Genomic DNA, 55093 nt, shown 5'->3' on the forward strand with positions numbered 1-55093 from the left:
GCTTCGACAAGCACCACCACGTGCGCCGCGGTTTCCTCCCTTGAGGTTTACCCAACACCTGCCCTCAGGTCGGTGTACCGCGGCGAGCTGTCTGCCGCGACGGGCAGGTGTCGGACAAACCTAAACATTTCCAGACACTCGCCACCGGCGGTTTTCGAGCAGGCTCGTTCGAGTTCTGACTCAAGGCCCGGACCGCGCCGCCACCTTGCCAGAGGCCTGCGCCAACGCTCGCGCTCCGGCGCAGGCCCGCGCACTGCAGCGAGAGCAGGGCGCGATCAATCCACGAACAGGTGCCGGTGCTTCAGCGCCAGGTGGATCTTGTCGCCGATCGTGTCCTTGCTGAACGGCTTCACCACGTAGCCGGCAGCGCCGAGGCGGGCAGCGCGGATGATGTCTTCCTTGCGGGCCTCGGCCGTCACGAGCAGCACGGGCAGCTTGCGCAGCGTGTCTGTCTCGGGCTTGCCCTGCAGCGCTTCCAGCAGCTCGAAGCCGTTCATCACCGGCATGTTGATGTCACTGAGCACGAAGTGCACGGGCTCGCCGGACTGCGCCGACCGCTCCAGGCCGCGCAGCGCCGCCCGGCCGTTCTCGGCTTCGACGATGTGATGGAAACCCAGTTCGCGGACGAGGCCGGAGATGATCCGTCGCATCGTCGCGAAGTCGTCCACCACCATGAAGCGGAAGTCCTCGCGCTTGATCGTTGCTGGCATGGTCGTCTTTCCTGGGCAGTCTCGGTGGGGCCGGCGATCAATAGGTGACCGTGACGGTCACGGTGTCGGTGTAGGCGCCCGGCACGGCGTTGGCGATCGAGGGCAGGCGGCCGTAGATGCTCAGCGTCTGCGCGCTGCCGGTGCCGGTGCCGGCGGAGGTGCTGCTGCTGGCGGTGCCGTCGCCCCAGACGGTCGAGCGGCCGGTGTCGGTGTAGAGCTGGTAACTCAGCGTGTTGCTGCCGCTCTTCATCTTGCGGGTGCTGAAGTTGGAAGCACCACCGGCGTTGGTGCCGGCGTTCAGCGCGACGGTGTAGGGCGTGGTGTTGGAGCAGGTGACCGTCAGCGTCGAGGTGGCATCCACCGGGGTCGGCGTGGCCAGCGAATCGATGGTGTTGCCGAAGTTCAAGGTCGTGCCCGAGACGGTGCAGGAGCTGATCACGGTGGCCGTCACCTGGAAGGTGTTGCTCGCGGTCACAGCCATCGACAGGCCCGGCGTCAGCAGTGCGGCGATCAGCAGAGTGCGCTTGAAGTTCATCATGGTCATCTCCCCTTGGTCTCACGTTGCTGGGCGCTTGCCCGTTGCGATGACGCCAGTTTTAAGGAACGGGGGTTTCGCCGGCAGAAGGCGAAGCCGGCAGTCGCGTGCCGGGGTTAAGGGCAATTGCCGTAGGCAAGTTACCTACATGGCAGCAGGTCCGTGAAGCGCGTCACAAATCGGAGTGGTGCAGTCCACATAACGGCTACGGCAACGGCGTTGCTGCTTCTTTGTGCATCCTGGCCTGGAGGGGAGTGAGCACCCGTCCATTCGCAGGTTCCAGCTCCTCATCGCCTCAAACGAGAAGCCCCGTTCGGTGCTTCATTTGAGAGCAGGCAAAGGCGAACGCCGACGGATCAAGGGTCTATGTCGGGAATCTTCAGGTCGTCCCCAAAGTTGTCCACAGCTACCGTGGACAAGCCCGCAGCCGATCATGTCGGCGTTAACGCGGCATCGATCGAGCTGCAAAGCGCGGCCAGCGACGATCTGCTGTCGGCGCAGGCAAGACCTCTTTGCCATCTCTATGGATTGGCTGCTCGTGGCGGGTAGACAAACCCTGCGCTGAAGCCGATTCGCAACGGCTGGTCACTTTAGGCCCGCCATTCATTGTGAGCATTCCATGCCCAGCCGCTGATCGCGGCTCAGCTTGAACGTTGAACGGCGGCTTTGGGGCGTCCGATTCGAACAGTTCTAGGACCGCAACGGGTCGGCAGCTGGCATTTCACCTACGAGAATTCAGCCACCGCGCGAGCTGTGTCAGCGCAGGCGTAATGACGGCCCATCCCACTGCCAAGACGGTCATGGCCAGTTCGAAGTCCGGGAATCGCCCCCCGCCCAGACGGACGGCGCCCCAGTAAGACATCGCCCCGCTGGCTCCGCCCATAAGGGCGGCCAACATCCAGCGACCGTGAAGCCATCGCAAGGGCTCGCGAAGGATCGTGGCGAACAGCGCCCACAGCGCCAGGATCCAGCCGGGAGCCCACCCGGCAATCGGCCCTGGCGACGCGTATTCGACAAGGCCGGTGCGGGTCATGGCCGTGTCCCAAACAAGGCCGACGGCGAGTGCTGCACCAAGCAGTACGGCGTCGGAAATGCGCGCATCGCTCACGATGAACTGCAACGCCACGGCGACCGCCACGGCGGCAATACCCCAGTTCGGCTGGCCGTGCGCCGCTCCGAGAATGCTTGCGAACCAAGCCAGTTGGAATGCGATCAGGTTCAGCGCGAGGAGCAGCACCCTCCGCGGTGGCATCTTCATCGGTCGCACCTTGTCGGTAATCCAGAGGCATTGTGGCCCGCGGTGTGCGCTGCGTTGTCGACAGCTCTTGTTGGCGGCCACGCGCGACCCGGGCCATTAACGGCAATTCATTGGACCTCCAGGCAAAATCCAGATGATCGGCGCGAGCCTGGAGTTAGGTCTGCCGGCAAGCACATCTTGAAAACGGAGCAGCATCAATGGCACTGACGAAGAAGGGCGAGTTCTGGTACGGGACGACGTCAGGCGACACCCAAGCCGAGCTGCGCAGCTACAGCATTGCGAACCGCCACGAGGCCGTCCGATTTGCTGCGTCCAAATGCGATTGCGGAAGCCGGACCTTCGCGCTGCGGACCGATGAAGAAGCCGGCGTAGCAGTCCGCACCTGCACCGACTGCGGGCAGGAACACCTGATGGGCGACAGCGCGGACTACTTTGAAGGAGCCGTGCCCGAGACGCACGAGTGCGTGTGCGAGAACGAGGTGTTCGAGCTGATGTCCGGTGTCTCCGTGTATGAGGGCACACATGACGTGCGCTGGTACTACATCGCCTGTCGCTGCGTGGAATGCAATCTGATCGGGGTCTTCGCAGACTGGAAGTGTGAAGCGGGTGATGCGGCGGCCTTCCTCGCCAAGGTCTGAGCGATCGAACCCAAAGAGATCAGGCTCGCAGGCTTGTGATCACGCTAGGTTCGGCGTCCGCCCCTTGCATCGGGGCACTGAGCGGCTATTCCCGTTGGTTATCGCCCGTCGCCTCAGAAGCTGATTGACGCGCAATGTATTTCGCCGGGGAGTTGTCGCGGCAGAATCGTCAGGGGGCCTTGTAGCGCAGGGCCTCGACGATGAGCGAGAGCGCACGGGACGGCTGACGACGACTCGCGAAGTACACGTACAGGCCCGGGCAGACGGGGCACCAGTCTTCGAGAACGCAGCGCAGCCGACCGGCCTCGATGTGCGGCTGCGCCATGTCTTCAGGCATGAACGCAAGGCCCAGGCCCGACAAGGCGGCGTTCAGGATCTGGTACGCACCGTTGAAGGTGGCCTGGCCTTCCACCCGCACCTGCAGCTCGCGCTTGCCCTTCTTCAACTCCCACGCGTACAGGCCGCCGCTGGCGAAGCGCAGTGAGATGCAATTCAGCGCCAGCAGGTCTTCGGGCTTCTTCGGCATGCGGATCGTCGAGAGGTAGTCCGGCGAGCCGACGATGACCCAGCGCATGTCCGGCCCGATGCGCACCGCGATCATGTCCTTGGCGACCTGGTCACCGGAGCGCACGCCCAGGTCATAGCGCTGCGCGACGGCGTCGACCAGGCCGTAGTCGACCGTGATGTCGACCTTCAAGTCCGGATAGCTGCGCAGCAGCGGCGCGAGCCGCGGCCAGATGACGGTGTCCGCGGCGTAGTCGGTGGTCGTGATGCGGATCGTGCCCTTGGGCTTCTCGGCCAGGTCGCTGACCGCGTTGAGCTCGGCATCGACTTCGGCGAGCCTCGGCCCCACCGAATTCATCAGCCGCTCGCCGGCTTCCGTGACCGAGACGCTGCGCGTCGTGCGCGTGAGCAGCCGCACGCCCAGCGACTCCTCGAGTCCGCGGATGGTGTGACTCAGCGCGGAGGCCGATACGCCCAGCTGGGCCGCGGCGCGCTTGAAGCTGCGCTCGCGAGCCACCACGAGAAAGGCCTGTACGTCGCCGATGCGGTCACGTGCCATTGCTGAATTTTTCTCACAAGTACATGCAGATTATTGCAGCTAGTCGCCAGAACGACCCGCGCCTACATTCGTCTCCATACCGAAGCGAATACCTCACTTCCCAAGGAGAACCCGATGAATCCCCGCTACGACTTCAAGGGCCAGGTGGCCCTCGTGACCGGTGCCAGTTCCGGTCTCGGCCTGGCCACCGCGCAGGCCTTTGCTGAATCGGGCGCCGCTGTCGCGCTCGTGGATCGGGACGAAGCGCGGCTCAAGGCCGCTGCGGACGCCTTGCTCGCCGCCGGCCACCGCGTGATCGCCATTACCTGCGACGTCAGCGACGAGGCGCAAGCCAAGGCGGCCGTGGCGGGCACCGTCGCCGAATTCGGCCGGCTCGACATGGCCTACAACAACGCCGGCATCCTCGGCCCGATGTGCGAGATGTCCGAGGAGACGCTGGAAGGCTTTGACGCGACGCAGTCGGTCAACCTGCGCGGCGTCTGGACCTTCATGAAGCACGAGTTGCTGCAGATGAAGAAGCAGGGCAGCGGCGCCATCGTGAACTGCTCGTCGCTCGGCGGCCTGGTCGGTCTTCCGGGACGCGCCGCGTACCACGCGAGCAAGCATGGCGTGATCGGCCTCACCAAGAGCGCCGCGCTGGATGTCGCCTCTACGGGCATCCGAGTGAACGCCGTCTGCCCGGGCTGCATTGAGACGCCCATGGGCGACGAGATCGCCCCCGCGGCGATGACGGAGTTCTTGAAGCTGCAGCCGATCGGGCGCCTAGGTCGCCCCGAGGAAGTGGCCGCCGCGGTGCTGTGGCTGTGCAGCCCCGCTGCAAGCATGGTGCTCGGCGTCGCGCTGCCGGTCGACGGCGGCTTCGTCGCCCACTGAGGCACGCCACCATGCCGCTGCGATTCATCTTTGCACTCGCGTGCACCCTGGCCGTCGTGATTCCGTCATGGGCTGCCGAACCAGAGGCGCCAGCGGCACAACGGATCAATGCCGCCGGCACGATCCCCTCAGTGCCGGCGCCTGCCGAGTTCTTCACCGGCAGGGTGCGGATCGACCCGGTGTACGCGGCCAACGCCGACATCAATGCGTCGGGCGGGCTCGTCACCTTCGAACCCGGCGCCAGATCGAACTGGCACACCCATCCGAAAGGCCAGTACTTGGTCGTGACCTCTGGCGTCGGTCGGGTCCAGGAATGGGGTCAGCCCGTCCACGTGATCCGGCCCGGCGACGTCGTCTGGTGCCCGCCCGGCGTCAAGCATTGGCACGGCGCCGCCCCCACGACGGCCATGACGCACATGGCGGTCACCGGCACGGTGGACGGCAAGAACGTCAACTGGCTGGGGAAGGTCAGCGATGAGCAATACCTCGGGCGCTGACAGTGGCGTCGCGCGGCGCGATGTGCTGGGAATGGCGCTCGTCGCCATCGTTCCGTGTACCGCGGCTGCGGCGCCCCTCACTCCCGATTCGACAGGAAACACCATGACCGACACGAAGCTCTCTCCCAGGCAACTGGCCATCGGTCCCATCGCGGCCAGCATGGCGGCCGGTCACATGCCAGCGCTCGCCACAGCATTGAACAAAGGTCTCGATGCAGACCTCAGCGTCGCCGAAGCGAAGGAAGTGCTGGTGCAGCTCTATGCCTACACCGGCTTCCCCCGCGCATTGAATGCGCTGGGCGAACTGATGAAGGTGTTGGACGAGCGTCGTGCACGCGGACTGAAGGACGCGCCCGGGCGTGAAGCCGGTGCCGTGCCCGTCGGCGAGTCGCTGCTCGAAACCGGTACGGCCAACCAGACCCGGCTCGCCGGTGCGCCGGTCAAGGGCCCGCTGTTCGAGTTCGCGCCGGCGATTGACCAGTTCCTGAAGACCCACCTGTTCGGCGACATCTTCGCCCGCGACAACCTCGACTGGCCCTGCCGCGAACTGGCCACCGTGGCGGCGTTGTCGGCGCTCCAGGGCGTCGAGTCCCAACTGCTCTCGCACATCCGCATCAGCCTCAATGTCGGCTTGACCGTGGGCCAACTACGGCAGCTTGCCGACACGCTGTCCGCGGCTGGCGAAGCCGAGAGCAGCCAACGTCTGAACTCGGCGCTGGACCAGCAAGCCCGGGCGTCAGCGAAATCCTGAGCCTCAACGCATTCAAGGAATCACCATGCATCTCAAACGAGCCGGCTCCCAGCCCTCCCAAAAGGGTCCCGCCGAATTCTTCACCGGCATCGTCCGCATCGACCCGCTGAACGCACCACCGGCGCCGGCGCGGGTGTCTTGCGCCAGCGTGACCTTCGAGCCGGGCGCCCGCTCCAACTGGCACACCCATCCGCTCGGCCAGACGCTGATCGTCACCGCCGGCTGCGGCTGGACGCAGTGCGAGGGCGAGCCCATCGTCGAAATCCGCGCCGGCGACGTCATCTGGTGCCCGCCGGGCCACAAGCACTGGCATGGCGCTTCGCCGACGACCTCCATGACCCACATCGCCGTGCAGGAGGCGCTCGACGGGAAGAACGTCATCTGGATGGAGCCGGTAACCGACGCGCAGTACCTGGTCGGTCCCGGTCAGGCCTCGCAATGAGCGGGTGCGGCGAACCCGCGGTGATCGAGCGCGTCGCCGCGGCGGATGAGCGCGGCCTGTGGACCTTGATGATCCTCAGTCTGCTGATGGCCTTCGCGTCCATCTCGACGGATATCTACCTGCCCGCGATGCCCACGATGGGCGCCGCGCTTCATGCGCGGCCGGGCACGGTGGAGCTGACCATCTCCGGCTACCTGATCGGCTTCAGCCTCGGCCAGCTCTTCTGGGGCCCGCTGAGCGACCGCATCGGTCGCCGGCTGCCGATTGCGCTGGGCATGGTGCTGTTCATCGTCGGCGCCGCCGGCTGCGCCTTCTCGAACAGCGTGGAGGTGATGGTCGCCTGGCGCGCGGTGCAGGCCATCGGCGCATGTGCCGGCGTGACCCTGGCTCGCGCCATCGTGCGAGACCTCTACAGCGGCGCGCGTGCCGCGCAGATGATGTCCACACTGATGATCGTCACGGCCATCGCGCCGCTGCTCGGCCCGAGCGTCGGTGGTCTGGTGCTTCAGGTGGCGAGCTGGCGGACGATCTTCGAAGTGCTGGTCGTGGTCGGGCTTGTGACGCTGGGCCTGCTGGCCACGCTGCCGGAGACGCTGCCGGCGAGTCAGCGCGTTCGAGAACCCTTGGCGCGCGTGTTCGGCACCTACGCCATGCTGCTGCGTCAGCCCCGGCTGCTCGGCTACCTGGGTGTGGGCGGCTTTCTGTACGGCGGGATCTTCGCCTACGTCGCCGGCACGCCGTTCGCGTACATCACCTATCACCATGTGGCCGCGCGGCACTACGGGATACTGTTCGCGCTCGGCTCCATCGGCATCATGGCCATGAACTTCTTCAACGTCCGCCTGGTCGGGCGGCTGGGTAGCGACCGCCTGATGCGGATCGGCGCCGTGGGTGCAGGCGTGATGGGTCTGTGGGTGGCCTTGGCCGCCTGGACAGACTGGGGTGGTCTGGCGGGCCTGGTGGTGCCGCTGTTTCTCTACATCTCCTGCACGGGCCTGATCGCGGCGAACGCCATCACCGGCGCCCTGAATCTCTTCCCCGAGGTCGCGGGCTCGGTCTCGGCGCTGATCGGCGCGACGCAGTTCGGCACCGGCATCCTGGGCTCGGCCTTCGTGGGCAGCTTTGCCGATGGCACGCCCCGGCCACTCGGTTCGTGCATGGCTCTGTTTGGGGTGACCTGCACCTTGAGCGCGGTCCTGCTCGTCCGCCCGGGAGCAGGCAGAAACGCCTGAACCGAACAGTGCGCTTGTAAAGAATCGTAGGCATTGAACCTTGCCTCGACAATCCGAATTAACAGTGAGATTGATTCGTATTTGCTCACTGTTTTCGGAGATTTCATGAAGCGTCGTACCCCGGTCGCCACCGCCTTGCTGACCCTGTTCGCTGCCCCCGCCGTCTGGGCGCAGCAAGTTCCCGCCACCCCAGCCCCACCCGCGGCCGCTGCGTCCGCTACCGGCGAACTGGCGCGCGTGGTGGTCGAGGGGGAGTCTGCGAAGGAGTTCGCGGGCACCAGTTCCACGAAGCTGGGCGCGGACCTGCGTGACGTGCCGCAATCGGTCACGGTGCTGAACAAGTCGCTGCTGGAGTCGCAGGGCGCGACATCGCTGGCCGATGCGCTGCGCAACGTGCCCGGCATCACCTTGGGCGGTGCCGAGGGCGGCCAGATCGGCAACAACATCAACCTGAACGGTTTCACCGCGCGCACCGACATCTACCTCGACGGCTTCCGCGACCGCGGCCAGTACTACCGCGACACCTTCGCGCTCGATGCCGTCGAGGTGATGATGGGGCCGTCGTCGATGCTGTTCGGCCGAGGCTCCACCGGCGGCGCGATCAACCAGGTGTCGAAGCGGCCTACGCTGAAAGGCTCGACCGAACTGGGCGCCTCGGTCACCACCAACGGCATGGTGCGCGCCACGCTGGACCATGACCAGGCGATCGGCAGCGATGCGGCCGTGCGCGTGGCCGTGATGGGCCAGAGCGGCCGGCCGACCACGCGCGACGAGATGAAGAACCGCGACTTCGGCATCGCGCCGTCGATCACCGTGGGCATCGGATCGCCGACGCAGATCACCTTGTCGGCGCTGCTGCAGCACAACCACGACATGCCCGACTACGGCTTCTCGCCGCTCAACGGCCGGCCGGTGCAGGTCGATCGCAATGCCTTCTACGGCTTCACCGACGATCACACGACGCAGGACGTGGGCGCGCTCAATGCGCTGGTCGAGCACAAGATCTCGGCCACCAGCAGCCTGCGCAACCAGACCCAGTACAGCAATGTCCGCGTCAACGCCGTCGAGACCGCCTCGCAGGGCCTGGGCACGGTGGGCGCCGGCGGCTTCACGCCGCTGAGCCCGGCCGGCATCAGCGCCCTGCCGCTCGACCAGCTGTGGACGCGGCTGCAAAGCCATGACCGCGTGATCAAGGACACCTCGATCTTCAACCAGACCGACCTGACCGCCAGCGCGACCACCGGCGGCGTCACGCACCGCCTGCTGTTCGGCGCTGAGGTCGGGCACGACAGCTACTCCAACCAGGCCTACTACCGCAACGGCAGCTGCAACGGCGTGGCGCTGAACCCGGCCACCGGCACGTCCGGCTATGCGGCCTGCGCACCGCTGCTGGATCCGACCTATACCGCCTCGCCCGACACCGCACCGAGCAAGGCCGGCAACCTCTCCACCAGCGGCGCGACGACGCTGGGCGCCTATGTCAACGACACGCTGGAATTCAACGACCAGTTCAAATTCGTCGGCGGCCTGCGCTACGACCGCTTCTCGGCCACGGTCAACAACACGATCACCTCGGCCACCGCACCGGCACGGATCGAGCAGACCGTGCACTTCACCAGCGTGCGCCTGGGCCCGCTGTGGCAGCCGACGGACAGCCAGTCCTACTACCTGAGCTACAGCACCTCGTTCAACCCGTCGCTGGAGCAGCTCACCAACACCACCGGCGGCACCGCGCCGCTGCCGCCGGAGAAGAACACCGCCTACGAAGTGGGTGGCAAGTGGGAGCCGTACAAAGGCCTGCTGGCCCTCAACGCCTCAGCTTTCCAGATCACGCAGGACAACGCCCGCAACCAGGACGTCAGCGGCAACTACACGGCCACCGGCACGGTCCGCGTGCGCGGTGCGCGCCTGGGTGCCTCGGGCCAGTTGGCGCACGGCTGGAAGGTGTTCGCCGGCTATTCCTACCTCGATGCCAGCATCGTCCACGCGATCGCCGTCGGCACCGAGGGCATGGTGCCCGGCAACACGCCGAAGAACACCGCCACCTTGTGGAGCACCTACGAGGTCGCGCCGCACTGGCAGCTAGGCGGCGGCGCGGTGGCCATGTCGAGCCGCTTCCTGAACAACACCGACACCGTCAAGGTTCCCGGTTATGTGCGACTCGACGCCACGCTGGGCTACCACCAGCACGACTACGACATCCGCCTGAACCTCTTCAACCTGGCCAACAAGTACTACTACGACGCCCTGATCCAGTCCGACGGCGGCCGTGCCGTGCCGGGCACCGGGCGCAGCGCGATGATCTCGGGCACCTACCGTTTTTGAGCCCCTGAGCCGAGACCACCGATGCTGCTGACGATCCCGGGCGTGCTGAATGCCGCGCAACTGCAAGCCGTGCGCGCCCGGCTCGACCAGGCCGGCGCGGCCTGGGTCGATGGCCGCGTCTCCGCCGGCTACAGCGGCGCGCCGGTCAAGTTCAACCAGCAGATCGACGAGCGCAGCGACGTCGCCGCGCAGTGCCAGGCGCTGATCCTCGAACTGCTCGAACGCAACCCACGCTTCATCAGCGCGGTGCTGCCCAACGAGGTCTACCCGCCGATGTTCAACCGCTACGGCGAGGGCATGAAGTTCGGCCCGCATGTGGACGGCAGTGTGCGCATTCATCCGCACACAGGGCGCAAGCTGCGCACCGATGTATCGGCCACGCTGTTCCTGAACGACCCTGCCGACTACGACGGCGGCGAACTGCAGGTGCACGACGCCTACGGCCTGCACAGCGTCAAGCTGGCGGCAGGCGACATGGTCGTCTACCCGGCCACCAGCCTGCACGAAGTCACGCCCGTCACCCGCGGCGTACGCATGGCCAGCTTCTTCTGGATTCAGAGCCTGGTGAACGACGACGCGCGCCGCACGATGCTGTTCGAGCTCGACAACGCCATCCAGCGCCTGAACCAGACCCACGCCGACGCCGAGGCGCGGCGCACCCTGGTCGGCACCTATCACAACCTGCTGCGGCAGTGGACCGAAACCTGAAGTCATGAACCATTCCGAGGCCGCCCACCTGTCTCCTTCTCAAGCGCGCAAGCCTCGCGTCCCCAGGCGTGCCGTGGCCGTGCAATGGCTGCGCAAGGGCCATGGCTGGATCGGCCTGTGGGGCGCGACCCTGGGCCTGCTGTTCGGCTGCAGCGGCATCTGGCTCAACCACCGCGCCGTGCTCAAGCTGCCGCCGATGGCCCAGGTGCGCAACAACAGCGAACTCGCGCTGCCCGAGACGCCGCCGGCCGATGCCCAGGCGCTCGCCGCCTGGCTGCAAGGCGCGCTGGAACTCAGCGGCCCGCCGACCTCCGTTCGCGTCGAGCCCGCCAAGGCCGTGGCCTGGACCGAGAAGGGTGACAAGTCCGTGCCCAAGCTGATGCAGCCCGAGCACTGGCTCATCAACTTCGGCGGTCCCAAGTCGACGGTGCAGGCCGAGCTGTGGGTGGGCAACCGTTCGGTCGGCGTGCGCAGCGTGGACAACGGCCTGATGGGCACGCTGACCAACCTGCACAAGGGCACGGGCATGAGCGTGCCCTGGATCCTGCTGGTGGACACCCTGGCCGGCAGCCTGATCCTGCTCTCGCTGTCCGGCGTGACCCTGTGGGTGCTGACACATCGCAAGCGCGTCGTCGGCCTCACGATCTTCGGCGCCGCGCTGTTGACGACGCTCGGCCTGGCGCTCAGTCGGATTTGACGGGTGGCTGGGGCGCCTCGCCCTTGCGGAAGGCCGGCACCTCGCCGAGCTTCAGGCCTTCCGGAATGTGGCGGTGCTTGGCGTGGCCGACCCGCTGCGAACGGTAGATGCCCGTGTGGCCGGAGCACAGGTAGCTGACGACGCAGGCCAGGCCGGCATACACGCCGATGTTCGCGCCGAACAGCTCCATCGCCATCAAGGTGCAGGCCAGCGGCGTGTTCGCGGCGCCGGCGAACACGGCCACGAAGCCCAACGCGGCCAGCCATCCGACGGGCAGGTGCAGGACCAGCGCCAGCGCATTGCCCAAGGTCGCACCGATGAAGAACAGCGGCGTTACCTCGCCGCCCTTGAAGCCGCTGGCCAGCGAACCCACCGTCAACAGCAGCTTCGCCATGAAGTCCCAGGGCGGCAGCGGATGCTGGAAGGCCTCGACGATCGTCGGGATGCCCAGGCCCGCGTAGCGCCATCCATCGGCGAACCAGACGACGGCGGCGATGACGATGCCACCGGCCAGCGGGCGCAGCGGCGCATAGGCAATCCTGCGTTTCATGAAGGCCTGGCCGGCGTGGGTCAGGTCGGCGAACAGCATGCCGGCCAGGCCGAACACGACGGCGGCCAGCACCACGGCAGCAAGCGGCCAGGGCCCGATGGCCGGCAGCATGCCGGCCGCGTAGTGCGTGTGATGGACGCCCCAGGCCGCAGTCACCTGGTCGGCCACGATGGCCGCGGTGAAGCACGGCAGCAGCGCGTCGTACCGCAGGCGCCCGATGACCAGCACTTCGAGCCCGAAGATCGCGCCGGCCAGCGGCGTGCCGAACACCGAGGAGAAGCCAGCGCTGATGCCGGCCATCAGCAGCACGCGCCGGTCCTCCGGCCGCAGCTTGAAGAGATGCGTCAGCTGGTCCGCCAGTGCGCCGCCCATCTGCACGGCCGTGCCCTCGCGGCCCACCGACGCGCCGAACAGATGCGAGATGACGGTGCTGACCAGGATCAGCGGCGCCATGCGCAGCGGAACCACCTTCTTCGGGTCGTGGACCTCGTCGATCAGCAGGTTGTTGCCCGCCTCGACGTCGCGGCCCAGCTTCAGGTAGACCCAGCCGACGACGAAGCCCGCCAGCGGCAGGCCCCAGATCAGCCAGCGATGCGCCTCGCGCAGGGCCGTCGCGCGCTCGAGCGCGAGAAGGAACAGCGCCGACGCGCTGCCGGCCAGGATCGCCACAAGGCTCGCCAGGACCAGCCAGCGGGCAACGTAGGGCAGAAGGTGGAAATGTTCGGGATGCTTGGGGCGCTTCATCGGTAGCCAGTGATTGAGACAGGAACTGGTCGACAAAGGCCTGGGTGCGCACCCACAAGGCCCTGGTCTCCCAGGACGATGTAGGCATCATCAGCGTCACGGCGCGGGCCGTGAGGCGGTTCACGGAGGAATGCCATCTCCGGAGCGCGGATTGTAGCCAGCGATCAGCGCAGCACCTCGATCAAGGCGTCGTAGACCAGCCGCACGCGGGCGGGCACCGGCGAGCGCTGGACGCGGTAGACGTAGACCGGCCAGGGCGTGGGGTCGTGGCGTTCGAGCACACGCACGAGCTGCCCGGACGCTATCCACGGGTCCGCCAGCGGCGCCACGATCTGGCCGAAGGCAAGACCCGCCACCACGGCCGCGCATTCCGCGTCGTGGTCGTCGGTGACGAAGACCGGCGTTGCCGGCGTGAACTTGCGATCGCGCGAGAAGTCCCAGGTATAGGGCCGGCCGGAGTTGGGATCGATCAGCGCGGTCAGCGGCTGCTTCTCCAGCTCGGCCACCGAGGCCGGCGCGCCGACACGGGCCAGCAGGCTGGGCGCGGCCACCGTGTACAGCGACATCGTGCCGAGCGGCTTGGCCACGAAGCGGCTGTCGCGCAAGGGGCCGACGCGCACGCCCACGTCGATCTTCTCCCCCACCACATCGGCCAGCCGGTTGGACAGGCGCAGGTCGAGCACGAGGCCCGGATGCTCAGTGAGCATCGGCGCCAGCATGCGCGGAATGTGCTGGCGACCCAGCACGCCGGGTGCGGCCACGCGCACCGTGCCCGCATGCTGCGACAAGGTGCGCCGGTCGATGCGCTGGAACAGCTGGTCCACGCCGCCGACCGCAACGCGCGCGCGCTCGGCCAGCGCGGCGCCGAAGTCCGTCAGCCGCACGCCGCGCGTGCTGCGATGAAAGAGCGACTCGCCCAGTTCGTCCTCCAGCTCGCGCACCGCGCGCGTGACGACCTGCGGCGACACGGCCAGGCGCTGCGCCGCCTCGCGAAAGTTCGCGGCGGCCGCGGCCGTGTAGAAGATGCGCAGCGATTCCAGGCGGTTGTTCATGCGCGCAAGTATTCCAGATATGGGAATTCTCAACTCGCCGGAATTCCATATACGCAGCCACGGCGAATCCCGAAACTGCAGGCGTTCCACAGCTCGAACACCTACCCACGAAAGGATTTCGCCATGAATGCATCGACACAGCTCAACATCTCCGGCAAGGTCGCCATCGTCACCGGCGCCAGCAGCGGCCTCGGCGAATCGACCGCCCTGCACCTCGCTGCCCGCGGCGCCAAGGTCGTGCTGGCCGCCCGCCGCGTCGACCGCCTGCAGAAGCTGGTGGACGACATCCGCGCCACCGGCGGCCAGGCCATCGCCGTGGCCACCGACGTCTCGAAGCGCGAGGACCTCGAGAAGCTCGCCGCCGCCACCGTCGAGGCCTTCGGCCGCATCGACGTGCTGGTCAACAACGCCGGCGTGATGCCGCTCTCGCCCATCGCCAAGCTGAAGGTCGATGAGTGGGACCGCACGATCGACGTCAACATCAAGGGCGTGCTCTACGGCATCGCCGCCGTGCTGCCGCGCATGCAGGCGCAGGGCAGCGGCCACATCATCAACATCTCGTCGATCGCCGGCATCAAGGTGTTCACGCCCATCGGCACCGTCTACAGCGCGACCAAGTTCGCCGTGCGCGCCATCTCCGAAGGGCTGCGCATCGAATCGGGCCCGAGCATCCGCGTCACCACGGTGTCGCCCGGCGCAGTGGAGTCCGAGCTGAAGCACGGCACGACCGACCCGGATTCCGCAGCCGGCGTAAAGGCCTTCTACGAAGCGAACCAGATCCCGGCCGATGCCGTGGCCCGCGCGGTCGTGTACGCCGTGGAGCAGCCGGCCGACGTGGACATCAACGAGATCGTGATCCGCCCGGTGTCGCAAGAGTTCTGATTCGGACGGCACAAGCAAAAGGGAAAAAGGGCGGACCGCGAGGTCCGCCCTTTTCTGTCTTGAACTTTCAGCAGCTCAGCTCAATCGTCCACCAGCTCGATCCCGGTGTACTGCGCGTGGCTCCACTTCAGCGCGATCTCGAGCTTGCGCGCGGCGCTGCCCTCGACCAGCGCAACGCGGCAGTCGATGAAGACATTGCCGTCCTCGCCGATCAGGCGCGGCTTGCTGCCCGGCGCGCAGGCGAGCGGCTCGCCGTCGAGGCTGGCTTCCAGCCAGGCCTGCGTGTCGTCATGGCCGCCGGAGAAACGGGCGACGAAGCGCAGCTTCTGCGCGCTGGCGGGCAGCGCACAGGACACCTCACGATAGTCACCGGGCGTGTCCGGCGCCTCGCAGCGCGAGGCCGCACTGGCGCTGGCGCCACTCGCCGCCAGCACGAGGCCGGCGGCGATGGCGAGGTCGCGTCCGATCACGAACGACGCTGGCGGCGCGCGACGACCGTCAGGCCGGCCAGGCCGAAGGCCAGCATGCCGAAGGTGGCGGGTTCCGGCACGGCGCTGACCGTGTTGACGGTGATGTTGTCGAAGGCCGCATTGCCCACGCCGCCGAAGGACACCGATTGCGCGGTACCGGTGAAGCTCAGCGTGATGCGCTGCCAGCTGCAGAAGCCCGAGTCGGTGCAGCCACCCAGCTGGGCGTTCTTGCTCAGGCTCACCGAGCCGAGTTCAGCGCCGGTGCCGTTGGCGCCGCCGTAGATCGTCACGACGTCGAGTTCCGAGGCCTGGGCCGAGTACCAGAAGGACAGTTCGCCGGTGAAGCCGGCGGCGACGTTCATGATCGTCGGCGCATCGGCGGCGAACATCACCGTGCCGTTCGTCGGGGCGTGCGAGAAGTACGGACCCAGCTCGTCGTTGGACAGCGCCAGCGCGGAGTCGGTGAACGAGATGCCCCAGTTCGGGCCGGCCACGCCGTTGTAGTAATCGCCGACGGACGCGAAGGACGTGGCGCCCTCGAAGTCGATCGTCGTGGTGGCGGCGAAGGCCGGCGCGGCGGCCAGGGCCAGGGCGGCAAGGCCCAGCTTGCGGATCAGAGTCATGGATCTCTCCTGCGAGAACGTTGGATTGATGAAGGAAAAACGGGGCTGGCGACTCCAGCGGCGAGCGCAGTCTAGGCAGCCGACCGCGACAGCCAAATGACGAAGCAGCATGGGCCGCATGCGGGTTTGCCCGTGGTCCAGGCCGTTGGGATCACGCGGATGTGTCACGTTGACGTCAAAGCTTCTGCTTAGCCTTTGCACGTTCTTCTTCACGGTTCTTCACTTCCCCGAACGAGGCAAAAAACATGACTCAACGATTCGCGAAGCGCGACGTGGCCCTGGCCGCTCTCGCCCTGCTCGCCACGAGCACCCTGTCGGTCGCACCGACCGTCGCCAGCGCCGGCACCAAGACGCCCGGCAAGTACGTCACCGGCGACTTCCACAACCACACGACCTGCTCGGACGGCTCGATCTCGATGCAGAAGCTGATCAAGAAGTCCACCGACAAGGGCGACACGCCCTGGGGCCTGGACTGGTTCGTGCAAGCCGGCCACGGCGGCAACGGCAACCGCAACTGCACGCTGGTCGAGGACGCCACGCTGTCCACCCCGGCCTATCCCTTCGTCGCCGGCAAGGGCCCGACGACGACCTGGACCGACAGCATCGGCGCAGCCAACCTGAAGGGTGACGGCGGCGGCGTGGGCGGCAACGGCAATATGTGGCGTTGGCAGTCGCTGCAGGAATACCAGTACCCGGTCGTGGAGTACCTGAACAGCCGCAACAACCTGCCGGTCTTCATCGGCATGGAATCGGTCGTCGCCGGCCACGAGCACACCTCGATGTCGGTCATCACCGGCCAGATCCCGCTCGCCACCGAGACGGCCTCACTGCCCGCCAGCGGCGCCTACACCGCCCTCGGCAATGCCGACGCGCTGGCCCAGTGGTCCTACTGCTTCGACCGCGGCGACACCGACAAGAGCCGCGGCAACATCACCGGCTCCTCGGTCGGCAACAACTGGAACTGCGCGGTCCCCGGCAGCAACAGCACCGCCGACGAGAGCTGGAACGCCACCGCCCAGAAGCTGCTTCCCGCAGGCGGCGCCGGCACCGGCACCAAGGGCCACCTGAAGACGCTGGAAGCGCTCAAGTGGATGAAGGCCAACCACGCCAACGGCAGCTACTACGTGCCGGCCCACCTGGAGCGCGCAGGCCCCTTCTTCGCCGACGGCAACCAGGGCTTCAACATCGAGCACCTGCGCAACTTCAACAACACCGCCCCGGCCATCGCCTTCGGCTTCGAGTCGCAGCCGGGCCACGGCGCCTCGGCCAACCGCGGCGAGTACCAGGTCAACCGCAACAACTTCGGCGGCGGCGTGATCGTCGACTCCGTCGGCGGCACGACCTACGGCGGCACCGGCGTCTACGCCGGCCAGATCGGCGGCGTGTGGGACGCGCTGCTCGGCGAAGGCCGCAACTTCTGGTACTTCGCCAGCTCCGACTGGCACAACCGCGGCAGCTTCGGCCCGGATGACCGCCGCTCGACGCAGGACTTCTACCCCGGCGAGTACGCCCGCGACTACGTGATGGTCCGCAACGGCAGCAACAAGCTGCGCCCGCAGACCATCGTCGACGGCCTGCGCACCGGCAACAGCTTCGTCGCCAACGGCCAGCTGATCGACCGCCTCGCCTTCGTCGCCTGCGCTTCCTACGCCGGCATCGCCGCGCGCACGAACGCATCGGTGGAAGCGATTGCCGTGGCCGCCGCCACGAACAACACCGACATCGACACCGCCGGCTGCGCCACGATGGGCGAGAAGCTCGTCGTCCGCCCGGGCGCAGAGATCGTCGTGACCATCGTCGCCCGCGACCCGGCCGGCACGAACTACTCGCCCTACACCTTCCCGAACCCCTCGCTGGCGCAAGTGGGCATCAACCAGCCGATCAACCAGCCGGTGCTGGACCACGTCGACCTGATCCGCGGCATGGTGACCGGCTACAAGACGCCGGGTGCTGCCGACTACTCGGGCGAATGGCCGCGCAACACCGCCTGGCTGCGCACTGACGGCACGACGGCCGACCTGTCCGTCGTCCCCGCCGGCGCGAAGAACACCTCGGCCGCGGTCATCAAGACCTTCGCCGGCACCGGCAACGGCGCCTGGACGACGGTGCAGTCCGGCGTGGACAACACCGCCTTCGTGAAGATGACCTACCGCATCCCGGCGGTGCAGGCTTCGCAGTACGTGCGTCTGCGCGGCACCAACATGCCCGCCGCCGTGCCCTACGAGACCGACGCCAACGGCAACCCGCTGGCCGACCTCTACACGAACGCCAACGACAGCAGCAAGCTGCGCATCGAGTGCAAGACCGTCGGCACCAACGTGCCGGCCACCGGCACGACCTACACCGGCACGGCGATCGACGGCTGCCCGGCACACCTGCCGGTCGTGGGCGGCAAGAAGATGGTGGCCTACGACGTGGCCGCCTGGTCCGACCTGTGGTTCTACAGCAACCCGATCTACGTTGAAGTCCAGGGCGGCACCACCGTCGCCGGCCTGAAATAAGTTGCTGATCAGATAGCGATACGTTTCCTTTTTCTCCATCGCCATTGCAACGCGATGTCCTCGCGCCGCACGGTTCGCCGTGCGGCGCCTTTTGATTTCTGAAGCCTCCTGAATACGAGTATGGACACGAGCCTCGACAACACCGTCCATCCCGCCACGCCGCGGCGCCCCCTGCCCGGCTGGCTGCGCGAGCCGCTGCTGCACTTCGCCGTGCTCGGCGCGCTGCTGTTCGCCATCGATCATTTCCTCGTCTCGCGCGCGGACGACCCGATGACCATCGTCGTCGGCGCCGACGTCGACAAGGAAGCCGTCTCGGTCTTCAAGGCCTCGCGCGGCCGCGATCCGAACGCCGAGGAACTGGCCGCGCTGCGCCGCGTCTGGCTCGACAACGAGGTGCTGTACCGCGAGGGCCTGTCGATGCAGGTGGATCGCGGCGACCCCTCGATCCGCGAGCGCGTGATCTTCAAGGCGCTGAGCGTCGTCGACGCCAACGTCAAGCTGCCGCCCATCGAGGACAAGACGCTGCGCGCCTGGTTCGAGGCGCACCGCGACAAGTACGACGACCCGGCCCGCTACGACTTCCAGGAAGCCGCGCTGGAAGGCAAGCCGGCCGAGGCCGAGGTGCGCGCCTTCGTCACCGCGCTCAATGCCGGCACGCCGGGCGATGCCAAGGCGGGCCTGCGCGTGTTCAAGAACCGCCCGCGCGAGAGCCTGGAGCCGGCCTATGGCGCCGACTTCGTCAAGGCGCTGGAAGGCACGCCCCCCGGCGAATGGCGCGCGCTGCAGACCAGGGACGGTTGGCGCGCGATCCGCGTCGACGCCGCCACGCCGGCCAAACCCGCCGACTTCACCGTGCTGCGCAATGTGATCGTGCAGGACTGGACCGACGCCGTGCTCTCCGAGCAGCGCAGCGCCGCCGTCGCCACCCTGGCGAAGAAGTACACGATCCGGACCAGCACGCCATGAGAGCCCTGCTGCTGATCCTGCTGACCCTGACCTGCGCACTGCGACCCGCCGGCGCGCACGAGATGAGCATGGCCGAGATGCAGCTGCGCGAGACCTCGCGCGGCGAATTCATCTGGCAATGGATGGCCACCGAGAAAGGCGCCGCCGCCGACCAGCTGCTGCCGCGCTGGCCCGAGCAGTGCCGGCTCGACAGCGAGGAGCAGAACGTGCTTCACTGCGGCGCCGACGGGCTCAGCGGTGAGCTGTCGATCGACGGCGTCGGCCGTACCTATTCGGCCGCGCTGGTCAAGGTCTACTGGCTCGACGGCCAGGCCCGCGTCTACACGCTCACCGCCGCGCAGCCCAGCGTCCACCTGTTCGGCTCGGCCGACGACCAGCGCGGCTGGAGTGAGATCGCCACCGCCTACACGGTCCTGGGCGTCGAACACATCCTGACCGGCATCGATCACCTGATGTTCGTCATCGGCCTGCTGTTCCTGGTCGGCTTCCGCCGCCAGCTGCTGTGGACCATCACCGCCTTCACCGCCGCGCACAGCCTCACGCTGGCCAGCAGCGCGCTGGGCCTCCTGGTGCTGCGCCCGCCGCCGGTGGAAGCGACGATCGCCCTGTCCATCGTGCTGGTGGCCGGCGAGGCGCTGCACTCGCGGCAGACGCTGGCGCGGCGCTGGCCGGCGCTGATCGCCTTCCTGTTCGGCCTGGTGCACGGCCTGGGCTTCGCCGGCGCGCTGAAGGAGATCGGCCAGCCCGCGCAGCATCTGCCGGTGGCCTTGCTGACCTTCAACGTCGGCGTGGAGATCGGCCAGCTGATGACCCTGGGGCTGTGCTGGCTGCTGTGGAAGCTGGCCGCGCGCTGGCCGGCGCTGGCGAAGCTGCGCACGGCGCTGCTCTACGTGATCGGCAGTTGCGCCGCCTACTGGTCCTGGCTGCGCATCGCCGCCATCTTTGCTTGACGAGATTCATGGACGAGATCATTCCGCTCTTCCCCACCCCCTTCATGCGCGTGCCCGGCGCCTTGCCGCCGCCGCTGGTCGTCGCGCTGGCGGCGCACTTCAGCGGCATGGCCGTGCAGGACAACAACTCCAGCGCCAAGCTCTCGCACACGCGCATGCTCAAGCCCGCCGACAGCCCGCTGCTGGTCGATGTGGCAGGCCTCGTCACGCCGAAGATCGGCGAGTTCGGCGCGCTGCTGTTCGGCGAGCGCATGGGCTGGTCGATCAAGGAGATGTGGGTCAACGTGCTGGACCACGGCGGCCACCAGGCGATGCACAACCACGCCAACAGCTTCTGCTCCGGCGTGATCTACCTGACGCCGACACACGAGTCCGCCCGCACCGTGTTCATGAAGTCACCCGGCGGCCACGACTTCTCGTTCAAGAACGACCACGACGGCGTCGCCACCAGCGCCTACAACGCAGAGAAATGGGTCAGCCCCGACCCGAGCCCCGGCGACATGGTGCTGTTCCCCAGCTACCTGATGCACGCGGTGCCGCCTAACGCCGGAGATCGACGGATCAGCCTGGCCTTCAATGCGATCCCGGCACGCTTGGAATCCTGGGGCTACACGGTGCGGTTCAGCGGATGAGGAGATTCCTGCCTGCGGCCTTGATGACCGCATCCGGCTTCGCCGGGCTCGGCTACCAGATCGTCTGGACCCAGCAGGGCGCGCTGTGGCTGGGGCACGAGGCCGCCGCCGTGCTGGCCGTCGTCGCGGCCTTCTTCGGCGGCCTCGCGCTGGGTGCGCTGGCGCTCGGGCCGCGTATCGAGCGCAGCGCGCGCCCGCGCCACTGGTACGCGGGCTGCGAGCTGCTGATCGCCGCCTGGGGCCTGGTGCTGATCTTCGGCATGGCACCGTTCAGCGCCTGGGCTGCGCGGCTGATCGGCGAGCAGCCCGCCCCGGCTTGGCAGTGGACGGTCGCCTTCCTGGGCAGCTTCGCGCTGCTGCTGCCGGCCACCGCGGCGATGGGCGCGACCTTGCCAGCGATGGAGCGGCTGGTCGCCGCCGAAGGCCGCCGCTCGATCGCGCTGCTCTATGCCTTCAACACCTTCGGCGCGGTGCTGGGCGTGCTGGCCACCGCCTTCTGGCTGGTGCCCGAATGGGGCCTGGCGCGCACGGCGGGTCTCTGCGTGGCGCTGAACCTGTTCTGCGCAGCGGCAGCGTGGAAGATCTTCCCCGCCAGCAGTGCGGTGCCGGCGGGCGGTGACGCCACGGCGCGTGGCCCGCTGCTGCGCCTGTTCGCCACCGGCCTGCTGGGCATCGGCTACGAGGTGCTGGTCGTGCGCGTGCTGAGCCAGGTGGCCGAGGACACGGTCTACACCTTCGCGCTGCTGCTGGCCGTCTATCTGGTGGGCAGTGCGCTGGGCGCGGCGGCCTGGGCGCGCTGGCTGCGCGGGCGGGCCACGCGCGATGCACTGTTGACCGCGCTGGCCACGACATGCCTGCTCGGCACGGCCAGCCTCTGGGCGGCGGATGCGCTGAAGCTCGCCGTGACGTCCATGCTGCCCGAGAGCATGGCGGGCGCCGTCGCCGGCGAAGCGGCGCTGGCCATCGCCGCCTTCCTGCTGCCCACGCTGGCGATGGGCGCGCTGTTCAGCCAGCTTGCCGACGAGGCGAACGCTGGCGGCGCCGGCTTCGGCCGCGCCCTGGGCTTCAACACCGCCGGTGCCGCGCTGGCGCCGCTCCTCTTCGGCGTTCTGCTGGCACCGATGCTGGGCCCCAAGCTGTGCCTGCTGCTCGTCGCCGCCGGCTACCTGGCAATGGTGGCCCGGCCGATGCTCGCCGCACTGCCGGCCGGCGCCGCCGCCGCGCTGGTCCTGTTCGCGCCGCCGCTGGCCTTCGTGGACTTGCCCGAGGGCGGCCGCATCGTCAGCTATGCCGATGGCGCAATGGCCGCGGTCAGCGTCGTCGAGGACGCGCAGGGCGTATCGCGCCTGCGCATCAACAACCGCCAGCAGGAAGGCAGCAGCACGAGCCGTCTCGTCGATGCGCGCCAGGCGCTGCTGCCGCTGCTGCTGCACCCGGCCCCGCAGCATGCGCTGTTCCTGGGCCTGGGAACCGGCGTCACCGCGGCGTCCGCCGCACAGGACCCGACCCTCACCGTCGACGCGGTGGAGCTGCTGCCCGAGGTGATCGCCGCATCCGCGCACTTCACCGAGCAACTCGATCCGGCGCCGCGTGCGCTGCACATGCGCTCCGCCGATGCGCGGCGTTATGTGCGTGCCGCCGGGCAGCGCTACGACGTGATCGTGTCCGACAACTTCCACCCGGCGCGCAGCGGCTCCGGCTCGCTGTACACGGTGGAGCACTTCGCCGCCGTGCGCGAGCGGCTGGCCGATGGCGGTCTGTTCTGCCAATGGCTGCCGCTGCACCAGCTCGACCTGGAAACGCTGCGCAGCATCGTCCGCTCCTTCGTTGCCGTGTACCCGCAGGGCACGGCACTGCTGGCGAGCAACAGCCTCGCCACGCCGGTGCTGGGCCTGGTGAGCCACGCCGGCTTCGACGCCACAACGCTGCGCCGCCGCATCGAGACCGCCGCCTGGCCCGAGCCGCCGGCCGACTTCGGCATCGAGGACGAGTACGCGCTGCTCGGCAGCTTCGTCGCCGGCCCGACCGCGCTGCGCGCCTTCGCCGGCGACGCGCCGGCCAACACCGACGATCGCCCGGTCGTCGCCTACCGGGCGCCACGCATCACCTACGCACCGGATGCCGAGCCGCAGGACCGCCTGATCGCGCTGCTCGGCCAGGTCCGCATCACGCCGACCGAGCTGACGGGCACCGACTCGCCACGACTGGCCGCCTACTGGTCGGCCCGCCAGCGCTACCTGGATATCGGCCGCGGCGTGCGGCCCAGCGCCGACGTCCGCCAGATGCTGGCCCAGTTGCAGCGCCCGCTGCTGGAGGTGCTGCACACCAGCCCCGACTTCCGCCCCGCCTACGACCCGCTGCTGCGCATGGCGATGGCGCTGGGGCCGATGCAGCCCACGCAGGCGCGAGCGTTGCTGGGCGAACTGGCCCAGGTGCAGCCTGCCCGATCCGAGGCCCGACAGGCGCTGGCCGACATCGCCGATTGAGCATCTTCATGCGAAGGCCGCAGATGCATAGCCGTTTTAGTCGCTTCACCGCGGCCACGGCTTCCGCAAGACTGCGGCCCCATGAGCAGCAGCACCGACACCGTCTTCCTTCAATCCGCCACGGCGCCTGGCGCCGCTCCCGATGACCCGACGGGGCCAGGTCTTGCCCGGCTGCGCGAGCAGCTCGCCGCCACCGCCGTCGAGCGCGATCGCCAGGGCGGGCATGCCGCCGAACAGCGCGAGCTGATCCGCGCCAGCGGCCTGCTGGCGCTGACGATCCCGCGCGAGCTGGGCGGCCTCGGCGGCAGCCTCACCGACTTCTACCGCGCGCTGCGCGAGCTGGCCCAGGTGGACAGCGCGCTGGCACACCTGTTCGGCTTCCACCATCTGCAGCTCTTCGGCGTGCAGCTCTACGGCGGCCCCGCAGCCATCGCTCACGGTGCGCGCCACCTGCGCGAGACGGCCGAGCAGCGCCTGTTCTGGGGCAATGCGCTGAACCCGGCCGACACGCGCCTGCTGGCCCGCAAGGTCGACGGCGGCTGGCGGCTCGAAGGCATCAAGGGCTTCTGCTCGGGCGCGCTGGGTTCCGACCGGCTGACCGTCTCGGCGCTCACCCGCGACGGCGCCCTGCTGATCGGCATCGTGCCGACGCGCCGCGAGGGCGTGCAGGTGAGCCAGGACTGGGACGCCTTCGGCCAGCGCCAGACCGACAGCGGCAGCGTACGCTTCGTCGATGTCTGGCTGGCCGATGACGAACTACTCCAGCAGCCCCGCGTCGCCAGCACGCCGCGCGCCACCCTGCGCTCGCAGATCGCGCAGCTGATCATGTCCAACCTCTACCTCGGCATCGCCGAAGGTGCCTTCGACGAGGCGCGCCGCTACACCTTGACGCAGAGCCGGCCCTGGTTCGCCTCGGGCGTCGAGCGCGCGGCGGACGACCCCTATGTGCAGCAGCGCTACGGCGACCTGTGGCTGTACGTGCGCTCGGCGCAGGCGGTCACCGAGGCGGCGGTACGCCGGCTGGAGGCTGCGCTGGCTCGCGGCGAGGCGCTGACGGCGCAGGAGCGCGGCGAAGTGGCCGTGGCCGGCGCCGAGGCCAAGGTGCTGGCGCACCGCGCGGGCCTGGAGGTCAGCACGCAGCTGTTCGAGCTGACCGGCGCGCGCAGCACCTCGGCCCGCTTCGGCCTGGACCGCTTCTGGCGCAACGCCCGCGTACACACGCTGCACGACCCGGTCGACTACAAGCTGCGCGACCTGGGCCGCTTCCGGCTCGAAGGCCGCATCCCCGAACCGACTTCGTACTCCTGAAGATGAGCGTCATCGGCAGCATTCCCCATCCGCTGATCCGACTCGATGGCGTGTCGAAATCCTTCGGCAGCTTCGCCGCCGTGCGCGACGTCAGCCTGCAGGTGCGCGAGGGCGAGATCCTCGGCCTGATCGGCCGCAGCGGCGCCGGCAAGTCCACCCTGCTGCGCCTGATCAATCTGCTGGAGCGGCCCGACACCGGCCGCGTGTTCGTCGCGGGCCAGGAGCTGACGCGCCTGGGCAGCACCGAGTTGCGCGCCGCGCGGCGCCAGATCGGCATGATCTTCCAGCAGTTCAACCTGCTGCAGAACGCCACCGCGGCCGAGAACGTCGCCTTCCCGCTGCGGCTGGACGGCAAGGCCTCGCGCGCCGAGATCGCGGCCCGCGTCGACGAATGCCTGGCCCTGGTGGGCCTGCAGGACAAGGCGGCCAGCTATCCGGCGCAGTTGAGCGGCGGCCAGAAGCAGCGCGTGGCGATCGCCCGTGCGCTGGCGCCGCGGCCGGCCGTGCTGCTGTGCGACGAGCCGACTTCGGCGCTCGATGCCGAGACCACGCGCGAACTGCTCGCCACCTTGGCCGACATCAACGCGCGGCTGGGCGTCACGCTGGTGATCGTCACCCACGAGCTGCCGGTCGTGCAGGCACTGTGCCGGCAGGCGGCGGTGGTCGAGAACGGCCGCATCGTCGAGCAGTTCGCCGTGGCCGAGGCCGCGCAGGGCCAGAGCACCTTGGCGCGCGAGGTGGCCTATGCCTGAGTTGCCTGATCACATCGTCGAACTGCTGCCCGATCTGGTGCTGGCCATCGGCCAGACCGCGCTGATGTTGGGCGTGGGCCTGGCCGCGGCGCTGGCCTTCGGCGGTCCGCTGGGCGTGCTTCTGTTCCGCCTGAAGCCTGGGCCTGTCTCCGGCCTGCTGAACTGGCTCGTGAATACGGTGCGCAGCTTCCCCTTCATCATCCTGCTGGTGGCGTTGGTGCCGTTCACGCGGGTGCTGACCGGCACCTCGATCGGCCCACTGGCGGCGGCCGTGCCGCTGTCCTTCGCAGCCATCCCCTACTTCGCCCGCCTGGTCGAGCAATGCCTGCGCGAGGTGCCGCGCGGCGTCATCGAAGCGGCGCAGGCGATGGGCGCCAGCGAGTTCCAGATCATCACCCGCGTGCTGCTGCGCGAGGCCCGCTCGGGCCTGGCCGGCGCGCTGACGGTGCTGGCGATCAGCTTCCTCTCGTACTCCGCCGTGGCCGGCGTCGTCGGCGGTGGCGGCATCGGCGACCTGGCGATCCGCTACGGCTACTACCGCTTCCAGACCGACGTGATGGTGCTGACCGTCGCGATCCTGATCGCGCTGGTGCAGCTCATTCAATTCATCGGCAACACCGCCGCGCGCCGGCTCGACAAACGCTAACCCCGCAAATCCACTGACATGAACACGATCCGCCGCTCGCTGCTCGCACTCGCCCTCGTCGCGACCACCACCGCCACCTTCGCCGCCGAGCCGAAGAAGGAACTCGTCATCGGCGCCACCGCCGGCTCCAACATCGAGGTGCTGCGCCTGGGCATCAAGCCGCTGCTGGAGCAGAAGGGCTACAAGGTCAAGCTGGTCGAGTTCAACGACTACGTGCAGCCCAACCTCGCGCTGGCCCAGGGCTCGCTGGACGCCAACTTCTTCCAGCACACGATCTACCTGAACCGCTTCCGCGAGGACCGCAAGCTGGACTTGGTGGAGATCGTCCAGGGCCCGATGGCGCCGTTCGGCATCTACTCGAAGAAGCGCAAGAGCATTGCCGAGGCCAAGCCCGGCGACCGCATCACCCTGGCCAACGATCCCGCCAACCTGGCCCACGGCCTGGCGCTGCTGGCCGACCTGAAGCTGATCACCCTGAAGCCCGGCGCCGATCCGATCCGCGTCACCGAGAAGGACGTGGCCAGCAACCCGCTGAACCTGAAGCTGCAGCCGCTGGAAGCCGCGCAACTGCCGCGCACCCTGGACGACGCCGACTACGCGATCGTCAACGGCAACTTCGCGATCTCCTCGGGCCTGAAGCTCACCGACGCATTGGTGCTGGAGAAGACGCCGGCGCACTACATGCTGGTCGTCGCCGTGAAGGGCCCGGACAAGGATGCCCCGTGGAGCCGCGACCTCGCCGCCGCCTTCCACGCGCCGCAGTTCAAGGCGGTACTGGAAAAGAACTTCCCCGGCTACGCCCGCCCGGACTTCCTGCAATGAGCGCGCCACGCCAGATCCGCTTCAACGCGTTCACGATGAACACGGTCGGGCACCAGTCGCCCGGCCTGTGGACCCATCCGAAGGACGAGTCCCACCGCTACACCGACGCGAACTACTGGCAGGACCTGGCACGGCTGCTGGAGCGCGGCCGCTTCGACGGCGTGTTCCTCGCCGACGTGCTGGGCGTCTACGACGTCTACCAGGGCGCGGCCGACGCGGCGCTGCGCCACGGCGCGCAGGCACCGCTGAACGACCCGCTGGCGCTGGTGCCGTTGATGGCAGGCGTGACCAAGCACCTGGGCTTCGGCATCACCGCCGCGCTGAGCTACGAGCACCCCTACACCTTTGCCCGCCGCGTCTCGACGCTGGACCACCTGACCCGCGGCAGGATCGGCTGGAACATCGTCACCGGCTACTTGGACAGCGCCGCGCGCAACCTCGGCCTGGCGCAGCAGCTGGCCCACGACGAGCGCTACGACCTGGCCGACGAATACCTGGAGGTCGTCTACAAGCTCTGGGAGAACAGCTGGGACGAAGACGCGGTGCGGCGCGACAAGAGCGCGCGCGTGTTCACCGACCCCGCCAAGGTCCATCCGATCCGACACAGCGGCCCCAACTTCCAGGTGCCGGGCATCCACCTCAGCGAGCCCTCGCCGCAGCGCACGCCGGTGCTGTTCCAGGCCGGCACCTCGCAGCGCGGCCGCGCCTTCGCCGGCCGCCATGCTGAATGCGTGTTCGTCAGCGGGCCCAGCAAGACGGTGGTGAAGGGCTATGTGGACGGCGTGCGTGCCTCCGTCGTCGCGGCCGGGCGCCGTGCAGAGGATGTGCTGGTCTACGCGCAGGCGCTGGTCATCACCGGCGCCACCGAGGCCGAGGCGCGCGACAAGCTGGAGGAGTACCGCCGGCATGTCGACATCGAGGCCGCGCTGGCGCTGCTGTCCGGCTGGACCGGCGTGGACTTCTCGCGCTACCCGCCGGACGCGACGATCGAATACCTCGACACCCAGGCCGGCCGCGCCGCGCTGGCCTCGTTCAGCAGCGCCGACCCGGACCGCCGCTGGACCGTGCGCGAGGCGGCCGAGTTCATCGGCCTGGGCGGCCGCGGGCCGGTCATCGTCGGCAGCCCGGCCCAGGTGGCGGACCAGTTGATCGACTGGCAGGACGCCACCGGCGTCGACGGCTTCAACCTCACCTACGCCGTGGCCCACGAAGACCTGCGCGAGGTGGTCGACCGCGTCGTGCCCGAGCTGCAGTCGCGCGGCCGCTACCGCAGCGAGTACGAGCCCGGCAGCTACCGCCACAAGCTGTTCGGCCGCGGCCCGCGGCTGGACGCCCACCACGCCGGCCGCCAGGTCCGCATCGATCCCCCGCCATCCGAACTGGAGCAAGCCGCATGACGACTTCCCTCAATCGCCGCCACGCCCTCGCGCTGGGCCTTGCTGCCGGCATGCCGGCGCTCAGTTCCGCGCAGGCCTCGGCCAAGACGCTGCGCATCGGCTACCAGAAGTTCAACACGCTCAACATCCTGAAGGGCGCCGGCCAGTTGGAGGCGGCGCTGAAGCCACTGGGCTGGAGCGTGAGCTGGAAGGAGTTCGCCACCGGCCCGGTGCTGCTGGAGGCACTGAATGCCGGCGCGATCGACTTCGGCCATGCGGCCGACACGCCCAGCGTGTTCGCGCAGGCGGCCGGCGTGCGCGCCGTCTACCTGGCGGCCGAGCAACCCTACCCGCAAGGCATCGCGATCCTGGTGCCGCAGGACTCACCGCTGAAGACGGTGGCGGACCTGAAGGGCCGCCGCATCGCCGTCGGCCGCGGCTGGAACGTGCAGTACCTGCTGGTGCGCGCGCTGGAGGACGCGGGCCTCTCGTTCGACGACGTTCAGCCGGCCTGGGTCAACACGGCGGCCGATGCGCGCAGCGCCTTCGAGTCGGGCAAGGTCGACGCGGTCGGGCTGTGGGATCCGTTCCTGGCCGGCGCGGAGCTGAACGGCAAGCCGCGCGTGCTGCGCAACGGCGAGGGCCTGTCGAACAACCGCACCTTCTACCTGGCCGCCACCGACTTCGCCGAACAGCAGGGCCAGGTCTTGCGCACCGTGTTCGCCGAGCTGCGCAAGACCAACGACTGGGCCGACCGCCATCCGCAGCAGGTGGCCGAGCAACTGGCGCCGCAGCTGGGCGTGCCGGTCCCCGTGCTCGCGCTGGCGACCGGGCGGCGCCGCTACACAGCGGTGCCGATCGACGCGACCATCGTCGCCGAGCAGCAGCGCATCGCCGACACCTTCTTCAAGCTGAAGCTGATCCCGCGCGCGGTGCAGGTGCGCGACGCCGTCTTCACCCGCGACACCTACGTTTGACCGCTACATCTGACCGAGTACCCCCGATGATCCAACGCCGAACGCTGCTGCGGGCCGCAGCACTCGCCTCTTCCCCATTGGCACTCGCCGCCCGCGCCGCGGCGCCGCTGCAGGAGCTGCGCCTCGACTACGCCTACTACTCGCCGTCCAGCCTGGTACTGCGGCGCTTCGGCTGGCTGGAGGAGGATTTCAAGAAGGACGGCGTGCCGGTGCGCTGGGTGCTCAGCGCCGGCAGCAACCGCGCGCTGGAATACCTGAACGCCGGCAGCATCGACATCGGCTCCACGGCCGGCCTCGCTGCGCTGCTGGGCCGCGCGAACGGCAACCCGATCCGGGCGCCCTACATCTTCTCGCGGCCCGAATGGACGGCGCTGGTCGTGCGCCACGACTCGAACATCAAGACCTTGGCCGACCTGAAGGGCAAGAAGGTCGCCGCGACCAAGGGCACCGATCCCTACCTGTTCCTGCTGCGCGCGCTGCACGTGGCCGGCCTCAAGCGCGATGACATCGAGCACGTGGCGCTGCAGCATGCCGACGGCCGCGCGGCGCTGGAGCAGGGGCGCGTCGACGCCTGGGCCGGCCTCGATCCGCTGATGGCCGCCAGCGAGCTGGACCAGGGCTCGCGGCTGATCTACCGCAACGTGGCCTTCAACACCTATGGCTTCCTGAACGTACGCGAGGAATTCCTCGCCAACCAGCCGCAGGCGGTGCGTCGCGTGATCGCCGGCTACGAGCGGGCCCGGCAATGGATCCTCGCCAACACCACAGAGGCGGCCAAGATCCTGTCGGAGGAGGCCAAGGTGAGCCTGCCGGTCGCCCTGCTGCAGATCAAGCTGCGCACCGACCTGAGCCATCCGCTGCCGACGGCCGAGCATGTGCAGGCGCTGCAGGCGGCCGCGCCGATCCTGCTGTCCGAACAACTGGTGCGGCCCGGCACGGACCTGAACCGCACGGTGCTGGAACTGGTCGACACGCGCTTCGCCGCGCCGCTGCTGGCGCGAGCCTGACGACGATGGCGAACGTGAACGCCGAGGCCAGCGCCAAGCTGGACGCGCCGGCGCCGCTACGGCTGCCCGTGCTGCGCCTGCCGCGCGCCGCGCTGGGCCTGCTGCTGCCGGTGCTGGTGCTGCTGGCGATCGAAGTGGCCGTGCGCGCCGGCTGGATCGCCTCGCACCTGCTGCCGGCGCCCAGCGAGGTGCTGCGCACCCTGGGCGAGCTGGCCTCGCGCCAGGCGCTGACGGCGCACATCGCGGCCAGCACCTTGCGCGTGGCGGCCGGCTTCGCGCTGGGTGCTGCGGCCGCGCTGCTGCTGGGCGCCTGGGTCGGCCTGTCGCCGCTGGCGCATGCGTTGCTGGACCCGAGCTTCCAGGCGCTGCGGGCGATTCCGTCGCTGGCCTGGGTGCCACTGCTGCTGCTCTGGCTGGGCATCGACGAGGCGCCGAAGATCGCGCTGATCGCGATCGGCGCCTTCTTCCCGATCTACATGGGCGTGGCCTCGGGCATTGCCGATGTGGACCGCCGGCTCGTCGAGGTGGCGCAGCTGCGCGGGCTCACGCGCGGCCAACTGGCCCGCCGCGTGCTGCTGCCGGCCGCGCTGCCGGCGCTGCTGAACGGGCTGCGCCTGGGGCTCTCGCTGGCCTGGATGTTCATGGTGGCGGCCGAGCTGATCGCCGCGAGCCGGGGCCTCGGCTACCTGCTCAGCGACGGGCGCGAGACCGGCCGTGCCGACATCGTGCTCGCCGCGATCGGGCTGCTGGCGCTGCTGGGCAAGCTCAGCGATGGATTGATGGCCGCCGTGGAGGCGCGCGCGCTCCACTGGCGCGATGGTTTCGAAAGCAACGCACGATGACGACACTCCTGCTGGATCTGCATGTGCGCCGCAAGGCCTACCCTGGTGGCCGCACGGTGCTGACCGATATCCGCCTGCAGCTGCAGGCCGGCGAGGTGGTGAGCCTCGTCGGCGCCAGCGGCTGCGGCAAAAGCACCTTGCTGCGCATCGCTGCCGGGCTGGACGACATCTTCGAGGGCCATGCGCTGCTCGAAGGCAAGCCGCTGGGCCTGCGCCGCGTCAGCCGCGCGACCGTCTCCGCGGTGGGCGTCGTATTCCAGGAGCCGCGCCTGTTCCCCTGGCTCGACGTCGCGGCGAACATCGGCTTCGACGGCAGCGCGGAATACGACGCGAAGCGCGTCTCGGCGCTGCTGGACGAGGTGGGCCTGGCCGGCTACGAGCGGGCGCTGCCCAAGCAGTTGTCTGGCGGCCAGGCGCAGCGCGTCGCGATTGCCCGGGCGCTCTACACCGGCCCGCGGCTGTTGCTGCTCGACGAGCCCTTCTCGGCGCTGGACGCGTTCACCCGCGTCCGCCTGCAGGACCTGGTACTGGAGCTGGCCCAGCGCCACGGCGCGAGCCTGCTGGTCGTCACGCACGAGCTGGAGGAAGCAGTGCTGCTGTCCGACCGCGTGCTGCTGCTGGACGAGGGCCACATCGCACGCGAGCTGACGGTGCCGCTGGCCCGCCCGCGTTCGCGCGACGACTCGGCGCTGACCCGCCTGCGGCGCGAGCTGCATGGCGCGCTGAAGCAGGCGGCCTGATCGAATCATTCCTTTTGCGTTTGTCTCCTCACCCTGATCGGGTGATTTCGCACCTCGCCGAGGGGCCGCAAGCCCCTCGGCAGGTGCATTTTTTTGGGCGGAGCGGCTCACTACAATTCGCCGATCCCATCCAGCCCGCCTTCCACGAGAAGGCCAGCCGCACGCCTATGGACACCCGCACCTCCCAGATCACCCTGCGCGTAGAGCGCATCCGCGACGCGCTGAAGGCGGCTGACGCCCAGGCCGCCTTGGTCCTCTCGGCCGATCCGCACCTGTCCGAATACCTGCCCGAGCGCTGGCAGGGCCGCCAGTGGGCCTCGGGCTTCACCGGCTCGATGGGCACCCTGGTCGTCACGCGCGAGCGTGCCGCCGTCTTCGCCGACAGCCGCTACTGGTCGCAGGCCGAGGCCGAGCTGGCCGGCACCGGCATCGAGCTGCAGAAGATCCCGACCGGCGCGGCCACGCACTACATCGAATGGATCGCCGCGCAGCTGAAGGCGGGCGAGACGCTCGTCGTCGACGGCCAGGTGCTGAGCCTGGCGCTGGCGCAGCAACTGCGCGCGGCGATGGAGCGGGCCGGCATCGCGTTGCGCACCGACGTCGACGTATTCGCCAGCGCCTGGGAGGGCCGCCCCGGCCTGCCCGCCGCGGCGATCTACGAGCACCTGCCGCCGGAGGCCGTCGTCAGCCGCGCCGACAAGCTGGCCCATGTGCGCGCGGCGATGGCCCGCGCTGGCGCCAGCCATCACTTCGTCTCGACCGTCGACGACATCGGCTGGCTCCTGAACCTGCGCGGCTCCGACGTCGACTACAACCCAGTCTTCCTCGCTCACGTGCTGCTCGATGCGCAGCGCGCCACCTTGTTCATCGCCGCCGGCAAGCTGCCGGCCGAGGTGCAGGCGCGCCTGGCCGCCGACGGCGTCGACGTGGCCGACTACGCACAGGCACCCGCGGCGCTGGCCGCCCTACCCGCCAGCGCCGTGCTGCTGCTGGACCCGCGCCGCGTGACCCTGGGCCTGCGCGAGGCCGTGCCCGGCGGCGTGCGCGTCGTCGAGCAGATCAACCCGAGCACGCTGGCCAAGAGCCAAAAGACCCGCGCCGAGGCCGGCTTCGTGCGCGAGGCGATGGTGCAGGACGGCGTGGCCATGTGCGAGTTCTACGCCTGGTTCGAGGCTGCGCTGCTGCGCGGCGAGCCGATGACGGAGCTGACCGTCGACGAGCAGCTGAGCGCCGCCCGCGCCCGCCGCCCCGGCTTCATCGGCCTGAGCTTCCCGGTGATCGCAGGCTTCAACGCCAACGGCGCGATGCCGCACTACCGCGCCACGCCTGCCTCGTTCGCGAAGATCGAGGGCGACGGCCTGCTGCTGATCGACTCCGGCGGCCAGTACCTCGGCGGCACGACCGACATCACCCGCGTGTGGCCGATCGGCGCCGTCAGCGCCGAGCAGAAGCGTGACTACACGCTGGTGCTCAAGGGCATGATCAATCTCAGCACCGCCGTGTTCCCGCGCGGCACGCTGAGCCCGATGCTGGACGCGCTGGCGCGCCTGCCGCTGTGGCAGCACGGCCTGGACTACGGCCACGGCACCGGCCACGGCGTGGGCTACTTCATGAACGTGCACGAAGGCCCGCAGAGCATCTCCAAGGCCGTGCCCGAGGCGACGATGGCGATGGAGCCGGGCATGATCACCTCGAACGAGCCGGGCCTGTACCGGCCGGGCCAGTGGGGCGTGCGGATCGAGAACCTGGTGCTGAACGTGCCGAAGCCGACGCAGGAGAAGGGTCAGTTCGGCGACATGCTGGAATTCGAGACGCTGACCTTGTGCCCGATCGACACGCGCTGCGTGGACCAGAGCCTGATGCGCCCGGACGAACTCAAGTGGCTGGACGACTATCACGCCACCGTGCGCGCGGCGCTGGCGCCGCATCTTGCCGGCGCCGCGCTCGATTGGCTCACCGAGCGGACGCAGCCGCTGCTGAAGTCCTGACCACCCCTCGGCCCGCGGCCTTCGCCGCGTAGCAGGCCTGATCGGCGGCCTCCGCCCACTGGGCGGCGCTACTGATTGCCGGCGCCAGCGGGGCGACGCCGGCACTGGCGCCGACCTTGAGCGACCGCGCGCCCCACGGCACGTTCAGCTCGGCAATCTGCGAGCAGACCTTCTCGGCGATCTGCAGCGCCACCTCGAATTCGCAGCGCTCCAGCAGCAGGGCGAATTCATCGCCCCCGATGCGTGCGGCGAGATCCCCCGGGCGGATGGACGCCGTGAGCAGGCGGGCGATGGCCATCAGGACGGCATCGCCGGCCGCATGCCCTTCGAGGTCGTTGACCGGCTTGAAGCGGTCCAGGTCCAGGTACACGATGGCCGCGGGCACCGAGCGCGGGAGCGCGCCGACCAGCCGCGCGGTGCGGTGCTCGAACATCTTGCGGTTGGCGAGGCCGGTGAGCGCGTCGTGGGTCGCCGCCCATTGCAGCTCCTGCTGCGCGTTCCGCTGGGAGGTGACGTCGCTGAGGGTCCAGATGAAGCGCGCACTCGAGCCCGACGAGTCCAATGGATTGCACTTCAGCTGCCCCCAGAACTGCACGCCATCGGCCCGGCGCATCAGCCATTCGCCGCTCTGCCCGCAGGCCGCGGAAGCGCCGGGATCGGGGCGTTCCGAGGGGGAAACGCCGGCGAATATCCGGTCGGTCGATGAGCCGAGCAGTGCGGACTTGTCGAGGCCGAGCACCTCGCAGAAGCCGTTGCTGACCAGCTCGAACTTGCCATCGGACACGAAGGCGATGCCGATCGGCGCCGAGTCGACCGCGGAGCCGAGCATCTGCAGCAGATGCTCCTTCTCGGCTTCGAGGCGCTGCCGCTCGATCGCACCTTCGCGCAGCACGGCGGAGAGCTCGCCCAGTTCGCCCCGGCATGCGGGCCAGCCCAGCTCCGGCGGCATCTGCTGGTCCACCGCATGCGCCACCCGCTGGCGCAGGACGGTCAGGGGACTCAGCAGCCACCACAGCAGAGCCAGCAGCAGCACGGAGAGGGCCGACACCAGCGCCAGCGCCCAACTGATGGCGTAGCGCTTGGCGTCATGCAGCGGCTGCAGCAGATCCGCCTCCGAGCTGGCGCGCCACACCATCCAGTCGGTGCCCGGCACGCCGGCGGCGGTCACCATCTCCTGCGGCTGGTTGAGCTCGAGGCCCGCCGGTTCGAGCGGACTCCCGCGGGCGACCCATGCTTCGTAGGCCTCGCCGAGCCGGGGTTCCTGGGCGACGTTCCGCAGGACGTCCGCATGGCCGGCCGGCGCGATGATCCGGCCGCTGGAATCGGCCACCAGGGTCAGGGCATTCGCGTCGGTACTGCGTTCCGTCAGGTCGTCCAGGAACTCGCGGCTGGCCAGCTTCAGGTTGCCGCACAGGATGAAGCGGACGTTCTTGTCCTCGTCGTACACCGGCACGGTCAGGATGACGATCCAGTCCCCGGTCACGAGGCTGCGGATCGGCTCCGAGATGAGGGGCCTGCGCTCACCCAGCGTGTGCTGCACGTAGGAGCGCTTCGACAGGTCGACATCCACCGGCCGCAGGCCGCTCTCGTCGACCAGCCAGCGCATCTCTCCCGTGGGCGGCACGACGAAGAGGCTGGAGAACAGGCTGCGCAGCACCTGGTTGCTTTCGAGATACCGGCTGTTCTCTTCATCATCCTTCAGCGCGCGCGTTTCCAGCTGGCGGGCAGCAGCCTGGATGGCGCGCTGCAGGTGCACGAGCCGGTGCGAGAGGATGTCGGCCGTGCGCACCGACTCGGTCAGCTCGCGGTGCCGTTGGCTGGCCAGAAGATCGCGCTCCGCCCGTGCGGAGACGAGCGCGGTGATCGCGCCGATGCCGAGGGCCAGCGAGGCGAGGCTCGCCAAGGTGACCCGCAGCTTGACCGACATGAGCCGGCTTGCCAGCCGGGCCCGGAACGTCCCCGGGCCGACCGATCCTGACTGAGCTACCGAGAGAAGCACAGGAGGCATCTTGTGGACCACCGCTGCACGGCGGCAATTTGTTGACCGAAGCGCGAGCCTACTCCTTGCGCGGGGCTCGGGAGGCCTTCTCCGGTTCCGCGATCTTCTGCACCAGGAAGTCGCGCAAGGCCCGGATCAGCGGCGTCAGATGGCGGCGGCCCGGCACGACGAGGAACAGCGGCGTCGCCTCGGTCGTCCAAGCCTCGCATAGAGGCAAGAGGCGCCCCTGGGCCAGGTCATCCAGCACGTCGACGCGCGACTTGTAGGCGATGCCCTTGCCGAGCACGGCCCATTGCCGGACCACGCCGCCGTCGTTTGCGATGTTCGCGCTTCGCACGCGGACGCTGAACGCGGGTTCGCCGCCGCCGGAGAAGCGCCAGCGGTCATGGACCTCATCGCCGAGCATGAAACACAGGCAGTTGTGCTCGATGAGCGCCCGCGGATGCGCCGGCGCGCCGTGTCGCGCCAGGTAGGCCGGCGAGGCGCACAGGACGCGGCGGTTCTGCGGCGCCAGCGGCAGGGCGACGAGGTCGGAGTCCGGCGGCTCGCCGTAGCGCAAGGCCACGTCGACCGGGTCGCTGTAGACATTGGCGATCCGGTCGGACAGCGACAGGCGGATGTCGACCTCCGGATGCAGCTGCTGGAACTCATCGAGCCAGAGCAGCAGCGCGTTGCGCCCGAGGTCGGACGGCACCGAAAGCCTCAAGGCGCCGCGCAGCGCCTGCTCCCCGTCGGCCAGGCCGGTGCTGGCCTGCTGCAGCGCGGCCAACGCCGGCCGGCACTGCTCCAGGAACTGCTCGCCCTGCGGCGTCAGCCGCAGGCTGCGCGTCGAGCGCACGAACAGCTGCACGCCCAGCTCGGCCTCCAGCCGCTTCAGCGCCGCGCTGGCGGCGGCGGGCGTGAGGTCCAGCGCCCGGGCGGTGGCGGAGAGACTGCCGTTGTCGACCGTCCTGACGAAGATGTCGAGATCCTGCAGTGATTTCATTCAACGATTTGAAAATGGATTCAAACGGCGGGCTGTTTTTCAAATTACATCATCGATCGAAGATGCGGCCATCGACCTGAACCTGCTCTGAAAGGCCTCCATGAAAGCCGTTGCTTACAAGACTCCGCAGCCCATCCGCGAACCGGGCGCCCTGCTCGACGTCGAGCTGCCCGACCCGGTCGCCACCGGGCGCGACCTGCTGGTCGAGATCCGCGCGATCTCGGTCAACCCCGTGGACACCAAGGTGCGCGCCGGCACCGGGCCGGCTCCCGGCCAGGACTGGAAGGTGCTGGGCTGGGACGCCAGCGGCGTCGTCCGCGCGGTGGGCCCGGAGGTGACGCTGTTCAAGCCGGGCGACCGGGTCTGGTATGCGGGCTCGATCGCCCGCCCCGGCACCAACAGCGAGCTGCACCTGGTGGACGAGCGCATCGTCGGCCATGCGCCGGCCACGCTGGACTTCGCGCAGGCGGCGGCGCTGCCGCTGACGACGATCACCGCATGGGAGATGCTGTTCGACCGGCTGGGCATCGTGCCGGGCAAGCAGCCCAACCCGAAGACGCTGCTCATCATCGGCGCCTCCGGCGGGGTCGGCTCGATCATGACCCAGCTCGCCCGGCGCCTGACCGGCCTCACCGTCATCGGCACGGCCTCGCGCCCGGAGACCCAGGCCTGGGTGAAGGAGTTGGGCGCACATCACGTCATCGACCACGGCCAGCCGATCGCCGCGGAGCTGGAGCGGATCGGCTTTCCGACCGTCGACTACATCGTCAGCCTGACGCAGACCCAGGCGCACTATGAGCAGATCGTCCAGGCCATCGCGCCGCAGGGCAAGTTCGGCCTGATCGACGACCCGCAGACGCTCGACGCGACCAAGCTCAAGCGCAAGTCCGTGTCCCTGCACTGGGAGCTGATGTTCACCCGCTCGCTGTTCGGCACCGAGGACATGATCGCGCAGCACCGCCTGCTCGAGGAGGTGGCCGGACTCGTGGACTCCGGGCTCGTTCGCACCACGCTGGCCGAGCACTACGGCAGCATCAACGCTGCGAACCTGACGCGTGCGCACGCGCTGATCGAGTCGGGCAAGGCCCGGGGCAAGATCGTGCTCGAAAGCTGGAACTGAGGCTTTTCAGAAACTCGGCGGCAGGGTCATGGCCTCGGCCATGGCTGCTGCCGCACGGTGGCGCGAAAGCCGCTGCGCCTTCCTGATCGAGATCTGGGCGGCCAGCCTGCGCATCTGGGCCACTTGCGAGCGGGTCCAGGCCCACGGTGAGTGACGCATCGAGCAGACGATGACGGACATGGGCTGGTCGTTGACGGCGATCGTCACGCACAGCAGCGAGCGGATGCCGGCGGGAACGAGATAGCCTTCGCGCAACGCGGCCAGGCGCGGATCGCGCAAGGCATCGGACGACCACACGATGCCGCCATCGGCGATCAGATCCAGGCAGGCACGGCACAGATCCGGCGGCAGTTCCATCGGGACGAGATCCGCACCCGGGTCGTCGACATCGGCGCAGGCGACGCGCTTCGCGCTGCGGGCGGAGGGCTCGCCTCCGATCGTCCAGTAGCTCACCACGTCGCAGCCCATCTGCCGCTGGACGTAACGGATCGTGCGGCGCGAAGCTTCGATGGTGTCGATCTCGCCGGCATCCAGGGCGGCCGTGATGCTGTCCAGGAAGTCTTCCATGCGACGAACCTGCTCAGCCTTCCATGGCGAGCTTGAACTGGGACACCCGGCTGACCAGGACGTCCGCCTGATGCCTCAGGCTCTGAGCCGCAGCGGCGCTTTCCTCGACGAGCGCGGCGTTCTGCTGGGTCACATGGTCCATCTGCGCGACGGCCTGCCCGACCTGGTTGACGCCCGCGCTCTGCTCGACGCTGGCGGTACTGATGCCCTCCACCATGCCGCACACGCGGCCGATCGCGTCGACGATCTCGCTCATGGTCCGCCCGGCTTCGTCGACGAGCACGCTGCCCCGCTCGACCTGCACGACGCTGCCCGAGATCAATGTCTTGATCTCCTTGGCGGCCGCGGCGCTGCGCTGGGCCAGATTGCGGACCTCGGACGCGACGACGGCAAAGCCCTTGCCCTGCTCGCCGGCCCGGGCCGCTTCCACGGCGGCGTTGAGCGCGAGGATGTTGGTCTGGAACGCGATGCCGTCGATCACGCCGGTGATGTCGGCGATGCGCCGGCTGCTCTCGTTGATGCCCTTCATCGTCTCGACGACTCGGGCCACGACATTGCCGCCCTTGGACGCGATGCTGCTGGCGCCGGAGGCCATCTGGCTGGCCTGCAGGGCGCTGTCGGCGTTGTTGCGGACGATGGTGCCGAGCTGATCCATCGTGGCCGCGGTCTGCTGGAGCGCGCTCGCCTGTTCCTCGGTGCGCTGGCTCAGGTCGGCGCTGCCGGTGGCGATCTGTGCGGAACCGGTGGCGATGGAATCGGAAACGCCTCGCACCTGGCCCACCAGGTCGGCAAGCCGCGCCTGCATCGTGCCCAGCGACGCCAGCACGCTGCCGGCGGCGGCGCCCTCTGCGCCGGCGATCGGCATCAGCTCGCCATTCGCGACACGCTGCGCCGAGGCGCCGAGATCGGCAGGCTCCGCACCCAGGGCACGGCCGAGGCTGCGGGTGATCACGAAGCCGGCCACAGCGGCGGCGCAGAAGGCCGCCACGCAGGCGGCCGCGAGCATCAGGCGGTGGGCCGCATAGGACGCTTCGGCCTCGCTGATCTGCGCGGCTTCGCGCTTGCGCGTGAATTCACGGTACTCGTTGGACGCCTGGACGAGCGCGGCAAGATGCGGCCGGCATTCATCGTTCATCTTCGTGATCGCCTGTTCGCGCTGCCCCTCCAGGGCGAGCTTCACGATGGCAACGGCGATCGGCCCGTACTCCTGCTCGACGGCATCGATCCTGGCGATCAGGGCGCGCGCGGCCTCGGGTACATCGGGGGCCTGTGCCATGCGCTTGAGCTTGTCCAGGCGCTCCTTGACATCGTCATTGGCCTGGGTGACCGCGGCCTTCTCCAGCGCCACGTCCTCCGGCTTGGTCACCAGCACCAGATTGCGGACGGCGATCGCGCGCCGGTCGACGGCGGTACGCACCTGGCTCGACATCTCCGCCCGCGCGTTGATGCCGTTGACGAAATTGACGAAGCGCTCGTTCTCGTCGCCCAGCGCTTCCAGCGAAAGCACCGCGACGAGAAGCACGAATGCCGCCAGCAAACCGAAGGACGCGGCCAGGCGCCCGCGGACTGTCATGTTGTTGAATTTCATGAGACTGAAGGGTTGATGGGCAGCGCATCGCGCAGTGCCGGCAATCTATCAGTGCAAATGTTTTCAGTGACATGACAGGCAAGCGCGCTTGTGATGCATTGCTCGCCTTATGCAGTCTTTGCGCTGGATCTCCGACTGATCGTCGGAGTTCGCATTAACGGCCCGACTCGGTCGGGGCAGTCATCGTCGCTCGGCAGCGGCGCCACGCATCCCGCGGGGCGCCGTGCTCGATTCAGGCCATCGCCGGGATGCGGTTCGCGGCGAATTCCTTGCCGGCCTTGATCGCGTGCTGCAGGGCTTCGCGCGGCGAGGCCCAGGCGAAACCGCCCGCCAGGTTCTCGTTGCGGAAGGCTTCCTGCCGCGGCAGGCGGCCACGCACGCGCACGACGACGACGGCAGCCACGTAGCCGTACTGGCGCGAGCGCTCAATCGCACCCGCGTAGATCTTGTAGTCACCGGTATCAACTTCTTCGAAGTACATAAGACTTTCCTCTCCTGGGCGCTGCACAAGGCCGCAGCGTGGTCCGCACTATTACGACGTTAGGTTTGCCGCGGTACACCTCAAAGAAAGGGGTTTGCGTGATCCGCACGTGATTCAGATCACATTGATGTGACTTTCGGTAACTTTCACCCTGGACGGCATGCCAATGGCGTCCAGGTAACTCGTTAGTTACCAGCACGGCAATGCGCTTTACATGATTCTGTTTTACATTCATATTTTATTGTTTTACGATAAATACATGAATGAATCTCCCGTGCTGAGGATCCATCGCCTGTCGGTGGCCGTGCGCTGGCTCGCCGCTGTCGGTGCGCTGGTGCTGCTGGTGCTGCCGCCGGTGTTCTGGAGCCAGCCGGAGTGGGTCGCTTCGGTCGTGCGGCGCCAGTGGGCACTGGGGCCGCTGCAGCTCGATGCGGGCAGCCGCATCGCCGCGCTGGCGGGCAGCCTGCCGCAGTGCCTGGCGGGGCTCTGGGCGATGTGGGAGATCTGGCGCTTGTTCGGCCGCTTCGCCGCCGGCGAGGTGCTGGCGCCGCAGCCAGCGCGCCACCTGCGGCGCCTCGGCGGCGCGCTGATCACGCTGGCCGTGCTTTCGCCGCTGAGCGACACGCTGACGGTGCTGGCCCTCACCTGGGGCAATCCGCCGGGCCAGCGGCAGTTGATGTTCAACGTTTCCGGGCAGGACTATCTGGCGCTGCTGTTCGGCCTGATGCTGATGGCACTGGCCGTGGTGCTGGGCGAGGCTGCACGGGTCGCGCAGGAACACTCCGAGTTCGTCTGATGCCCATCGTCGTCACACTCGATGTGATGCTCGCGCGCCGCAAGATGCGCTCGCGCGAGCTGGCCGAGAAGATCGGCATCACCGAGGCGAACCTGTCGCTGCTGAAGTCGGGCAAGGTGCGCGGCATCCGCTTCGACACCCTGGCGGCGATCTGCGCCGCACTCGATTGCCAGCCCGCTGAATTGCTGAGTTATGAGGCCGGCCCCGAAGATGATGCCCAGGACTAGGCCCGCCCGTTGGCTTCTGCTGCTGCCACTGGCACTGGCCCATTTGCTGCTGGCGCTATGGCTGAACGGCCGGCACCTTGCAGCATCGCGCGGCGCGCCGCCGCAGGCGCTGAGCATCGTGCGGCTGGACATGGAGACGCCACGCCCGCCGCCACCGAAGCTTCAGCCGCCGAGCGTCGAGGCCCGGCTGCCGTTGCCGGTCGTCGTGCCGATCGATCCGCCGCGGCTCGACGACGCTCCACCGCCGCCGAACGCGATCACGCCGACACAGACCGCCACGCCACGCAGCGCTGCCGCAGCGGAAGCCGCCAGGCCCGCGCCGCTGAACCTGGCATTGCCGCCCGCACCTTCTGCATCGCAGCCCTGGCGCAACCCGGCCCTGGCCGATCCGCGCGCCAACACGCAGCGGGCCGACTATGCCGCCCGGATGGCCGACACGCTGGGCACCGACACCAGCCTGCGCGAACAGCAGCTCAGCAACGGCACGACCCGGTTTCGACAGGGCACCGAATGCGTGGAGGTCAGCGAATCGCGCATCGGCAACATCGATCCCTTCAACAACAGTATGCGACCCACGCCGCGCGTGGCGCACCCCTGCCGATGAACAACAAGCTTCCCCTGCTCGCCCTGCTGATCCTCGGCGCAGCGGCGTCCGCACAGGACGCGCCCGCGCAGCTCGACGCCGTCACGGTCCAGCGCGGCGCGATGACAACCAGCGTCGCCCCCTACGGCCAGATCAACGAGCTGCTTGCCGGCCTGCAGACCTATGGCGAGGGGCTGTTCCGCTTCGAGTTCCACATGAAGCCGAAGGACCCCGCCAAGCTCGTCGCCACGCCAACGCTTGCCATCCAGCACGCCGACTTCTATCGCCCGCTGAAGATCGCGCCCGACGGCCTCGTCGAGCTGCCCGTGCTTCCCGCCGAGCAGGCCAAGAATGCCGACGTCATCACCAACCAGCCCAAGGGCAGCCTGCAGCTGCAGGGCAGCATCGAGCTGACGACACCGCCGTCCGCGCTGGACCTGGCCGGCGTGCGCCGCATGGTGGCGCTGTCGGGCCGGCTCAAGCGCGAGTTGCTGCCCTGGTACGTGCGGCCGCTGTTTCCGTCGATGAGCGGCGTGCGCGTCTGCAGCGCCCAGCCCGGCTGGGAGATGCAGTGGCGAGACGAGAAAGGCCAGCTGTGGGGCGTGACCTTGCCGCCGGCGCCGGGCGAGACGGATCCGAAGGTCAAGACGCCGGCCCAGCAATGCACGGTGCTGACGGGCCAGGAGCACTGGCCCGAATCCGCCAAGCTGGTCGCGCCGGCCGACGCGCGGCTGAGCGTCAAGCTGCTTTGATCGTAGCCAGACGAGCGCGCTCTTCTTCCTGCAGCCGCAGCACACGGCGCTGGACCTTGCCGGTGGTCGTCATCGGCAGCGCCTCGATGAACTCGATCTCCTTCGGGTACTCGTAGGGCGCCAGCCGCGACTTCACGTGGCCCTGCAGCTGGCCGACGAGCCGGCTCGTGCCCTTGAAGCCCGGCGCCAGCACGACGTAGGCCTTCACCAGCGCCCCGCGCTCCGCGTCCGGCTTGGGCACGACGGCGGCATTGGCGACGGCCTCGTGTTTGACCAGGCAGTTCTCGATCTCGCTCGGGCCGATGCGGTAGCCGGCGGACTTGAACACATCGTCGCTGCGGCCCTGGTACCAGAGATAGCCGTCCGCATCGACGGTGGCCATGTCGCCGGTACGGCACCAGCTGTCGGCCGGGTCGCCGGTGAACTTGGCGCGGGTGGCCTCGTCCTGGCCCCAGTAGCCGAGGAAGAAGATCGGATCGGCCATGCCGTGCACGTCGCGCCGGTGCACGGCCACGTCGCCCGGCACGCCCGGGGGGCAGGTCTTGCCTTCCTCGTCGATCACCGCCACGCGATGGCCCGGATAGGCGCGGCCCATGCTGCCGGCGCGCGCCGGCCACAGCGCCGCGCAGTTGCCGACGATGTAGTTGATCTCGGTCTGGCCGAACATCTCGTTGACGGTGATGCCCAGTTGCTCCTGGCAGTAGGCGAACACCGCGTCACCGACCGACTCGCCGGCACTCATGACCGCCTGCAGCTTCAGGCCCGGATAGCGCTCGCGCGGCTGTGGCACGGCCTTCATCATCGCCTTCAGCGCGGTGGGGAACAGGAAGGTGTGGGTGACGCCCTGGGCCTGCATCAGCTCGAAGGCCTTCTCGGCGCCGAAACGGCCCTGGTAGGCAACGATCGGCCGGCCGAAATAGAGCGTGGGCAGCAGTGCATCCATCAGCCCGCCGGTCCAGGCCCAGTCCGCGGGGCTCCAGAAGACGGCCTGCGTACCCTTCCCTGGAGCAGCCGGATCGAAACCGAACCAGTTCTGGCTGGCGATGAAGCCGCTGAGGTTGCCGATCAGGCAGCGCTGGGCCAGCAACGCGCCCTTGGGCGGGCCGGTGGTGCCGCTGGTGTAGATCAGGATCGCGGCTTCCTCGGCCTTGGTTTTCACGGCGGTGAAGCGAGCGTCTTCGGCCTGCAGCGCGGCCATCCAGTTGATCTCGTCGCAGCCCGCCTCGCATTCGCCGACGACGATCAGCCGGCGCAGTGCCGGCACTTGCGCTCGCAAGCCGCGCACGGCCTCCAGCACGGCGCATTCGACCAGCGCCAGCACCGCACCGCTGTCCTTCAGCCGGTACTCCAGCGCCTCCGGCCCGAACAGCATCGACAGCGGGACGGCCACCGCGCCGAGCTGGCTGATCGCCACGTGGGCCACGGCCGTCTCGAAGCGCTGGGGCAGGATGATCGCCACCCGGTCGCCGCGCTGCACGCCCTGGCGCTGCAGCGCGTTGGACAAGCGGTTCGCCGCGCGCTGAAGCTGGCCGAAGCTGTAGTGGGCGGCGCAGCCATCGTCGGCCGCGAACTTGACGGCCAGCGCGTCGGGCGTGTCGCGGGCCCAGCGCGCGCAGCAGACCTCGGCGATATTGAATTCGTCAGGCACCTGCCAGCGGAAGTCCGCATGCAGTGCGGCATAACTATTTACTTCAGCGGCATCGGCAAGCATGGCCATCGGGTGGAGCCCTCCGCGGATAAGGCGACGATAGTAGCCATCGCTCGCCTCGGCGCGCTCATGGATTCCCCGGACGATTTCTTACACTCGCCCGATGATCAAGCTCTACTACAACCCCCGCTGCTCCAAATCGAAGGAAGCCCTGAGCCTGCTGCAGGAGCGCCTGCCGATCAGCGCCTTCCAGGTGCGCGAGTACCTGAAGAAGCCGCTGGACGTGGCCGAGCTGAAGGCCTTGCAGGCCCTGCTGGGCGTGTCGGTGCGCGAGATGCTGCGCGTTGGCGAGCAGGCCTACTGGGAACTTGACCTGGGGGCCGAGACGAAGACCGACGACGAACTGCTGGCCGCCATCGCCGCGCGTCCGGCGCTGCTGCAGCGCCCGATCGTCACGAACGGTGATCGAGCCCTGATCGCGCGGCCGCCGGAACTGCTGCTTCAGCTCTTGCCGTAGGCGGCCAGCGCATCGCCGGTCAGGCGGCAGATGCGCCACTCGGGCAGCACGCTGGCGCCCATGGTCTCGTAGAAGCGGATCGCGTTCTCGTTCCAGTCGAGCACGCTCCATTCGAAGCGGCCGTAGTCGCGCTGGACGGCGATCTCGGCCAGCCGGCTCAGGATGCGTCGGCCCAGGCCCGCGCGGCGGTGCGCCGGCTGCACGTACAGGTCTTCCAGGTACAGGCCGGGCTTGGCCAGGAAGGTGCTGAAGTTGGTGAAGAACAGCGCGAAGGCGCAGACGCCCCCCTCGGGCGTGTCGGCCACCAGCGCCTCCACGACCGGCTTGTCGCCAAACAGGTGTGGATGCAGCTTCTCGGGCGTCAGCTGCAGCATGTGGCTCAGGTGCTCGAACTCGGCCAGCTCGGCGATCAGGCCGGCGATGGCCGGCACGTCGCGCGGCTCGGCGGGGCGCAGGGTGTAGTCGGTGCTCATGGCCGGCATTGTCTGTCGCCGCGCCGACAGCGGGGTGCAGCCGGCGGCCCTACAGTGAGGCCATGAGCACCGCCGACACCACGTACACCGCCCGCCGCACCCACCAGGACCGCTTCGTCACGCTGCGCGGCCTGCGCCATCACCTGCTGCAATGGGGCGACAGCTCGCTCGTCACGCCCGAGCGCCCGCTGCTGGTGATGCTGCACGGCTGGATGGACGTGGGCGCCTCGTTCCAGTTCGCCGTCGATGCGCTGCGCGAGGAGCGCTGCATCGTCGCGATGGACTGGCGCGGCTTCGGCCTCAGCGACAACGGCCCCTCGGACAGCTACTGGTTCCCCGACTACCTCGGCGACCTCGACGCGCTGCTGGACCAGCTGAGCCCCGATGCGCCTGTGGACCTGCTGGGCCACAGCATGGGCGGCAACGTGGTGATGAGCTACGCCGGCGTGCGCCCGGCGCGGATCCGCCGCCTGATCAATCTGGAAGGCTTCGGCCTGCCGGACATGCCGCCGGAACTGGCCCCCAAGCGCGTCGCCGACTGGCTGGACGAACTGAAGACGCCTCAGCAGCTGAAGCCCTACCCCAGCCTGGAAGCGGTGGCCGAACGGCTGATCAAGACCAACCCGCGGCTGGCGGCCGAGAAGGCACGCTGGCTGGCGCCGCACTGGTCGCGCGAGGTGGACGGCGAATGGATCATCCTCGGCGACCCGGCACACAAGCGCACGAACCCGGTCCTCTACCGCAAGGCCGAGATCGTCGCCGGCTGGAGCCGCATCGAGGCGCCGACGCTGTGGATCGAGGGCGACAGCACCGACATCACCAAGTGGTGGGGCAACCGCTACCCGCGCGAGGACTTCGAATCGCGGCTCGGCGTGGTGAAGCAGCTGGAGCGTCATGTCCTGGCAAACGCCGGCCACATGCTGCACCACGACCAGCCCGAGGCGCTGGCAGCCCATCTGGAAAACTTCCTAGGCTAAAGCTCCGTCTCCTGGTCCAGCTTGCCCATGGCCCAGGCGTAGTACGCCACGATCCCGCAGAACACCAGCAGCGCGCCCTGCGCCGCCACCCAGAAGCTGAACGGCCAGCCGAAGAAGCGCAAGGCGCTCAGCTCGCGGGCGAAGAAGGTGATGCCGAAGCAGACTAGGGCCCAGACGCAGAGCAGCCAGCCGGTCAGGCGGCGGGTGCGCCTCCAATAACGCTGATTTCGAGTGGCTTGTTCATGGTCCATTTCTGGATTATTTGCCATGCGGTCAGGCGCCGCCGGCGCCTGCGCATGACCCCTGCGCGGGACGCGTAGGGGTCATGCGAAAATATGCGGCTTAACAGGAAGAAACATGGACATCGAACGGATCAATTCGATCGGCTCCACCCTCACCGATCTGCAAGCGCGTACCGAAGCGCTAAGGGGGTATCTTTGACTACGACCGCAAAGCACTGCGGCTGAACGAGGTCAACGCGGCGCTGGAGAACCCCAGCGTCTGGAACGAACCCAAGCGCGCCCAGGAGCTGGGCAAGGAAAAGCGCACGCTGGAGAACGTGGTCAGCACCATCGACCACCTGACCAGCAACCTCGCCGACAACCTCGAGCTGTTCGAGATGTCCAAGGAAGAGGAAGACGTCGCCGGGCTGGAAGCCATCGAAGGCGATGCGGACAAGCTGCGCGAGACCGTCGAGCAGATGGAATTCCGCCGCATGTTCAACAACCCGGCCGACCCGAGCAACTGCTTCATCGACATCCAGGCCGGCGCCGGCGGCACCGAGGCCAACGACTGGGCCGGCATGCTGCTGCGCCAGTATCTGAAGTACTGCGAGCGCAAGGGTTTCAAGACCACGCTGGAAGACGAGTCCGCGGGCGACGTGGCCGGCATCAAGAGCGCGACGATCAAGGTCGAGGGCGAGTACGCCTTCGGCCTGCTGCGCACCGAGACCGGCGTGCACCGCCTGGTGCGCAAGAGCCCGTTCGATTCCTCGGGCGGCCGCCACACCTCGTTCGCCTCGCTGTTCGTCTACCCGGAAGTCGATGACTCGATCGAGATCGACATCAACCCGGCCGACGTGCGCACCGACACCTTCCGCGCCAGCGGCGCCGGCGGCCAGCACATCAACAAGACCGACTCGGCGGTGCGGCTCACGCACATCCCGACCGGCATCGTCGTGCAATGCCAGGACGGCCGCAGCCAGCACAGCAACCGCGACGTGGCCTGGAAGCGCCTGCGCTCGCGCCTGTACGACCATGAGATGCGCAAGCGCATGGAAGAGCAGCAGAAGCTGGAAGACACCAAGACCGACGTGGGCTGGGGTCACCAGATCCGCAGCTACGTGCTGGACCAGAGCCGCATCAAGGATCTGCGCACCAACTACGAGACCTCGGCGACGCAGAAGGTACTGGACGGCGATCTGGACCCCTTCATCTCCGAGAGCCTGAAGCAGGGCGTGTGATCCATGCCCGCCCCGGCCGAGACAACCGGGGTTCTCTTTTCCGAACCCAACAAAGGATGCCCACATGACGCGTGAAGGCACTAGCACCCTGATCCGCCGCGAGGACTACCTGGCGCCGGCCTTCTGGATCCGCAAGGTCGAGCTGTGCTTCGACCTCGATCCGCTGAAGACGATCGTCACCTCGAAGATGCAGGTCGAGCGCAATGCCGCCGTGGCCCACGGGCCGCTGAAGCTGCACGGCGAAGAGATCAACGTGCTGCGCGTGCTGATCAACGGCGAGAGCGTGTCCTTCCGCACCGAGGACGACACGCTCGTCATCGACAACGCGCCCGACGCGGACTTCGCGCTGGAGATCCGCAACACCTGCTGCCCGGAGAAGAACACCGCGCTGAGCGGCCTCTACACCTCGGGCGGCAGCTTCTTCACGCAGTGCGAGGCCGAGGGCTTCCGCCGCATCACCTACTTCCTGGACCGCCCGGACGTGATGGCTGTCTACACCGTGCTGATGCGCGCGGACAAGACCAAGTACCCGGTGCTGCTGTCCAACGGCAACCTGGTCGAGCAGGGCGAGCTGGACAACAACCGCCACTTCGCCAAGTGGCACGACCCGTTCCCCAAGCCCTCCTACCTGTTCGCGCTGGTGGCCGGTGATCTGGTCGCGCGCGAGCAGCGCGTGCGCACCCGCGGCGGCAAGGATCACTTGCTGCAGGTCTTCGTGCGTCGCGGCGACCTGGAGAAGACCGAGCACGCGATGAACTCGCTGATCGCCTCGATGGTGTGGGACGAAGCGCGCTTCAAGCTGCCGCTGGACCTGGAGCGCTTCATGGTGGTCGGCGTGTCCGACTTCAACATGGGCGCGATGGAGAACAAGGGCCTGAACATCTTCAACACCAGCGCCCTGCTCGCCTCGCCCGCCACCTCGACCGACGCCGACTTCTCGCGCATCGAGTCGATCGTCGCCCACGAATACTTCCACAACTGGACCGGCAACCGCGTCACCTGCCGCGACTGGTTCCAGCTCTCGCTGAAGGAAGGCCTCACCGTCTTCCGCGACCAGGAATTCAGCATGGACATGGCCGCCGCGCCCAGCGCGCGCGCCGTCTGCCGGATCCAGGACGTGCGCCAGCTCCGCGCGATGCAGTTCCCCGAGGACTCCGGCGCGATGGCCCATCCGGTGCGGCCGGACAGCTATGTGGAGATCAACAACTTCTACACGGCCACCGTCTACGAGAAGGGCGCCGAGGTCGTGCGCATGTACCAGACGCTGGTCGGCCGCGCCGGCTTCGAGAAGGGCATGACGCTGTACTTCGAGCGCCACGACGGCCAGGCCGTGACCTGCGACGACTTCGCCCAGGCGATGGCGGACGCGAACCCCGGCTCGGAACTGACCAAGCGTCTGGACGCCTTCAAGCGCTGGTACTCCACGCCCGGCACGCCGCGCGTGACGGCGCGCGGCAGCTACGACGCGATCTCGCGCACCTACACGCTGACGCTCTCCCAACAAAACAACGGCGCGGCGCCGCAGGTGATCCCGGTCGCGATGGGCCTGATCGGCCACGGCGGCCAGGTGCTGCCGCTGGAGCTGCAGGGCGAGGCCGAGTACCACGGCAACGAGCGCGTGCTGGTGCTGGACCAGGCCGAGCAGAGCTTCACCTTCCTGAACGTCTTCGTCGAGCCGGTGCCCTCGCTGCTGCGCGGCTTCTCGGCCCCGGTGCTGCTGGACGACGGCCTCTCCGACGCCGATCTGCTGACCCTGCTGACCCACGACACCGACGCCTTCAACCGCTGGGAAGCCGGTCAACGTCTCGCGCTGAACCGCATCCTGGCCGCCGTGCGCTCGGGCACCCCGCTGCAGCTGGACGCCGCCTACGTCGATGCGATGCGCTCGGTGCTGAACCACCCGCAGCTCGACGCCGCCTTCAAGGAACTGGCGCTGACACTGCCGGGCGAGGCTTACATCGCCGAGCAGCTCGACGTGGTCGACCCGCAAGCGATCCACGCCGCCGTCGAGGCCGCGCAGTTGCAGCTGGCGCAAGCGCTGCGCGCCGACTGGGTCGCCGCCTTCGAGGCCAACGGCACGATCGCCGGCGGCTACCAGCCCGACCCGGTTTCGGTGGGCAAGCGCTCGCTGGCCAACCTCGCGCTGGCGATGCTGGTGCTGGACACGCAAGCGGCCGATGCGGCCGTCTGGCAGGGCCGCGCCTACCAGCGCTTCAAGGACGCCGGCAACATGACCGACCGCCTGGGTGCCCTGGCCGCGCTGGTCAACGGCGGTGCCGGCCTGGCCGACAGCGCGCTGGAACGTTTCCACGCGCTGTTCAAGGCCGACCCCCTGGTCGTCGACAAGTGGTTCGCGCTGCAGGGCCGCGCGCCCGAGCGCGAGGGCCGCACCTTCGCCAAGGTCAAGGCCTTGCTGAAGCACCCCGACTTCACCTTGAAGAACCCGAACCGCGCACGCAGCCTGATCTTCTCGCTGTGCATGTTCAACCCGGCGGCATTTCATCGTGCCGACGCGGCCGGCTATGTATTCTGGGCCGACCAGGTGCTGGCGCTGGACGCGATCAATCCGCAGGTGGCCGGCCGCCTGGCCCGCGCGATGGACCGCTGGACCACGCTGACCGAGCCCTACCGCCCGGCTGCGCTGGAGGCGATCCGCCGCGTGGCCGCCAAACCCGACCTGTCGCCCGACGTGCGCGAGATCGTTGAACGAGCGTTGGCGTCCGGCTCCTAACTTCGAAGGCAAACGCATGACCCGCCGCATTTCCCTCACCCAGTACCTGATCGAACAGCAGCGCGAGCACGGCCACATCCCGCAGGAGCTGCGACTGCTGATCGAGGTGGTGGCACGCGCCTGCAAGCGCATCGCGATCAGCGTCAACAAGGGCGCGCTCGGCGACATCCTCGGCACCGCCGGTTCCGAGAACGTCCAGGGCGAGGTGCAGAAGAAGCTGGACATCATCGCCAACGAGGTGCTGATCGAGGCCAACGAATGGGGCGGCCACCTGGCGGCGATGGCGTCGGAGGAGATGGACGACATCTACGCCGTGCCCAACCGCTACCCGCAGGGCGAGTACCTGCTGCTGTTCGATCCGCTGGACGGCTCGTCGAACATCGACGTGAACGTGTCCATCGGCACGATCTTCTCGGTGCTGCGCAAGGTCAACAACGCGCGTGGCGTCTCGGCCGACGATTTCCTGCAGCCGGGCAAGCAGCAGGCCGCCGCCGGCTACTGCCTGTACGGCCCGCAGACGATGCTGGTGCTGACGGTGGGCGATGGCGTGGCGATGTTCACCCTGGACCGCGAGCAGGGCTCCTTCGTGCTGACCGAGGAGAACGTCCGCGTGCCGGAAGACACGCAGGAGTTTGCGATCAACATGTCCAACCAGCGCCACTGGGACGCGCCGATGCACCGCTACATCGGCGAGTGCCTGGACGGCGCGGACGGCCCGCGCGGCAAGAACTTCAACATGCGCTGGATCGCCTCGATGGTCACCGACGTGCACCGCATCCTGATGCGCGGCGGCATCTTCATGTACCCCTGGGACAAGCGCGATCCCGGCAAGCCCGGCAAGCTGCGCCTGCTCTACGAGGCCAACCCGATGTCCTTCCTGATCGAGCAGGCGGGCGGCGCATCGACCAACGGCCGTCAGCGCATCATGGCCCTGACCCCGACCCAGCTGCACGAACGCGTGGCCGTGGTGCTGGGATCAAAGAACGAGGTGGAACGCGTCACCGCGTACCACCTCGAACACGACAAGGCCTGATCGGGCGGGGCCGAACGGCCCCGCCCTCCCGTCACAAGGATCGCAGGAACGCGATCAGCGCGTCGCGGTCCGACTTGCCCAGCGCCTCGAAGCGGGCGCGTGACTTGTCGGCCTCGCCGCCGTGCCACTCGATCGCCTCGGTCAGGTTGCGCGCGCGACCGTCGTGCAGGTAGCCGGCCTGGCCGTTGGGACCCATCACCTTGTCGGTATAGCCGATGCCCCACAGCGGCGCCGTGCGCCACATCGCGCCGGTGGCCTGTCCTTCGGCGAACTTGTCGGCAAGACCCGGCCCCATGTCGTGCAGCAGCAGGTCGGTGAACGGGCGGATCGTCTGGCCGCGCAGCTCGGCCAGCAGGTGGCCGGTGCCGGTCTTCATCTCCACCGCATGGCAGGCCTGGCAGCGCAGTGCCTTGAAGACATTGCTGCCCACCGTGACCTGTTGCGGATCGACGCGATGCTCGTCCAACGGTGCCACGCCCTTGGGGAAGCCGCTCGCCAGACTGCGCTGCGCGGGCACGGCCACCATCGACAGGTATCGCGTCACCGACTGCAGGTCCGCCTCCGACAGGCCCGCCGCCTTCGCGCCGCTCGTGCAGGCATCGGGCCCGCGGGTGCAGTCGCGGCTCGGATAGACGGTGGAGGTCACCGCCATGTCCTGCAGCAGCGCGGACGCGGCCTGCTGGCGCAAGGTCGCCTTGCCCGCCTTCCAGCCGAAGCGGCCCAGGCGCACGATGCCGCTCTCCGGGTCGTAGACGTAGTTGGGCTGGCCCTTGACGCCGTCCTCGTCCGGCGTGCTGCGGGCGCGGGCCAGGATGTCGGCCTCCGGCACCGCCTCCAGCAGACCCACGCCGATCATCGGCTGAGCCGCACGCAGCGAATACAGCGTGGGCGCCGGGCCGTCGAAGCTCAGCTTGGGCGCGCGCAGTTCCACCGCCGTGCCGTCCGCCAGCTTGACGCTGTGCACGTCGAAGCTCGCCACACGGGCCGCGTTGCCCCAGTCCTGCGGCGTGCCGGTGGCCGAGAGCGCGTTCATCTGGATGTTGGTGCCGTAGCGCGGGTGCGGCACCTGCTTGCCGGAGGCGTCCAGGATGGCCGTCAGCACCGACATCGTATCCAGCTTCTGGTTCAGCGCGGCCGGTGCCGGGCTGCGGCCGTTGTTCACGTGGCAGGCGATGCAGGCCGACTGGTTGAAGCGCGTGCCCTGCATGCCCACGGCGGGCTGGTAACGGTCATTGCCGGGCTCGTTGTGATCACCGGTGGTGAAGTTCGTGTGCACCAGGCGCCGGCCCTCGACGAAGCGCTGCATGTTCTGCATGCCGAGGTTGTTCTGCGGCTGCTGGAACATGAACAGGCCGTTGTCCGAATAGTTGTACGAGACCGAGCCCACACCGCCCGACAAGGTCGAATCCGGCAGCGGCACCGAGTTCAGCCGCGGCTGCACGCCGTACCAGGGCCGCAGGCCCGTGCCCACCACGTACGTCCACTCGGACGCGTAGTAGCGAATGCCGCCGTTGTCGCCCTTGGCCTGCATCGCATCGGTGGTCGAGAACATCGAAGGCGAGACCTCGATGACGTCGCCGACGACGAGCGCCCTGCCCGGCACGTCCTTGCCGTTCGGGAAGCCGTCGGCGCCCAGGTCGGCATGGCCCGGATAACCCTTGATGCGCAAGGTGCAGCCGTTGTTGATGCCACCAGGGCTGGCCAGCTTGCCGTCGGCCGGATAGGGTACGGGCTTGCAGATGGTCACGCTCTGGTCCGCCAGCTCGCCCGGTGCCATCCAGCCGTAGCCGGTCACGCCGGGGCGGTCGAAGGCGCGGAAGAAGGCCACGCCGCCGGGCAGGAAGTCCACCTGGTTGTACTGGTTCACCACCAGCGTGGGCTGGGTGACGCCGGCCACGCGGCTGTTGTCGATGACCTCGAAGCCCCAGGTGCGGTTCTTGAAGTACTGCGGCACGAAGGTCAGGAAGTTGCCCGGGCCCTTGTCCACCGGCAGGCCGGTGACCGGGTCCACCGTCTCGTTCGGGCCGTAGCCGATCTCGTTCCACTCCTCGCCACGCTCGCGGCCGTGGCGGGCGAAGCCGCGCACGCCGAAGCGGGTCACCAGCGTGCCATCGGGCAGGCTGAACTGCACGGTCTCCAGCGGTGCAGGTGCGGGCGGCAGCGGCGCCAGCGCCGAGCCGTTGGCGGGGAACTTCAGCGGCGAAGTGGGTGTCTCTGCGATCGTGTTGTCACTGCCTGGTGACTTGAACTCCACCTCGAACAGCGAGTAGCCGTACTGCGTGGCGCGGGCCACGCCCTGCAGGCGCACATAGCGGGCGCTGGCACCGAGGTTGAAGAACTCTTCCACGCCGCCGTGGCCGTTGGTCACGTAGCGCAGCTGGGTCCAGGTCTTGCCGTCGTCGGAGGCAAGGATCGAATACTCCTTGCCGTAGGCGTTCTCCCAGCTGAGCTTCATGTAGCCCAGCGGCGTCTTCGCGCCGAAGTCGAACTGGATCCATGCGCCGTCGTCGAAGGCGCTGGCCCAGCGGGTGTCGGCCTTGCCGTCGATGGCGTTGGTGGCGGGCATGCCGCCGTTCTCCAGCGCCGAGGAGGTGGCGGTGATCGGCTTCAGCGGCTGGCCCGGCTGCGTCGGGTCGCTGGGCGCCGGAGCGGGGCTCGGGGCCGGGCTCGGCGCGGGAGCCGGCGGTGGCGCGGTCACCGGCGTGCCGGTGAAGGCCTGGATCTCGAAGATCGAGTAGCCGTACTGGCCGTCTCGCGTGACGCCCTGCATGCGCAGGTAGCGGCCGCTGCCGGCGAGGCCGGTCCAGTCCTCGATGCCGCCCCGGCTGTCGTTGATCGTCTTGATCGTCGTCCAGTTCGTGCCGTCGTCGGAGACCTGCAGCAGGTACTGCTTGGCGTGGGCGCGCTCCCAGCTGATGCGCACCCGCGTGATCGCGACGGTCTTGCCGTAGTCGAGCGTCAGGGACTGGTCGTCGGAGAAGCCGCTGCCCCAGCGGGTGTTGTCGTCATGGTCGATCGCCGCGCCGGCGTTCAGGTCGCCGCGCTCGTTGGAGCTGCTGCTGGCGCTGACCGGGGTCAGTGCCTGCTCGACCGATGCGCCGTCGCCGCCAT

Annotated in this window: 52 protein-coding genes and 1 riboswitch (1 of these 53 cut by a window edge); of the genes, 35 read left to right on the plus strand and 17 right to left on the minus strand. The window is 68.5% G+C overall.

What is annotated here, in order from left to right:
* Positions 1 to 275: 275 nt before the first annotated feature.
* From SNE35_RS04195 to SNE35_RS04205, 3 genes are all read right to left on the minus strand, one after another.
* Positions 276 to 710 (minus strand): response regulator, encoded by a 435-nt coding sequence (locus tag SNE35_RS04195; RefSeq protein ID WP_320421611.1) that lies wholly within the window; start codon positions 708 to 710, stop codon positions 276 to 278.
* A gap of 37 nt (positions 711 to 747) precedes the next feature.
* A complete protein-coding gene (locus SNE35_RS04200; protein WP_320421612.1) occupies positions 748 to 1248 on the minus strand; it encodes a Csu type fimbrial protein in 501 nt (166 codons plus the stop codon).
* Between the two features lie 718 nt (positions 1249 to 1966).
* On the minus strand, positions 1967 to 2503 hold the full coding sequence (locus tag SNE35_RS04205; protein WP_320421613.1) for a DUF2878 domain-containing protein: 537 nt from the start codon (positions 2501 to 2503) through the stop codon (positions 1967 to 1969).
* Positions 2504 to 2700: 197 nt separating this feature from the next.
* On the opposite strand from SNE35_RS04205, the gene SNE35_RS04210 reads away from it, so the two are divergent.
* On the plus strand, positions 2701 to 3141 hold the full coding sequence (locus tag SNE35_RS04210) for a hypothetical protein (RefSeq protein ID WP_320421614.1): 441 nt from the start codon (positions 2701 to 2703) through the stop codon (positions 3139 to 3141).
* Between the two features lie 169 nt (positions 3142 to 3310).
* Here the strand turns inward: SNE35_RS04210 and SNE35_RS04215 are convergent, their stop codons facing one another.
* Positions 3311 to 4204, minus strand: coding sequence for a LysR family transcriptional regulator (locus tag SNE35_RS04215; protein ID WP_320421615.1), 894 nt, complete (start codon positions 4202 to 4204; stop codon positions 3311 to 3313).
* A 114-nt stretch (positions 4205 to 4318) separates the two neighbouring features.
* On the opposite strand from SNE35_RS04215, the gene SNE35_RS04220 reads away from it, so the two are divergent.
* The 8 genes from SNE35_RS04220 (at position 4319) to SNE35_RS04255 (ending at position 11729) form a co-directional block, all read left to right on the plus strand.
* Positions 4319 to 5077, plus strand: a complete 759-nt coding sequence (locus SNE35_RS04220; protein WP_320421616.1) for an SDR family NAD(P)-dependent oxidoreductase — start codon at positions 4319 to 4321, stop codon at positions 5075 to 5077.
* Positions 5078 to 5088: 11 nt separating this feature from the next.
* Positions 5089 to 5574 carry a (R)-mandelonitrile lyase gene (locus tag SNE35_RS04225; protein WP_320421617.1) on the plus strand — a complete coding sequence of 162 codons (486 nt, stop codon included), beginning with the start codon at positions 5089 to 5091 and terminating at the stop codon, positions 5572 to 5574.
* Positions 5552 to 6325, plus strand: a complete 774-nt coding sequence (locus SNE35_RS04230) for a carboxymuconolactone decarboxylase family protein (RefSeq protein WP_320421618.1) — start codon at positions 5552 to 5554, stop codon at positions 6323 to 6325. Before SNE35_RS04225 ends, SNE35_RS04230 begins: the two co-directional genes overlap by 23 nt.
* 25 nt (positions 6326 to 6350) lie before the next feature.
* Positions 6351 to 6767, plus strand: a complete 417-nt coding sequence (locus SNE35_RS04235) for a (R)-mandelonitrile lyase (RefSeq protein ID WP_320421619.1) — start codon at positions 6351 to 6353, stop codon at positions 6765 to 6767.
* Complete coding sequence (locus tag SNE35_RS04240; RefSeq protein ID WP_431312708.1) at positions 6764 to 7999, plus strand: multidrug effflux MFS transporter; 1236 nt, start codon at positions 6764 to 6766, stop codon at positions 7997 to 7999. Before SNE35_RS04235 ends, SNE35_RS04240 begins: the two co-directional genes overlap by 4 nt.
* Positions 8000 to 8104: 105 nt before the next feature.
* On the plus strand, positions 8105 to 10324 hold the full coding sequence (locus tag SNE35_RS04245; RefSeq protein WP_320421620.1) for a TonB-dependent receptor: 2220 nt from the start codon (positions 8105 to 8107) through the stop codon (positions 10322 to 10324).
* A gap of 21 nt (positions 10325 to 10345) precedes the next feature.
* Positions 10346 to 11032, plus strand: a complete 687-nt coding sequence (locus SNE35_RS04250; protein WP_320421621.1) for a Fe2+-dependent dioxygenase — start codon at positions 10346 to 10348, stop codon at positions 11030 to 11032.
* A 4-nt stretch (positions 11033 to 11036) separates the two neighbouring features.
* Complete coding sequence (locus SNE35_RS04255; protein WP_320421622.1) at positions 11037 to 11729, plus strand: PepSY-associated TM helix domain-containing protein; 693 nt, start codon at positions 11037 to 11039, stop codon at positions 11727 to 11729.
* On the opposite strand, the gene SNE35_RS04260 is transcribed toward SNE35_RS04255, so the two are convergent.
* Both SNE35_RS04260 and SNE35_RS04265 read right to left on the minus strand, forming a co-directional pair.
* Positions 11716 to 13023 (minus strand): voltage-gated chloride channel family protein, encoded by a 1308-nt coding sequence (locus SNE35_RS04260; protein WP_320421623.1) that lies wholly within the window; start codon positions 13021 to 13023, stop codon positions 11716 to 11718. The two genes, SNE35_RS04255 and SNE35_RS04260, sit on opposite strands and share 14 nt — an antisense overlap.
* Positions 13024 to 13097: 74 nt before the next feature.
* Positions 13098 to 13173: riboswitch (Fluoride riboswitch) on the minus strand.
* Between the two features lie 14 nt (positions 13174 to 13187).
* Positions 13188 to 14075, minus strand: a complete 888-nt coding sequence (locus tag SNE35_RS04265) for a LysR family transcriptional regulator (RefSeq protein ID WP_320421624.1) — start codon at positions 14073 to 14075, stop codon at positions 13188 to 13190.
* A 123-nt stretch (positions 14076 to 14198) separates the two neighbouring features.
* On the opposite strand from SNE35_RS04265, the gene SNE35_RS04270 reads away from it, so the two are divergent.
* Positions 14199 to 14957, plus strand: a complete 759-nt coding sequence (locus SNE35_RS04270; RefSeq protein ID WP_320421625.1) for an SDR family oxidoreductase — start codon at positions 14199 to 14201, stop codon at positions 14955 to 14957.
* Between the two features lie 80 nt (positions 14958 to 15037).
* On the opposite strand, the gene SNE35_RS04275 is transcribed toward SNE35_RS04270, so the two are convergent.
* A complete protein-coding gene (locus tag SNE35_RS04275) occupies positions 15038 to 15427 on the minus strand; it encodes a hypothetical protein (RefSeq protein WP_320421626.1) in 390 nt (129 codons plus the stop codon).
* Complete coding sequence (locus tag SNE35_RS04280) at positions 15424 to 16050, minus strand: PEP-CTERM sorting domain-containing protein (protein ID WP_320421627.1); 627 nt, start codon at positions 16048 to 16050, stop codon at positions 15424 to 15426. Before SNE35_RS04280 ends, SNE35_RS04275 begins: the two co-directional genes overlap by 4 nt.
* 245 nt (positions 16051 to 16295) lie before the next feature.
* Here SNE35_RS04280 and SNE35_RS04285 point away from each other — a divergent pair, with 245 nt between their 5' ends.
* The 15 genes from SNE35_RS04285 (at position 16296) to SNE35_RS04355 (ending at position 34043) form a co-directional block, all read left to right on the plus strand.
* Complete coding sequence (locus SNE35_RS04285; RefSeq protein WP_320421628.1) at positions 16296 to 18551, plus strand: CehA/McbA family metallohydrolase domain-containing protein; 2256 nt, start codon at positions 16296 to 16298, stop codon at positions 18549 to 18551.
* Between the two features lie 120 nt (positions 18552 to 18671).
* Positions 18672 to 19517, plus strand: a complete 846-nt coding sequence (locus SNE35_RS04290; RefSeq protein WP_320421629.1) for a peptidylprolyl isomerase — start codon at positions 18672 to 18674, stop codon at positions 19515 to 19517.
* Positions 19514 to 20467: a HupE/UreJ family protein gene (locus SNE35_RS04295; protein ID WP_320421630.1), complete on the plus strand. Its 954-nt coding sequence runs from the start codon at positions 19514 to 19516 to the stop codon at positions 20465 to 20467. The genes SNE35_RS04290 and SNE35_RS04295 overlap by 4 nt, the downstream gene beginning before the upstream one ends.
* Positions 20468 to 20475: 8 nt before the next feature.
* Positions 20476 to 21099: a TIGR02466 family protein gene (locus SNE35_RS04300; RefSeq protein ID WP_320421631.1), complete on the plus strand. Its 624-nt coding sequence runs from the start codon at positions 20476 to 20478 to the stop codon at positions 21097 to 21099.
* Positions 21100 to 21122: 23 nt separating this feature from the next.
* Entirely contained in the window at positions 21123 to 23585 is a 2463-nt protein-coding gene (locus tag SNE35_RS04305; RefSeq protein ID WP_320422353.1) for a fused MFS/spermidine synthase, read from the plus strand.
* Positions 23586 to 23666: 81 nt separating this feature from the next.
* Positions 23667 to 24893: an acyl-CoA dehydrogenase family protein gene (locus tag SNE35_RS04310; protein WP_320421632.1), complete on the plus strand. Its 1227-nt coding sequence runs from the start codon at positions 23667 to 23669 to the stop codon at positions 24891 to 24893.
* Between the two features lie 2 nt (positions 24894 to 24895).
* Positions 24896 to 25645 (plus strand): methionine ABC transporter ATP-binding protein, encoded by a 750-nt coding sequence (locus SNE35_RS04315; protein WP_320421633.1) that lies wholly within the window; start codon positions 24896 to 24898, stop codon positions 25643 to 25645.
* Positions 25638 to 26291: a methionine ABC transporter permease gene (locus SNE35_RS04320; RefSeq protein ID WP_431312709.1), complete on the plus strand. Its 654-nt coding sequence runs from the start codon at positions 25638 to 25640 to the stop codon at positions 26289 to 26291. The genes SNE35_RS04315 and SNE35_RS04320 overlap by 8 nt, the downstream gene beginning before the upstream one ends.
* Before the next feature lie 18 nt (positions 26292 to 26309).
* On the plus strand, positions 26310 to 27113 hold the full coding sequence (locus tag SNE35_RS04325; RefSeq protein ID WP_320421634.1) for a MetQ/NlpA family ABC transporter substrate-binding protein: 804 nt from the start codon (positions 26310 to 26312) through the stop codon (positions 27111 to 27113).
* Positions 27110 to 28510 (plus strand): LLM class flavin-dependent oxidoreductase, encoded by a 1401-nt coding sequence (locus tag SNE35_RS04330; RefSeq protein WP_320421635.1) that lies wholly within the window; start codon positions 27110 to 27112, stop codon positions 28508 to 28510. The genes SNE35_RS04325 and SNE35_RS04330 overlap by 4 nt, the downstream gene beginning before the upstream one ends.
* Entirely contained in the window at positions 28507 to 29466 is a 960-nt protein-coding gene (locus tag SNE35_RS04335) for a sulfonate ABC transporter substrate-binding protein (RefSeq protein ID WP_320421636.1), read from the plus strand. Before SNE35_RS04330 ends, SNE35_RS04335 begins: the two co-directional genes overlap by 4 nt.
* A 26-nt stretch (positions 29467 to 29492) precedes the next feature.
* Positions 29493 to 30473, plus strand: a complete 981-nt coding sequence (locus SNE35_RS04340; protein ID WP_320421637.1) for an aliphatic sulfonate ABC transporter substrate-binding protein — start codon at positions 29493 to 29495, stop codon at positions 30471 to 30473.
* Positions 30474 to 30478: 5 nt separating this feature from the next.
* Positions 30479 to 31315 (plus strand): ABC transporter permease, encoded by an 837-nt coding sequence (locus SNE35_RS04345; RefSeq protein WP_320421638.1) that lies wholly within the window; start codon positions 30479 to 30481, stop codon positions 31313 to 31315.
* Positions 31312 to 32055, plus strand: coding sequence for an ABC transporter ATP-binding protein (locus tag SNE35_RS04350; RefSeq protein ID WP_320421639.1), 744 nt, complete (start codon positions 31312 to 31314; stop codon positions 32053 to 32055). Before SNE35_RS04345 ends, SNE35_RS04350 begins: the two co-directional genes overlap by 4 nt.
* Positions 32056 to 32222: 167 nt before the next feature.
* Positions 32223 to 34043 carry an aminopeptidase P family protein gene (locus SNE35_RS04355; RefSeq protein ID WP_320421640.1) on the plus strand — a complete coding sequence of 607 codons (1821 nt, stop codon included), beginning with the start codon at positions 32223 to 32225 and terminating at the stop codon, positions 34041 to 34043.
* On the opposite strand, the gene SNE35_RS04360 is transcribed toward SNE35_RS04355, so the two are convergent.
* Positions 34009 to 35970 carry a sensor domain-containing diguanylate cyclase gene (locus SNE35_RS04360; protein WP_320421641.1) on the minus strand — a complete coding sequence of 654 codons (1962 nt, stop codon included), beginning with the start codon at positions 35968 to 35970 and terminating at the stop codon, positions 34009 to 34011. The two genes, SNE35_RS04355 and SNE35_RS04360, sit on opposite strands and share 35 nt — an antisense overlap.
* Before the next feature lie 130 nt (positions 35971 to 36100).
* Entirely contained in the window at positions 36101 to 37027 is a 927-nt protein-coding gene (locus SNE35_RS04365; protein WP_320421642.1) for a LysR family transcriptional regulator, read from the minus strand.
* Positions 37028 to 37127: 100 nt separating this feature from the next.
* Here SNE35_RS04365 and SNE35_RS04370 point away from each other — a divergent pair, with 100 nt between their 5' ends.
* Positions 37128 to 38147, plus strand: a complete 1020-nt coding sequence (locus SNE35_RS04370) for a zinc-binding alcohol dehydrogenase family protein (protein ID WP_320421643.1) — start codon at positions 37128 to 37130, stop codon at positions 38145 to 38147.
* Between the two features lie 6 nt (positions 38148 to 38153).
* On the opposite strand, the gene SNE35_RS04375 is transcribed toward SNE35_RS04370, so the two are convergent.
* The 3 genes from SNE35_RS04375 to SNE35_RS04385 all read right to left on the minus strand — a co-directional run bounded on the left by SNE35_RS04375 (position 38154) and on the right by SNE35_RS04385 (position 40783).
* The gene (locus SNE35_RS04375; protein ID WP_320421644.1) at positions 38154 to 38714 is read right to left on the minus strand and encodes a GAF domain-containing protein; all 561 of its coding nucleotides are present in this window, start codon (positions 38712 to 38714) and stop codon (positions 38154 to 38156) included.
* A 13-nt stretch (positions 38715 to 38727) separates the two neighbouring features.
* Positions 38728 to 40302, minus strand: a complete 1575-nt coding sequence (locus SNE35_RS04380; RefSeq protein WP_320421645.1) for a methyl-accepting chemotaxis protein — start codon at positions 40300 to 40302, stop codon at positions 38728 to 38730.
* Positions 40303 to 40534: 232 nt separating this feature from the next.
* A complete protein-coding gene (locus tag SNE35_RS04385; RefSeq protein WP_320421646.1) occupies positions 40535 to 40783 on the minus strand; it encodes a hypothetical protein in 249 nt (82 codons plus the stop codon).
* A gap of 259 nt (positions 40784 to 41042) precedes the next feature.
* Between SNE35_RS04385 and SNE35_RS04390 the strand changes: the two genes are divergently transcribed.
* From SNE35_RS04390 to SNE35_RS04405, 4 genes are read left to right on the plus strand one after another with little or no spacing between them, the layout of a single operon-like run.
* Positions 41043 to 41579, plus strand: coding sequence for a DUF2975 domain-containing protein (locus SNE35_RS04390; RefSeq protein ID WP_320421647.1), 537 nt, complete (start codon positions 41043 to 41045; stop codon positions 41577 to 41579).
* Positions 41579 to 41806, plus strand: coding sequence for a helix-turn-helix domain-containing protein (locus SNE35_RS04395; protein ID WP_320421648.1), 228 nt, complete (start codon positions 41579 to 41581; stop codon positions 41804 to 41806). The genes SNE35_RS04390 and SNE35_RS04395 overlap by 1 nt, the downstream gene beginning before the upstream one ends.
* Positions 41790 to 42410, plus strand: coding sequence for a hypothetical protein (locus SNE35_RS04400; RefSeq protein ID WP_320421649.1), 621 nt, complete (start codon positions 41790 to 41792; stop codon positions 42408 to 42410). Before SNE35_RS04395 ends, SNE35_RS04400 begins: the two co-directional genes overlap by 17 nt.
* Positions 42407 to 43141 (plus strand): hypothetical protein, encoded by a 735-nt coding sequence (locus SNE35_RS04405; RefSeq protein WP_320421650.1) that lies wholly within the window; start codon positions 42407 to 42409, stop codon positions 43139 to 43141. The genes SNE35_RS04400 and SNE35_RS04405 overlap by 4 nt, the downstream gene beginning before the upstream one ends.
* Here the strand turns inward: SNE35_RS04405 and SNE35_RS04410 are convergent.
* Positions 43128 to 44858, minus strand: coding sequence for an acetate--CoA ligase (locus SNE35_RS04410; protein WP_320421651.1), 1731 nt, complete (start codon positions 44856 to 44858; stop codon positions 43128 to 43130). The genes SNE35_RS04405 and SNE35_RS04410 overlap by 14 nt on opposite strands.
* A 94-nt stretch (positions 44859 to 44952) precedes the next feature.
* Between SNE35_RS04410 and arsC the strand changes: the two genes are divergently transcribed.
* Positions 44953 to 45306, plus strand: coding sequence for an arsenate reductase (glutaredoxin) (gene arsC, locus SNE35_RS04415; RefSeq protein WP_320421652.1), 354 nt, complete (start codon positions 44953 to 44955; stop codon positions 45304 to 45306).
* Here the strand turns inward: arsC and SNE35_RS04420 are convergent.
* On the minus strand, positions 45291 to 45779 hold the full coding sequence (locus SNE35_RS04420; RefSeq protein WP_320421653.1) for a GNAT family N-acetyltransferase: 489 nt from the start codon (positions 45777 to 45779) through the stop codon (positions 45291 to 45293). The two genes, arsC and SNE35_RS04420, sit on opposite strands and share 16 nt — an antisense overlap.
* Before the next feature lie 62 nt (positions 45780 to 45841).
* Here SNE35_RS04420 and SNE35_RS04425 point away from each other — a divergent pair, with 62 nt between their 5' ends.
* Positions 45842 to 46756 (plus strand): alpha/beta fold hydrolase, encoded by a 915-nt coding sequence (locus tag SNE35_RS04425; protein ID WP_320421654.1) that lies wholly within the window; start codon positions 45842 to 45844, stop codon positions 46754 to 46756.
* Here SNE35_RS04425 and SNE35_RS04430 read toward each other — a convergent pair.
* The gene (locus tag SNE35_RS04430; RefSeq protein WP_320421655.1) at positions 46753 to 47007 is read right to left on the minus strand and encodes a DUF4212 domain-containing protein; all 255 of its coding nucleotides are present in this window, start codon (positions 47005 to 47007) and stop codon (positions 46753 to 46755) included. The two genes, SNE35_RS04425 and SNE35_RS04430, sit on opposite strands and share 4 nt — an antisense overlap.
* Positions 47008 to 47113: 106 nt before the next feature.
* On the opposite strand from SNE35_RS04430, the gene prfB reads away from it, so the two are divergent.
* The 3 genes from prfB (at position 47114) to SNE35_RS04445 (ending at position 51982) form a co-directional block, all read left to right on the plus strand.
* Positions 47114 to 48218, plus strand: a protein-coding gene (gene prfB / locus SNE35_RS04435) for a peptide chain release factor 2 (RefSeq protein ID WP_320421656.1) whose coding sequence is annotated in 2 segments (ribosomal slippage) — positions 47114 to 47194 and positions 47196 to 48218 — 1104 coding nt in all. Because the reading frame shifts where the segments join, the coding sequence is not laid out codon by codon here.
* Positions 48219 to 48282: 64 nt separating this feature from the next.
* Complete coding sequence (gene pepN / locus SNE35_RS04440) at positions 48283 to 50949, plus strand: aminopeptidase N (RefSeq protein WP_320421657.1); 2667 nt, start codon at positions 48283 to 48285, stop codon at positions 50947 to 50949.
* 16 nt (positions 50950 to 50965) lie between these two features.
* Complete coding sequence (locus tag SNE35_RS04445) at positions 50966 to 51982, plus strand: class 1 fructose-bisphosphatase (protein WP_320421658.1); 1017 nt, start codon at positions 50966 to 50968, stop codon at positions 51980 to 51982.
* A gap of 31 nt (positions 51983 to 52013) precedes the next feature.
* Here the strand turns inward: SNE35_RS04445 and SNE35_RS04450 are convergent, their stop codons facing one another.
* On the minus strand, positions 52014 to 55093 hold the 3' portion of the coding sequence (locus tag SNE35_RS04450) for a di-heme oxidoredictase family protein (protein ID WP_320421659.1). 172 nt of this gene lie beyond the right edge of the window; only the last 3080 of its 3252 coding nucleotides appear in the window; its start codon lies off the right edge, out of view; the stop codon is at positions 52014 to 52016.

This window comes from Roseateles agri (assembly GCF_034043675.1).
Taxonomy (GTDB): Bacteria; Pseudomonadota; Gammaproteobacteria; order Burkholderiales; family Burkholderiaceae_C; genus KK5.

What these genes read in the sequence shown, in the direction of transcription:
- SNE35_RS04385 (WP_320421646.1), bottom strand. Translation starts at nt 40,783, where the DNA reads ATGTACTTCGAAGAAGTTGATACCGGTGACTACAAGATCTACGCGGGT.
- SNE35_RS04270 (WP_320421625.1), top strand. Translation starts at nt 14,199, where the DNA reads ATGAATGCATCGACACAGCTCAACATCTCCGGCAAGGTCGCCATCGTC.
- SNE35_RS04420 (WP_320421653.1), bottom strand. Translation starts at nt 45,779, where the DNA reads ATGAGCACCGACTACACCCTGCGCCCCGCCGAGCCGCGCGACGTGCCG.
- SNE35_RS04300 (WP_320421631.1), top strand. Translation starts at nt 20,476, where the DNA reads ATGGACGAGATCATTCCGCTCTTCCCCACCCCCTTCATGCGCGTGCCC.
- SNE35_RS04280 (WP_320421627.1), bottom strand. Translation starts at nt 16,050, where the DNA reads ATGACTCTGATCCGCAAGCTGGGCCTTGCCGCCCTGGCCCTGGCCGCC.
- SNE35_RS04340 (WP_320421637.1), top strand. Translation starts at nt 29,493, where the DNA reads ATGATCCAACGCCGAACGCTGCTGCGGGCCGCAGCACTCGCCTCTTCC.
- SNE35_RS04445 (WP_320421658.1), top strand. Translation starts at nt 50,966, where the DNA reads ATGACCCGCCGCATTTCCCTCACCCAGTACCTGATCGAACAGCAGCGC.
- SNE35_RS04330 (WP_320421635.1), top strand. Translation starts at nt 27,110, where the DNA reads ATGAGCGCGCCACGCCAGATCCGCTTCAACGCGTTCACGATGAACACG.
- SNE35_RS04295 (WP_320421630.1), top strand. Translation starts at nt 19,514, where the DNA reads ATGAGAGCCCTGCTGCTGATCCTGCTGACCCTGACCTGCGCACTGCGA.
- SNE35_RS04325 (WP_320421634.1), top strand. Translation starts at nt 26,310, where the DNA reads ATGAACACGATCCGCCGCTCGCTGCTCGCACTCGCCCTCGTCGCGACC.
- SNE35_RS04425 (WP_320421654.1), top strand. Translation starts at nt 45,842, where the DNA reads ATGAGCACCGCCGACACCACGTACACCGCCCGCCGCACCCACCAGGAC.
- SNE35_RS04375 (WP_320421644.1), bottom strand. Translation starts at nt 38,714, where the DNA reads ATGGAAGACTTCCTGGACAGCATCACGGCCGCCCTGGATGCCGGCGAG.
- SNE35_RS04390 (WP_320421647.1), top strand. Translation starts at nt 41,043, where the DNA reads ATGAATGAATCTCCCGTGCTGAGGATCCATCGCCTGTCGGTGGCCGTG.
- SNE35_RS04220 (WP_320421616.1), top strand. Translation starts at nt 4,319, where the DNA reads ATGAATCCCCGCTACGACTTCAAGGGCCAGGTGGCCCTCGTGACCGGT.
- SNE35_RS04410 (WP_320421651.1), bottom strand. Translation starts at nt 44,858, where the DNA reads ATGGCCATGCTTGCCGATGCCGCTGAAGTAAATAGTTATGCCGCACTG.
- SNE35_RS04240 (WP_431312708.1), top strand. Translation starts at nt 6,764, where the DNA reads ATGAGCGGGTGCGGCGAACCCGCGGTGATCGAGCGCGTCGCCGCGGCG.
- SNE35_RS04335 (WP_320421636.1), top strand. Translation starts at nt 28,507, where the DNA reads ATGACGACTTCCCTCAATCGCCGCCACGCCCTCGCGCTGGGCCTTGCT.
- SNE35_RS04285 (WP_320421628.1), top strand. Translation starts at nt 16,296, where the DNA reads ATGACTCAACGATTCGCGAAGCGCGACGTGGCCCTGGCCGCTCTCGCC.
- SNE35_RS04365 (WP_320421642.1), bottom strand. Translation starts at nt 37,027, where the DNA reads ATGAAATCACTGCAGGATCTCGACATCTTCGTCAGGACGGTCGACAAC.
- SNE35_RS04200 (WP_320421612.1), bottom strand. Translation starts at nt 1,248, where the DNA reads ATGATGAACTTCAAGCGCACTCTGCTGATCGCCGCACTGCTGACGCCG.
- SNE35_RS04265 (WP_320421624.1), bottom strand. Translation starts at nt 14,075, where the DNA reads ATGAACAACCGCCTGGAATCGCTGCGCATCTTCTACACGGCCGCGGCC.
- SNE35_RS04260 (WP_320421623.1), bottom strand. Translation starts at nt 13,023, where the DNA reads ATGAAGCGCCCCAAGCATCCCGAACATTTCCACCTTCTGCCCTACGTT.
- SNE35_RS04305 (WP_320422353.1), top strand. Translation starts at nt 21,123, where the DNA reads ATGACCGCATCCGGCTTCGCCGGGCTCGGCTACCAGATCGTCTGGACC.
- SNE35_RS04320 (WP_431312709.1), top strand. Translation starts at nt 25,638, where the DNA reads ATGCCTGAGTTGCCTGATCACATCGTCGAACTGCTGCCCGATCTGGTG.
- SNE35_RS04255 (WP_320421622.1), top strand. Translation starts at nt 11,037, where the DNA reads ATGAACCATTCCGAGGCCGCCCACCTGTCTCCTTCTCAAGCGCGCAAG.
- pepN (WP_320421657.1), top strand. Translation starts at nt 48,283, where the DNA reads ATGACGCGTGAAGGCACTAGCACCCTGATCCGCCGCGAGGACTACCTG.
- SNE35_RS04360 (WP_320421641.1), bottom strand. Translation starts at nt 35,970, where the DNA reads ATGTCGGTCAAGCTGCGGGTCACCTTGGCGAGCCTCGCCTCGCTGGCC.
- SNE35_RS04250 (WP_320421621.1), top strand. Translation starts at nt 10,346, where the DNA reads ATGCTGCTGACGATCCCGGGCGTGCTGAATGCCGCGCAACTGCAAGCC.
- SNE35_RS04230 (WP_320421618.1), top strand. Translation starts at nt 5,552, where the DNA reads ATGAGCAATACCTCGGGCGCTGACAGTGGCGTCGCGCGGCGCGATGTG.
- SNE35_RS04205 (WP_320421613.1), bottom strand. Translation starts at nt 2,503, where the DNA reads ATGAAGATGCCACCGCGGAGGGTGCTGCTCCTCGCGCTGAACCTGATC.
- SNE35_RS04370 (WP_320421643.1), top strand. Translation starts at nt 37,128, where the DNA reads ATGAAAGCCGTTGCTTACAAGACTCCGCAGCCCATCCGCGAACCGGGC.
- SNE35_RS04430 (WP_320421655.1), bottom strand. Translation starts at nt 47,007, where the DNA reads ATGGACCATGAACAAGCCACTCGAAATCAGCGTTATTGGAGGCGCACC.
- SNE35_RS04405 (WP_320421650.1), top strand. Translation starts at nt 42,407, where the DNA reads ATGAACAACAAGCTTCCCCTGCTCGCCCTGCTGATCCTCGGCGCAGCG.
- SNE35_RS04210 (WP_320421614.1), top strand. Translation starts at nt 2,701, where the DNA reads ATGGCACTGACGAAGAAGGGCGAGTTCTGGTACGGGACGACGTCAGGC.
- SNE35_RS04195 (WP_320421611.1), bottom strand. Translation starts at nt 710, where the DNA reads ATGCCAGCAACGATCAAGCGCGAGGACTTCCGCTTCATGGTGGTGGAC.
- SNE35_RS04245 (WP_320421620.1), top strand. Translation starts at nt 8,105, where the DNA reads ATGAAGCGTCGTACCCCGGTCGCCACCGCCTTGCTGACCCTGTTCGCT.
- SNE35_RS04395 (WP_320421648.1), top strand. Translation starts at nt 41,579, where the DNA reads ATGCCCATCGTCGTCACACTCGATGTGATGCTCGCGCGCCGCAAGATG.
- SNE35_RS04345 (WP_320421638.1), top strand. Translation starts at nt 30,479, where the DNA reads ATGGCGAACGTGAACGCCGAGGCCAGCGCCAAGCTGGACGCGCCGGCG.
- SNE35_RS04235 (WP_320421619.1), top strand. Translation starts at nt 6,351, where the DNA reads ATGCATCTCAAACGAGCCGGCTCCCAGCCCTCCCAAAAGGGTCCCGCC.
- SNE35_RS04315 (WP_320421633.1), top strand. Translation starts at nt 24,896, where the DNA reads ATGAGCGTCATCGGCAGCATTCCCCATCCGCTGATCCGACTCGATGGC.
- SNE35_RS04400 (WP_320421649.1), top strand. Translation starts at nt 41,790, where the DNA reads ATGATGCCCAGGACTAGGCCCGCCCGTTGGCTTCTGCTGCTGCCACTG.
- SNE35_RS04290 (WP_320421629.1), top strand. Translation starts at nt 18,672, where the DNA reads ATGGACACGAGCCTCGACAACACCGTCCATCCCGCCACGCCGCGGCGC.
- SNE35_RS04350 (WP_320421639.1), top strand. Translation starts at nt 31,312, where the DNA reads ATGACGACACTCCTGCTGGATCTGCATGTGCGCCGCAAGGCCTACCCT.
- SNE35_RS04310 (WP_320421632.1), top strand. Translation starts at nt 23,667, where the DNA reads ATGAGCAGCAGCACCGACACCGTCTTCCTTCAATCCGCCACGGCGCCT.
- arsC (WP_320421652.1), top strand. Translation starts at nt 44,953, where the DNA reads ATGATCAAGCTCTACTACAACCCCCGCTGCTCCAAATCGAAGGAAGCC.
- SNE35_RS04215 (WP_320421615.1), bottom strand. Translation starts at nt 4,204, where the DNA reads ATGGCACGTGACCGCATCGGCGACGTACAGGCCTTTCTCGTGGTGGCT.
- SNE35_RS04355 (WP_320421640.1), top strand. Translation starts at nt 32,223, where the DNA reads ATGGACACCCGCACCTCCCAGATCACCCTGCGCGTAGAGCGCATCCGC.
- SNE35_RS04380 (WP_320421645.1), bottom strand. Translation starts at nt 40,302, where the DNA reads ATGAAATTCAACAACATGACAGTCCGCGGGCGCCTGGCCGCGTCCTTC.
- SNE35_RS04225 (WP_320421617.1), top strand. Translation starts at nt 5,089, where the DNA reads ATGCCGCTGCGATTCATCTTTGCACTCGCGTGCACCCTGGCCGTCGTG.